Here is a 57349-nt window from a genome sequence, read left to right as displayed (position 1 = left end):
CGCGTGGATCGTGCGCACCTACGTAGACGGGCACGACCACGGCAGGTCGGTCATCGTTCCCGTCGAGGACTTCATGTACCGCAAGGTGACCACGCAGCGCCCGCTGCGCGTTGTCATTGAGCCCTCGGCCGATGGGCTGGATGCCCTCTTTACCCTCAGCAAGCCCATGGAGAAGCTGTCGGACGCGAGCCGCGCCGCCATTCGCTCCTGGGTTGAGAAGAACGAGGGCGCCTCGCTCACATACAGCGAGGTCCTGGCTGCGACCGAGAAGCTTCACAAAGCGATCGAGAAGCCCAAGCCACAGAAGACGAAGCTCGTCGAGGCACTCGTCAAGGTGTTCGGTCGGCAAGACCCCTCCGCGGAGCCGGCGGTCGATGCGAAGGGCAACCCGGTGTTCGACCCCGAGCTCAAGGACACGGAAAACATTCCAATCGGCATGGAAATCGACGACTACATGGCGAGCGAGGTGCTGCCCTACGCTCCCGACGCCGTGGTGGACGGGTCGGTAAGGGACGAGCCCAAGTTCGACAACAAGACGGGTCTCACGGCCAACCCGCTTGGCGACGGTGGGGTGGGCGTGGTCGGCACGTCGATCTCGTTCAACAGGTACTTCTACAAGTACGAGAGCCCCCGTGCCCCCGAGGTCATCGCGAAGGAGATTCTCGAGCTCGAGGACGGCCTCGGCTCGCTCATGAGGGGGTTCCTGGCATGAGGACGAGAAGGGAGATAAACAGTGCTGAGTGGTTCGGTGAGGTGCCGGACGGCTGGAACATGGTGCCGTTGCCGAGGCTTTTTATGAGCAGCAAGGGAATGACCGTCACTAGGGCTGACTTAGTTGACGAAGGAGCTCCCGTCGTCAATTACGCCCAAGTGCATTCGAAGTTAAACAATAGATTCGGTATCCACGAAGAGCTCATAAAGCACGTCCCTACGGGCATGGTTCCAAAAGGGCTGAAATATTCCGAGAAAGGTTCCTTTATCTTCGCCTGCACATCAGAGGACCTTGCCGGGTGCGGAGACTGCATATACAACGATTCTGAGCGGCCGGTTAATCCCGGAGGCGATACCCTGCTCCTCTCTCCGGTTGACGAGGTTGAGAATAAGTACCTTGCATATCTTTTCTCTACCGACATGTGGCGCTGGCAGATTCGGCGCGACTTGATCGATGTGAAAGTTTTTCACGTTAACCAAGGCAACCTGCACGAGACCTACGTCACAGTCCCGCCTTGTGATGTCCAACGCCGTATCGTCTCCTACCTCGACGAGCGCTGCGCGGCCATCGACGATGACGTGAAGAAGCGCCAAAAGGTCATAGAGAGGCTCAAGGAGTACAAGAAGTCCCTCATCGCGCATGCTGTGACAAAGGGCCTCGACCCAACCGCAGAGATGAAAGACAGCGACATTAAGTGGGTAGATCAAATTCCCTCTAATTGGCAGACCTCCAAGCTCAAAGCTCTATTTCAAATTACAAAACGAATTGCCGGGGTTGAAGGATTGACAGTTCTGTCGATTACACAAGATGGAATTAGGCCCAAAGATTTCAGCACAGGAAAAGGGCAATTTGCTGAAACATACTCACATTATCAACTCGTACATCCTGGCGATTTTGCGATGAACCACATGGACCTCTTAACAGGTTGGGTGGATATATCTCGCTATGAAGGAGTGACAAGTCCTGACTACCGAGTGTTTTCAGCCCGTGACCTTGCGGTAAGCAACCCGAGTTACTACCTCTACCTCTTCCAGATGTGCTACCTCAATCGGGTGTTTTTCGGTTCAGCAAATGGAGTTGCTGACAAGGGGCGCATGCGACTACAAACCAACGCATTTAACAACTTCGTCGTTCCTTTACCACCTTTAGAAGAGCAAAAAAGGATAGCGGCCTACCTCGACGAGCGCTGCGTGGCCATCGACGAGGCAATCTCACGCCAGGAGCAGCTCATCGAGAAGCTCGGCGAGTACCGCAAGTCCGTCATCCACCACGCCGTCACCGGCAAGATCGACTGCACGGAGGCATAGCCATGACAAGAGTCGACATAGACAGTGCATATGAGCGCCGCGACGTCGAGTACAGCGGCCGCCGCAAGATTCACCAGGAGGATGCCTTCGAGCGCTACATCTCCCGAAAGGTCGCTGCCCTCGGCGGCGCGGGCTGGGCCCTCTCACCTGACGATACGGGGTTCGACCCGAACGACGCACTCGTGTTCGACGACTTCGTCGCCTGGCTCGAGGCCACCGCGCCGGAGAAGCTCGACAAGATGCGCCGAGAGAAGGGCGCGAGGTGGGAGGACCAGCTGCGCCGCGCGCTCGTGAAGAGCCTGGAGAGAAACGGTACCGTTCTCACGCTACGCAAGGGATTCCAGGTGGCCGGTTACCAGACCATCGAGTGCATGGCTGGCTACCCGGACGACGAGCGCGTGCCCGGGGCGAGGGAGCGCTACGACGCCAACATCCTGCGCTTCATGCACCAGGTTCACTACCAGACCGCCGGGAGCAAGTCTCTCGACTTCGCTCTGTTCGTCAACGGCATCCCCGTCGCCACCGGCGAGGTCAAGACCGAGCTCACCCAGACCGTGCGTGACGCCATCGACGAGTACGTCGACGAGCGCAGGCCCATAGAGCCCGACGGCGGCAGGAAGAACTCGCTGCTCATGTACAAGAGGGGCGCCGTGGTCCACTTCGCAGTCTCCGAGGACGAGGTCTGGATGTGCACGAACCTCGGCCCCTTCCCGAGCAGGTCGGCGAAGCCCCGCTTCCTCCCGTTCAACCTGGGCCGCGACGGCGGGGCCGGCAACCCGGACGCGCCCGAAGGCGAGTACAGGACCCACTACCTCTGGGACACCATCCTCCAGCGAGACAACTGGCTGTCCATCTTCGACCGCTTCGTCTTCGAGGAGGTCGAGGACAGGCAGGACGCGACGGGCCGCTGGCGCAAGACGGCGACCCAGATCTTCCCGCGCTACCACCAGTTTGACGCAGAGAGGAAGGTCCTGGCCGACGCGCGGGAGCATGGGGCGGGACGCCGCTACCTCATCGAGCACTCGGCCGGCTCCGGCAAGACCGAGACCATCTCCTGGGCCGCGCACGACCTCGCGAGGCTCCGCCGCGCGGACGGAGAGAAGATGTTCTCCAGCGTCGTGGTGGTCACCGACAGGCTGTCGCTTGACCAGAACATAAAGAAGACCATCTCCCAGCTCTCCAAGGTGACCGGTCAGGTCGTCATGGTCGGCCGCGACGAGAGGGGCAGCGCCGTCGCCGACGGCTCCAAGAGCTCCCAGCTCGTCGAGGCCCTTCGGCAGAAGAGGGAGATCGTCGTGGTCACCATCCAGACGTTCCTTTACGCGTGGCCGGACATCGCGGCGCTGCCCGAGCTTGACGGCTCCGGATTCGCGGTGATCGTCGACGAGGCGCACAGCTCTCAGGAGGGCAGCTCGGCGGCGTCCCTCAAGACCGCCTTCAACGCGGCGGCGGACAAGCTGAAGTTCGAGAGGATGCTCGACTTCGATGAGGACTCGGACGACGGCGGGTCGGTCATGGATGCCTACTTCGCCCAGATGCAGGCGAGCAACCTCATGCCGCCGAACGTCTCTTTCCTCGCGTTCACAGCGACCCCAAAGGCCGAGACAAAGACCCTGTTCGGCACGCCCACGGGCGAGGAGGACGAGGACGGCAATCCGGTCATGGGCAGCTTCCACCTCTACCCGATGCGGCAGGCGATCGAGGAGGGCTACATCATCGACCCGCTCTCGGGATACGTGCCCCTGCGCACCCTCACGAGGATCGAGGACGAGTCCGAGGACGCCGACGGCAGACTCGTCGACGAGCGCCGCGCCAGGAGGAAGATCGCCAAGTGGCGCTCGCTCCACCCGACGAACGTCATGGAGAAGGCCAAGTGGATCATCGACCACTTCGTCGACAACGTGGCTCCGCTCCTGAACGGCGAGGCCAAGGCCATGATCGTCACCTCCGGGCGTCCCGAGGTCGTGCGCTACAAGTACGCGATAGAGGCGTACCTCCGCGCCCGTCCGGACCTCGACCCCGCCAAGGTCGAGCCGAAGCTGCGCTTCAAGGTGCCCGGCGAGCCGCTCGTCGCCTTCTCCCAGAAGGTCCTGGGCGACAGGTGCGTCCTGCCCGAGGACGAGTACCTCGAGGACAACCCGTTCGCCCTCATCGAGCGCGGATACGAGTACACCGAGGCCAACATGAACCCGACCGGGCAGGGCCCGGTCGAGAGGGCGTTCGACCGCCCTGAGAGCAGGCTGCTCATCGTGGCCAACAAGTTCCAGACCGGGTTCGACCAGAAGAAGCTAGTCGCCCTCTACGTCGACAAGCCGCTCGGCAACGCCATCGAGATCGTGCAGACCTACTCGCGCGTCAACAGGACGTGCTCCGGCAAGGACGGGGTCTTCGTCGTCGACTTCGTGAACGACCCCGAGACGGTTCTCGCCGCCTTCAAGACCTACGACAAGGGCGCGACGATGAGCACGGCCCAGGACCCGAACATCGTCTACGACCTGAAGGACGCCCTCGACGCGGCCGACGTGTACGCGACGCGAGACGTCGAGGGGTTCAAGGAGGCGCTCTACAGGTCCAAGGGCCTCGCAGCCGGTGAGGAGAGCGATGCCTACAGGACCGCCCTCTATTCCGCCGTCTCCGGGCCCGCCGAGATCTTCCGCGAGAGGTTCGCGGCGGCCAGGGACTCCTACGAGACTTGGCTGGAGTGCGCCAACCGGGCGGAGGCGGCCGGCGAGGCCGAGGGGACGGAGAGGGCCAAGAGGAGCGCGGACGAGGCGGCGGGACGCGTCGCGGAGCTGATGACCTTCAGGAAGAAGCTCTCCAAGTACTGCTCCGCCTACACGTTCCTGTCCCAGGCGCTCGACTTCGGCGACCCCGACCTCGAGGTGTTCTACAGCTTCGCAAAGCTGCTCGGCCACAGGATCGCGGGCACCTCGCTCGACGACGTCGACGTGCGCGGCCTCGTGCTTCGGGACTTCCGCATATCGGCCCAGAAGGTCCCCGAGGGGGTCGAAGGCGGCGAGCTCATGCCGATGGGCGCTGGCGGCTCAGGCACCGCGCCCAAGCGCGACACTATGGCGAGGATCGTGGAGAGGCTGAACCGCACGTGGGGCGACGAAGGTGACCCCCTCGTGAAGGCCCGAGCCGTCAACGCGGTCTCCGATGCCGTGGCGGCAGACCCCGTGACCAACACGCAGATCACGAACACGAGCAACACGAAGGAGGCCGTCCTCGCGGACGGGCGCCTGCGCAACATCGTCATCAGGGCCCTCATGTCGATGATGAGCAACGAGCTTGGAGACCTCGCCGAGCAGGCGCTCGACGACCCGCAGGCGATCGAGCCCCTGGCCGACCAGGTGTACGACCTCATCTCGCAGGGGAAGCGCTACGACATCGCCGAGCTCGCCTCCTACCTCTCGAGGGGAAAGTAGATGGGCGTGGCAGGCTACGTCGAGGAGCTGCTTGGTGTCCGGGACTGCGAGCTCATCGGCAGCGCGACCAAGGTCGATTGCGGTAGGAGGCTCCAGCAGTTCGACCTGAGATACCGCGGGCCCGTCCCCGCATCGTGTCCCGAGTGCGGCGGGACGCTGCACAGCCACGGCGCGAGGACCGTCGGCGTTGTGTCGACGCCACACCTGGGCATCCCGACGAGGCTCGAGATAGGGTTCCCGCGGATGCGATGCCCGGAGTGCGGCTACGTGTGGCGCCCGGCGATAGGCGGGATCGACGAGAGTCACCGGATGACGGAGGCGGCATACGCCGACATCGCCCAACGCTCGCTCAGGCTCACCTTCCGCGAGGTCGCCGAGGAGTACCCGCTCTCGCACGTCACCGTGAAGAGCGTCTTCGAGGACTACGTCCGCGAGAACGCCTCGAGGCTTCGCTTCAAAGTGCCGGCGTTCCTGGGCATAGACGAGAAGAACCTCAAGAGGGTCGGCATGGTGACCGTGATCACTGATCTCGAGCACAGGACGGTCTTCGACATGGTGCCCGGCAGGACGCAGTCCGACCTCGACGCCTATTTCTCCTCGTTGGAGGGCCTCGAGCGCGTACGATGGGTTTCGAGCGACATGTACCGGCCGTTCTGGAGGAGCATAGCCAAATACACCCCGAACGCGACATGGGTCATCGGCCACTTCCATGTCGTGAAGGGAGCCAACGAGGCCTTGGACGCGGTCCGCAAGGGCCTCCAGGGAGCTCTCGACAGGAAGGGTCGCCTTGAGCTAAAGAAGGGCCTCGCCTACGTCCTTAGGAAGCGGACGCGCGACCTCAGCCTCTACGAGGCGTCGGCCCTAAGGGCGCTACGGGAAGACTCCTCCTACTCGACGCTGATGACCGCGTACGACCTCAAGGAGGACTTCTTCGGCATTTACGACGACCATCCGTCCTCACGCGAGGAGGCTGAGGCGGCGTTCGACGCCTGGATTCGGGAAATTCCCGATGGCAGGGAGTTCGATCCGTTCAGAGCCCTTGCTCGGACCGTTCAGAATCACCGCGAGTTCATCTTCAACTACTGGGAATGCCCCAGCCGTATCTCGAACGGCTACACCGAGTGCGCGAACCGGCTCATAAACGAGACGGACATGAGAGGGCGCGGATACTCGTTCGAGACGCTCCGGGCAAGGACCCTCTACCGCAGGCAGAACCTCGACCGCATCATCGCGAGCAACGGGCTCACGATCGGCCCTCGCATCGATGCACCCGGTCCGCTCTTCGTGACCGAGCCCGACCGCGAGGACGAGGCCGTCGATGAGTTCATAGACCCGAGGTCGGGAGTGGAGGTCGACGCAACGACGGGAGAGATGCTGTGAATTCGAGGCTCGACGAAATTGCAGCCTGGGAGCCAAGGCCTTCAGGCGGCCTGAAATGCGATGCCAACGAATACGGCTTTCCGACCGTAATCCATCGCACACCAAGCAGGCTCGTGGAGGAATGCGAGAAGGCCTTCGATGCGGGGCTTCTCCTCGCGGCACTGAACCTCGTCGTGACCATACCGGACGTCTGCGCAAAAGCCGTCGGCATGCGATACATCGACTGGTGCGTTAAATACCTGGAGCTTCCCAATACCGGCGAAAAGATGGCGGCAGAGCGAAAAGACGAGAAGAGTCAAAGTGAGATAAGCGAGGAGTTCGACGTTATAGAGGCGCGAGGTATATTCACAGCTTCAGACCTCTATCAACTGCGTTGCGCCGTTATCCATGCGGGATCATCAGTCATCGAAGGCAGAGGGGAGGATTATAGTCCTTATAAGGTTATCGGGGTATGCGTTCACGGCGACGCTCATGGGATCGTCGCGAGCTATGGCCATACCGGGGCGGGTACGGAGAACCTGAAGGGGTGCGCATACGATTGCGTCATCAAGCTCGAAGGCCTCGTCTCCCTCATGGCCAAGGGCGTTGTGTCTTTCCTCGAAGAAGATCCCGAGCGGGATTGCGAAAGGACCATCAAGTCGGGGATAGACCGCAGAGGCGTGACGGATTTTAGATCGCTAATCCAACGGCCCGTTCGTTAAATATGTGGTTGGAGTTGTGCTAATACCATTTGTAAAATAAATGGTTGGAACTTGATAGCCCGGTTCTTACTTTGCCAACCGGTAATTTACTAACTTCCAACCATTTATGTTACATGCCCTTTTGTTTTTAACGCAAGCTTTATGCCGGTGAGCTTGTGTTCGATGCCACTTGTCGAGGCTGAGTGCAGGTCGGCGACTTGCTCGATGTCTGATTTGCCCTTCGATCAGTTCTTGTCGAGCCCCTTTGGGCGGGAGAGGCAGCGATCTAGATATCCGCTCTTGGCATATGAGACAAGAAGCCCGTAAGACTGTGGCAATGTCAAAAGGCATACACAAGTGTCAGTCTTTTGACATCGTATGATTTTGGGGAGTGGCGTGCAGCGATCGCGCGCCACCATGACGGCGTAAGTGTTTGCTTTCGTTGTAGAATCTAACGATATGAGCATCCCGGTTGCTTCAGTGCTTCGATGCTCTCGTCTTTAGCGCCCTCCGCTCAGTGGAGGACTGACTGCAAACGGCGTAAACAAGAAAAGGGGAGCAAGCGCAAATGAAAGCAACCGAGGCAAATCTGCTCGACCTTATGGGCGTGGCGAAGATGCAGTTCGTCATTCCCGTGTACCAGCGAGTTTACTCGTGGAGTGTAAAAGAGTGCGAGGTGCTTTGGGATGACGTCATGCGAGCGGGTCGTGATGGCGTATCGCACTTCGTGGGGTCGATGCTCTATATCCCCGAGTCCGAGAGCTCTGCCACGAGCATTTCGCGCGTGCTTCTGATTGACGGACAGCAGCGCATGACGACGTTTTCGTTGATGATCTCTGCCTTGGCTGACTATTTGGAGAGCAACCCCGACAAGGCCGGTTTCCTTGGCGATCTCAAGATCTCAGCGCTGCGGAAGAACTACCTCTTTAACGATGATGACTACAACGGTCTGGCGCGCTACAAGCTGGTGCTCTCGCAGGACGATAAAGAGACGCTGTTCTCCATTGTGTCTGGGTCTCCTGTGCCAGATGAGAAATCGGATCGCATTGTCGAGAACCATGCGTTCTTCCGTGAAAAGATGCACGGGAAATCATTCGACCCAGCAAGGCTTTGGGCGGGGCTAAACCGCGTGCAGGTCATCGACACTAAGCTCACCGCTGGCGTTGATAATGCCCAGCTCATATTTGAGTCCATGAACTCCAAGGGCAAGCCGCTCACGCCTATTGACCTCATTCGTAACTACGTTCTTATGTCGCTTCCCAACGACGAGCAGACCAAGCTTTACGAGGGTTACTGGCATCCGCTCGAGCGTTTGTTCGGTAAAGGCGGCGAAGAAGAGTTCAATGCATTTATCTGGTACTGGCTGTGGCTCAAGGTTCCCAATAGGATGCCGAAGGAAAACGAGGCCTACCACGAGTTCAAACGCTATTTCGCTGATGACTACGATGGAGATACCGAGGGTCTGCTGAAGGAACTCCGCGAATATGCGCAAAGATATGCCAGGTTATTCCTTGGCAAGGAGAAAGACGGGGGTCTGCGCCGAGTGTTCGGTAGAATTGCCTATCTTTATGTGAAGCCGGTTAGACCTTTGCTGATGCTGCTTTACTCGGTTTATGAAGGAGGCAGGATTGACCGCAATACGTTTTTACGTATCTGCGAGACTATCGAGTCGTTTCTGTTCAGACGGGCGGTTTGCGGCAGGCTTACCACGGGTCTAAATAATTTCTTTGCCGGCATGTATCGCAACCTTGAGCAACAGGACGATATAGAGGAGTACGTTACGGCGATGCTCCTTATCCACAGCAGCGGTATGACCGCGTACTTCCCAACAGACGAGCATTTTGTCGAGGAGTTTAAGACGCGTGACTGCTACAACCGCTTCTCCAAAAAGCGCTATTACCTGGAGCGCATTGAGAACTGGCACCACCCGAAGGAGCCCATCTCGGCTGACGATTACCAGATTGAGCACGTCATGCCCCAGACGATCGATGATGAACACGACTGGAAGGAATCGCTTGGTGAGAACTGGGAAGACATCCACGACAGGTTGTGCAACAACTTGGGAAATCTAACGCTGACGGGCTACAACCAGGAGTACTCAAACCGGTCGTTCTCGGACAAGCTCAATCTTCCGAACGTGGGACTTATGTGCAGCCCACTCTACCTAAACAAGTCGATTGCCTCGCATGAAAAATGGGGCGAGGAAGAGATTAGACGGCGCGCTAACGAGTTGGCGAAAGAGGCGTGTGAGATATGGAAATATCCCGACCTTCCGGCAGATGTCGTCGACAAGTATCGCCCCTCTCGTGGGGAGTCTGACGAGGCGCCTATCTGGACTCTGCAGGAGAATCACCCAACTTTTGCCGAAGGCGGACTCAACCAGAGGCTTTTCGATGAGGTGTGCGAGTCCGTTCTGAGTGGTAACCCTTCGTGGGAGTCCTATATAGCCAAGTACTATGTGGGCTTCAGGTCGGGCAAGCGAAAATTGCACGCCGTGCTAGAAGGCAGGACCAGCAATGGTGGCTGGATTGCCGTTGGCCTGGCAAAGAGCGTTGACGATCTGACGGATCCAGAGGGCCTGTGTCAGGACAAGCGCTCACAGGGCGGATTTGGCCCGGGTCTACCGACCTATGTCGCACTTCGGAATGCCGATGACATTCCCGCGGTGCTCGATCTTATAAAGCAGTGCTAGGCAAGGGCCGGGAATCTAATTCTCGGCCCTTGCTATCTCGGAATTGCCGATGGCTTATCTGCCCACCTAAACTCCCGCAATCCCACGCGCCGCACTCAACAGCTCGTACTCCCTCTGGCCCCACTGGCGCAGTTCAGCGGCGTCGACGGCGTCGCGGCACGGGTCCAGGAACACCTCGGCGCCCTCGCAGAAGCACTCGCGGGCAAAGGCGCCCGATCCGTCTGCAACGCACGCGCCGTCGGCGAAGAGCTTCCAGCTGGACGGCTCACGCGAGTCATTTCCGAGCAACTTGATCTGCAGTACGTGAGGGTCTCCGGCAACGCAGAGCTCTTCCTCGAGCGCCTGCACCGTAAAGCGCATCTGATGGGAGAGACTGCTCTTGACCATGGCCGAGGCATAGCCGCTCGGCTCGTCCAGAAGATGCATTCGTTTTGGCTTGGCTACCAGGTTGTGGAAGTTGCGCTCACTGCGCACGGAGAAATTGTCCATACGGACTCCTTTCATCGATGTTGGCAGGGCCACCGTGCCTCTTGGCCGGTTGGCGTCGGGATCGTGGAGCCAACTCTCTACCCCGACTCTGGATAAAACGTGCCCGCTCCTTGCAGGCACGGTGGAGTCTATCAGCGCGCGCGGACACAAATCAAGCGCGCTTGCGAAATGACGCGCGGGCGGCGCTTGATTTCGCCGGCTGCTGTTAGGCTTAAATTCGAAAAAATGTCGAAATATCCCGTGTAAAAGTACGGAAAAGTGTCGTGATACACACTTTAAAACCTCGAAAAAGTGTCGAAATGAGCACCTAGCAACCACGGAAAAGTGTATCCTAGTGCTAAAACAGCACGTAATAAGGGGTACGCTTATGCTGCAGAGAAAAGCGAAAGCACAGTTTGAATCTTGGCTTGCCTCGTCGCCTAACAAGGCTCTTTTGGTCAAGGGCGCCCGACAGGTGGGAAAGTCATATTTGGTCAACGTCTTTGCAAGCGAATCGTTCGAAAATGTCGTGACGTTCGACCTTATCGCCGACGCGTCCGTGCGCGATTCGTTTTTGGCGGCAAAAAGCGCGGATGACCTGCTTATGCGCATGTCTATTGCTGCAACGCAGCCGATGGTTGCGAACAAGACCGTTGTGGTTATCGACGAGGTGCAGCGATGCCCCAACGTGGTGACGTTTATCAAATATCTGGTCCAGCGCGGCGACTTTCGATACATCCTTACCGGATCGCTCCTTGGCGTTGAGCTCGAGGGCATCGATTCCCTGCCGGTGGGGTATGTCGAGCAGGTCCAGATGTGCCCGCTCGACTTTGAGGAGTTTTGCTGGGCAAATGGCGTTGGTGCCAGCGTGTTTGACATGCTCAGAGACCGTCTAAAGGATGAGGGGGAGCTCCCCGGCTACCTGTATGACCGCTTGTTCGATCTGTTCCATCAGTATGTGGTGGTGGGAGGCATGCCCGACGCGGTCAATTCCTTCTTGGCGACGCGCAATGTCGACGAGGTTCGAAACATTCATCGCGATCTTCACGCCCTGTATCGCGATGACATCGCAAAGTACGCTCCGCCCGAGCTACGCTTGGTTATTCGCGATATCTATGATTTGATTCCCAGCGAGGCCGGCTCCAAAAACAAGCGATTCAAGCTGTCGTCGATTAACGGTGTCAAACGTTTTTCGCAGGTGACAGATCATTTTCTCTGGTTGTCGGAGGCGGGTGTCGCGCTTCCCGTGTATAACGTAACGGCGCCCGTGGCACCCCTTTTATTGGGGGAGCAGCGAAATCTATTTAAGCTGTTTTACTTGGACACCGGAATGCTCATGTCGTCGTATTCTAAAAGGGTCGCCCAAGGCGTTTTTGATGGGGAGGCGGAAGACCCCTTTGGCATGAACATGAGGGCGGCGTTTGAGGGCTTCGTTGCCCAAGAGCTCAAAGCTCATGGATTTAGATTGCGCTACTTTACGTCCAAAAAGGTCGGTGAGCTCGATTTTGTGGAAGAGACGTTCGATGGGGAAGTGTTTGCCATCGAGGTCAAATCGGGCAAGAGCTTTAAGTCCCACGCGGCGCTCGACAACGCGCTCGCGACGAAGGGCTACGGAATCGATCGCGCCCTGGTACTTGCGGAATGTAATCTTCACCGCGATGGTGACGTGCTGTATCTGCCCATCTTTATGGCAGGGCTTTTGGAGCCGTAACATGCCGCCGGCTCTTCCGGCCCTCCCTTAACCCCCGCTACTCGTCCCCGTCGTTGGGGTCGCCCTTGAGGGTGTTGATGTCCAGGTGCTGATTGTCGTTCTCTTTTTGCTGCGTTGCCGATTCGGACGCGGTGGGGCCGCGGAACAGCTGGAATCCCTCAAACGCAATGACACCGAGCAGGGCAATGATAATGGCGATAAAGGCAACCTTGACTGCCTGCGGAAATTCCGAGAAACGCAGTGCCTTTTCCTCGGCGTAATAATCGGCGAAGCGCTCTTCGCCCGTGCTTTTGGTATACGCCGGCGCGGACGCGGCCTCCGGGTCATATTCCGGTGCAGGCGTGGCAGCGTACGGATCGTTGAGATAATCGCTCGATGCGGTGCCATAATCCTCGGTCTCGATGCGACCGTTGCCAGCATAGCCATCGGAATAATCGGAATATGCCGCATCGCCCTCATAGTCCGCGGCGCTCGTGTTGGCGGCAAAAAGCGGGTTAACTGGAACGTCGAGCGCCGGCATGCCGGTAGAGGTCTCATCCAGATCGGCTGCAGCCCAGGAATCGTAGGCAACCTGATGGGCAGCGGGCTCATCGAGCCTTGTGACCGGAGGCTTGCGTGCCGCAGGAACAGGCAACTGCTGGGCGCTGTACATAACGGTGCTGTCGGCCGATTTGCCCTGCGTCGCTGCAGCGAGAAATGCCGCCGTCTCGGACGGGTCGCTTGCGGGGCGGGGTGCGGGCGTGGGCGCGGAAGTGGGTGCGGGCGTAGGCGCGGGCGTCGAAACAGGCGACTGCGCAGGAGTCGGCGCAGATGCGGGCTTAGGCGCAAGTGCGGGATTGGGGCTTGACGGGCGAGCCCCGCCGCCCATGAGTTCGTCGGCGGTCCACGGGCGATCATCCATCACGTCGTCAAGGCTCAGCGAAAACAGGTCGTCTTCACCCTCATCGAACATTCGGTGCACATGCCCACCAATTGCCGGAATCAATCCGCGACCGGTGCATGATGCCTTGCTCAACGCCATTCTGTTCCATCCTTTCGAAATACTAATGACATCGATTATATGGAACTTCCCAAGCGGCTCGGTCTTGGATTCGTGCTTTCCAGAACTCGCGCCCAAAAGGGGAGGGGCAATCCAGGCGAGTGCCTACTTGTCGTCGGCCGCCGCCTTGGCCTCATTGAGGTAGCTATAGAAGCTGTACTTGGAGATGCCAAAGAACTCGCAGGCGCGCTCGCTCGACTTGGAAATGAGGAAGGCGCCGCGACGGTCGAGGTAGCCGATGGCGCGAATGCGCTCATCTTTGGTCATAAGTGCCGCGGGCTTGCCCACAAACTGCTCGCACTCGTGCAGCAGGTCCTCGAGCAGGTCACCGATGTTCTTGGTAATGGGCTCGGGCTCGGTGTAGCCCGAGCCGCCGGTGCCGGTAAAGGCATCGAGCGAGCGCTCAAATGCCTTCATGAGCGTAATGTCAAAGTTAATGCCCAAAATGCCGACGGGCTTGCCCTCGTCGTTGCGGATAAAGATGGTCGAGGACTTGAGCAGCTTGCCATCGGTGGTTTTGGTGAGGTATGGCTCGCGGTCGTGCACGTCGGTGGTGCCCTCGTGCATGGACTCAAACACAATATGGCTGGGGCCGTCACCCAGTTTGCGCCCGCTGACGTGGCCGTTTTCGATCACTACGATGGAGTGGTCCACATCGTCGGTTTCCAGGTCGTGGACGACGATTTCGCAGTTGGGGCCAAATTGGAGCGCCAGGCCGTGTGCAAGGCGCTTGTAAAACTCAATCTGTGCGGGGGTCATGGGTGCCTTCCTAAAAATTAGTTTGGGCACACTTTGCCATAAACCACACTTGTTCGCAAATAACGAAAGCGTCGCTGCGTTATGTGACCGTTCGGCGGCGAAAAGGTACCGATTACGGCAACAAACAATTTGTTAGGTTTGCCAATCAAAAAGTGTGATAGAACAGTGCTAACAAACTTTTTGTTTGGCATCCACATAAAAGTTCAGTCGCATGAATGGGAGTGGGCTGAAACGCGTATGCGGGGGCCGGCAAGAGAGGACTTAAGGAGTTCACCGTATGGCCGATAAGATCCAGTGGGCGGGCAACACGATGCCCAAGAGCGATGATAAGCACTTGGGAATCATGAGCCTCGACCACGTGAAGAAGGCCCGCGCCTTCCACCAGTCGTTCCCCCAGTACACCGTCACTCCGCTTGCCCGCCTGGACGGCCAGGCCGCGCGCCTGGGCCTGTCCAACCTGTGCGTTAAGGACGAGAGCTATCGCTTTGGCCTCAACGCCTTTAAGGTCCTGGGCGGCTCGTTTGCCATGGCCAACTACATTGCCGACGAGACCGGCAAGGACGTTGCCGACTGCACCTTCGATTACCTGACCTCCGATCAGCTTGCCAAGGACTTTGGCCAGGCCACCTTCTTTACCGCCACCGACGGCAACCATGGCCGCGGCGTGGCATGGGCTGCCAACAAGCTGGGCCAGAAGGCCGTCGTGCACATGCCCAAGGGTTCCACCAAGCCCCGCTTTGACAACATCGCCGCCGAGGGCGCCACGGTGACCATCGAAGAGGTCAACTACGACGAGTGCGTGCGCATGGCCGCCGCCGAGGCCGATGCCTGCGAGCGCGGCGTTATCGTTCAGGACACCGCCTGGGAGGGCTACGAGAAGATCCCGTCTTGGATCATGGAGGGCTACGGCACCATGGCTTCCGAGGCTGCCGAGCAGCTGCGCGAGATGGCCATCAACCGCCCGACGCACGTCTTTGTCCAGGCTGGCGTAGGCTCGCTCGCCGGCGCCGTGGTGGGCTACTTCACCAACCTGTATCCCGATAACCCGCCCACCTTCGTCGTGGTCGAGTGCGCGCCTGCCGCCTGCCTGTACAAGGGCGCTGCTGCCGGCGACGGCGACCCGCGCATCGTGGACGGCGACATGCCTTCCATCATGGCCGGCCTGTGCTGCGGCGAGCCCAACATTCTGGGTTGGGATATCCTGCGCAACCACACCACCGCGTTCGTGTCCTGCCCCGACTGGGTCACCGCTCGCGGTATGCGTACCCTGGGTGCTCCCGAGAAGGGCGACCCGCGCGTCATCTCCGGCGAGTCCGGCGCGGTGACCACCGGCCTGGTCGAGACCCTCATGCTCGATCCCGAGTACGCCGAGCTCAAGGAGCTCATCGGCCTGGACAAGACGAGCTCCGTGCTCTGCTTCTCCACCGAGGGCGACACCGATCCGGATCAGTACCGTCGCATCGTCTGGGAGGGCGAGTATCCGACCTGCTAGCAGACTGACCTGTCCGGAGGCAGCCGGAGGACTTTACTCCCTGCTCGGACAGTCCTGCTCGCACGGAGAGCACATTAAGTGCTCTCCGGCTCGTGCGGAACTCGCGACGGAGCAAAGTCCTCCGTCCGCCTCCTAAGGTTACTTGCTTGCCGGGTACTCGACCTCACGCTACTTGGCACAAATGATCTATCTGAAATATCTACCTGTAGGTAAACCCTTGTAGAAAGGTTGACTGTTATGACTAAAGAACTCGATTTTGATGCCATTAAGGCTGCTGCGGAGTCTCATCGTGCTGATATGACTCGCTTCCTGCGCGCTATGATCTCTCACCCCTCTGAGTCCTGCGAGGAGGGCGAGGTTGTCGCTTGCATCAAGGCCGAGATGGAGAGCCTTGGCTATGACGAGGTCAAGGTCGATGGCTTGGGTAACGTCATGGGCTTTATGGGCGAGGGCGACAAGATCATCGCCATCGACTCCCACATCGACACCGTCGGCATCGGCAACATCGAGAACTGGGATGCCGATCCCTATGAGGGCTACGAGACCGACGAGATCATCTACGGCCGCGGCGGCTCCGACCAGGAGGGTGGTATGGCTTCTGCTACCTATGCTGCCAAGATGATGAAGGACATGGGCCTCATCCCCGAGGGCTACAAGATCATGGTCGTCGGCACCGTCCAGGAAGAGGACTGCGACGGCATGTGCTGGCAGTACATCTACAACAAGGACGGCATTAAGCCCGAGTTCGTCATTTCCACCGAGCCCACCGACGGCGGCATCTATCGCGGTCACCGCGGCCGCATGGAGATCCGCGTCGACGTTCACGGCACCTCCTGCCACGGTTCCGCTCCCGACCGCGGCGACAACGCCATCTACAAGATGGCCGACATCATCGCCGACGTCCGCGCCCTCAACAACAACGGCTGCGACGAGTCGACCGACATCAAGGGCCTCGTCAAGATGCTCGACCCTAAGTACAACCCCGAGCACTTCGAGGACGCCCGCTTCCTGGGCCGCGGCACCTGCACCGTCAGCCAGATCTTCTACACCAGCCCCAGCCGCTGCGCTGTCGCTGACTCCTGCGCCATCTCCATCGACCGTCGCATGACCGCCGGCGAGACCTGGGAGTCCTGCCTGGACGAGATCCGCAACCTGCCGGCCGCCAAGAAGTACGGCGACGACGTGAAGGTCTCCATGTACATGTACGACCGTCCGTCCTGGACCGGCGAGGTCTACGAGACCGAGGCTTACTTCCCCACGTGGATCAACAAGGAGACCGCTCCGCACGTCAAGGCCCTCGTCGACGCCCACAAGGCCATGTTCGGTGACGAGCGCATCGGCTGCGAGCCCAGCATGGACAAGCGCACCGGTCGTCCGCTGTGCGACAAGTGGACCTTCTCCACGAACTGCGTTTCCATCCAGGGCCGCTATGGCATCCCCTGCGTCGGCTTTGGCCCGGGTGCCGAGTCTCAGGCTCACGCTCCCAACGAGGTCACCTACAAGGACGACCTGGTCACCGCTGCCGCCATGTATGTGGCTGCCCTGAACCTCTACGATCCGAGCCAGGCCGATGGCGACGCCACCGTGTTCCGCGCCGGTCTGACCAACAACAAGATCGATTAGTCCCATTCCTCGATCTTGTTGAGCCGGGGACAGCTCGTGTCCCCGGCACCCCCTGTTGACTTGGGGCCCGCGGTCGTTATCTCCCATGCTTCCTCAACGGTAGCGGGTCCTCGTCATAGTGCTCTGCATGTTCTAGCCACACGCGCATGCCGGAGCACATCTACTCATTGCAATCGTTTCATCTTTGGAAAGGATATTTACATGGACGCCAAGTTTACCGAGCTCGTCGAGCAGCTGAACGGCCTCGATTTTAAGGGCATGTACGGCAGCGACTTCCTGCACACCTGGGACAAGACCACCGATGAGCTCAAGGCGCTCTACATCGTCGCCGACGCCCTGCGCGAGCTGCGCGAGAACAACGTTTCGTCCAAGATCTTCGATTCGGGTCTGGCCGTCTCCCTGTTCCGTGACAACTCCACCCGTACGCGCTTCTCCTTCTCTAAGGCAGCCAACCTGCTCGGTCTTGAGCTGCAGGACCTGGACGAGAAGAAGTCCCAGATCGCTCACGGCGAGACCGTCCGCGAGACCGCTACCATGATCTCCTTCATGGCCGACGTCATCGGCATCCGCGACGACATGTACATCGGCAAGGGCGACGCCTACATGGCCGAGGTCTCCGAGTCTGTCCAGCAGGCCTACGAGGACGGCGTTCTGGATCACCGTCCCACGCTCATCTCCTTGCAGTCCGACTCCGATCACCCCACGCAGTCCTCTGCCGACATGCTCTACCTCATCAACGAGTTTGGCGGCCTCGAGAACCTCAAGGGCAAGAAGGTTGCCGTCACCTGGGCCTACTCGCCCTCTTACGGCAAGCCGCTGTCCTGTCCGCAGTCGCTGATCAGCCTGCTGCCCCGTTTTGGCATGGACGTCACTTTGGCCCACCCCGAGGGCTACGACCTCATGCCCGAGGTCGTCGAGCGCGCCAAGGGCTACGCCGCCGAGTCCGGCACCACCTTTAAGCAGGTCAACACCATGGCCGAGGCCTTCGAGGGCGCCGACATCGTGATCCCGAAGAGCTGGGCTCCGTTTGCCGCCATGGAGAAGCGCACCAACCTGTACGCCGAGGGCGACGACGCCGGCATCGCTGCACTCGAGAAGGAGCTGCTCGCTCAGAACGCTACGCATCAGGATTGGTGCTCCACGACCGAGCTCATGGAGAAGACCGCCAACGGCCAGGACACCATCTTTATGCATCCGCTGCCCGCCGACATCTCTGGTGTCTCTTGCGAGCACGGCGAGGTCAACGCCGACGTCTTCGACATGCACCGCGTGGGCATGTACAAGGAGGCCAGCTACAAGCCGTACGCCATCGCAGCCATGATGTTCCTGCAGAAGGTTGCCGATCCCGCCGCTACCCTCAAGGCCCTCGACGAGCGCAACACCGCCCGTTGGTTCCAGGCCTAAAGCCGCGCTGAGGTAAGCCATGTAAAGGGGGCGCTCTGCCAACCGGCGGGGTGCCCCTTTTTGCATCGTGGGCGTGCGGGATAAGCGCTTTCGATGTAGATGCCCCGCGACGCGAGTTATGGGTACGATGGTTTCAGGGGAGGTATCGCCATGAAACTCGGTTGCGTCATTATGGCTTCGGGCGAGGGCAAGCGGTTTGGCTCTAACAAGATGCTTGCCGATATCTATGGCAAGCCGCTGATTGCCCGGACTATCGATTCGGTTCCCCGGGGCTTTGACGTCGTGGTTTCGACGCGTTGGCCCGAGGTCGCCCAGATTTGCGAGGACAAGCATTGCCCGTGCGTGCTGCACGATGGCAAGCTCAGGAGCGAAAGCGTCCGTGCGGGCCTTTCGTGGGGGGCGAGCCGCGGCTGGAAGGGTTGCCTCTTTTTGCCGGGCGACCAGCCGCTCGTGAGTTCGGATTCTTTTGAGGCCATGGTTCGCGCGTTTGATGAGCGTGGCCGCAAGTATCCGGTGCGTCTTGCGTGCAACGGTGAGCCTTCGAGCCCGGTGCTCTTTCCGGCGGAACTGTTCGATGCACTTATGTGTCTTGAGGGTAAGGACGGCGGCGGTTCGACCCTCAAGGACCGTACCGACGTGGTGCTGGTCGAGGCGCGTGCCTACGAGCTGTGGGACGTCGATACCGTCAAGGGACAGCGACGCATAACGGAGCATATCGCCGCCTGCTCGTATTTTGATCGCGTGGCCAACTGCATCAATCAATAAGGAGCAATTATGATCATCATCAAAAACGGCGCACTCGTGACGCCCCAAGGGCTTCGCCGCGCCGATCTTGCCATGGATGGCGATAAGATCGTACGGATTGCCGCGGCGATTGAGCCGGCCGAGGGCGATACCGTCGAGGATGCTGCGGGCTGCTGGGTGTTCCCGGGCTTTATCGACGGCCACACGCACATGCAGTGCTGGACCGGCATGGATTGGACGGCCGATAGCTTTGAGACCGGCACGCGCGCGGCTGCCTGCGGCGGCACGACGACCATTGTGGATTACGCCACGGCCGATCGCGGCGTGACCATGCCTGATGCCTTGGCCGAGTGGCATCGCCGCGCCGACGGAACCTGCACGGCCAACTACGCCTTTCATATGGCGCTCGCCGAGTGGAACGAGCGCAACCGCGCCGATCTCTCGGCCATGCGCGAGGCGGGCGTATCGTCGTTCAAGACCTACTTTGCCTACGATCATTTGCGCCTGGACGATGCCGAGACGCTCGAGGTGCTCGAGGAGCTCAAGCGTGTTGGCGGTATCCTGTGCGTGCATTGCGAGAACGGCACGCTGGTGAATGAGCTGCAGAAGCGCGTGTTTGAGCAGGGTATCCACGGGCCCGAGGGCCATGCGCTCAGCCGTCCGGATGTGTGCGAGGCCGAGGCAGTGAGCCGTCTGCTGTATCTGGCGCACCTGGCCGGCGACGCGCCGGTTAACGTGGTGCACCTTTCGACCAAGCTGGGGCTCGAGGCCATTCGCGCTGCCAAGGCGCGCGGGCAGAAGAACATCCATGTCGAGACCTGCCCTCAGTATCTGATGCTCGACGATACCTGCTATCTGGAGCGGGGCGAGGACGGCTTTGCGGGTGCCAAGTATGTGATGAGCCCGCCGCTGCGCCATGCTGGCGACCGCGCCGCGCTGCGCGAGGCGCTTGTGGCCGGCGAGATCGATACCATCGCCACCGACCACTGCAGCTTTAACCTGCACGGGCAAAAGGACCGCGGGCGCGACGACTTCCGCGCGATTCCCAACGGCGGACCCGGTGTGGAGCATCGCCCCGTCGCGATCGCCACGAGCTTTGAGGGACAGCTGGGCCCCGAGGATCTGTGCCGCCTGATGAGCGAGAACCCGGCGCGCGTCTTTGGCATGTATCCGCGCAAGGGCTGTCTTGCCGAGGGTGCCGATGCCGACGTGTGCGTGTGGGATCCCAAGGCGCGCTGGACCATTCGCGCGACGACGCAGCATCAGGCTGTGGACTACACGCCGCTCGAGGGCTTTGAGGCGCACGGCCGCGCCAAGGCCGTGTTTGTGAACGGCGTACTGGCTGCGCGCGACGGCGAGCCCACCGGAGCCCAACCCGGCCGCTACGTCCCCCGCTAGCAGCAAAGATGCCGTGTCCCCTCCGCAGTTGCGGTGAAATAGTTCCTGTTTAGCCGCCAAATAGGCCGTTTCAGGAACTATTCCACCGCAACTTATAGGTCTGGTGGGGCAGCGCCGGCTACTTGAGGTTGGTGGCGACGATGGGGCGGTCGAGAGCTGTCTCGAAGCGGTCGGCCATCGTGGGGTCGCTGAGCGTGTCGACTTGGTTGAGCATGACGCGTGCGGTGCAGAGTCCCAACGCCTGCATCTCGGCATTGAGCACCTGGGCGATGCGCCCTGGGGTGGCAGTGTCGGTGGGCTCGCAGCCGCAACGCTCGCAGAAGAGCTCGGGGCGGTGGACAACCTCGGCGACGGGCTTGCCCAGCCCCGAGGCGCCGACGACCCAGACAACGTTTGCCGTGGCGGCTGGAATTACCGGCTCCCAGGCGGCATGCGCCTTGAGCGGGAGTCGCTTGCTGCCATCTGCCTCGGCCAATACATAGTCAAAGCGCTGCGCCAGCTCGTTGAGCGGCTCAGCGGGGGCGGAGAGCTTGCCTGTCTCCGGGTCCAAAACACCCGCTTGGCAGATGCTTCCGCGCGCAAGGCCCGCGCAGGCCTCGCAGGTGCAACCGGGGACATGCGAGGCACCCGGCTTCCAAGGTGCGGCGTCCAGGCGACGGCTCGACCCGTCCCATGGCACGCCGGCGACGGGAAACATGTGCGTGGTGGTGCAGAGGAGCACGCGGCCGCCAGCGCGCATGAGCTCAAGACCCATCGTCTTGAGCAACGTCGACTTGCCGCCGCTGCCGATAATCGCGGTAATGCCTGGCTCGATCTTGAGCGCGGAGGCAAGGTTTCCACTCGTCGTTTCCATCTGTTCACCGCCGTATAATACTGTGATAATAAATAATCATCAGAGTAGCGGTCGAACCGCTTTTGCTCTGCTCAAACCGTAGCACAGGGAGGTGCCCCGGGAATGCTCGTTTATGTTCGCGGCGCCGGCGATATCGCCACGGGCGTCGCCGCTCGCTTGGTGCGCTCCGGCGTGTCGGTCGTTATGGCCGATATCGCGGTTCCCACGTGCATCCGCCGCACAATCAGTTTTTGCGAGGCCATTCGCCTGGGTGAGGTCGAGGTCGAAGGCATTCGCGCTCGCTTGGCACAGACGCCGGCTGAGGCGCTCGAGATTACCAAAGCGGGAGACGTCGCCGTTGTGGTGGACCCCCAGGCCAAGATGCTCGGCGAGCTGAAACCCGCTGCCGTGGTCGACGCGATTCTGGCCAAGCGCAACTTGGGCACCGCGCGCGACATGGCGCCTGCCGTTATCGCCGTGGGGCCGGGCTTTACCGCGCCGGTTGACTGCGACGCCGTGGTCGAGACCATGCGCGGGCATTTTCTCGGCCGTGTCATTACCCAAGGTTCGCCCCAGCCCAACACGGGCGTGCCGGGCATTATCGCCGGCTATGGCAAGGAGCGTGTTATCCACAGCCCCGCCGCCGGCGTGTTTCGGTCCGACCGCGCAATCGGCGACATCGTGAGCGCCGGAGACGTGATTGGCTACGCGGGCGATACGCCCATGTGCACGCAGATCAATGGCTGTCTGCGCGGGCTTTTGGCGAACGGCGTGCAGGTGACTGAGGGCTTTAAATGCGCCGATGTCGATCCGCGCGGCGATGCCAGCTATATCAACTACATTTCGGACAAGGCGACGTCGGTCGGCGGCGGTGTGCTCGAGGCGCTCGCTATGCTCACCGGTGTCTTTAGAGGATAGAAGGCGGCAATGGAAAAGCTCGATGTTGTGAATGCGGCGCTTGCCGCCTTGCGTGCTGGTGAGACGTGCGAACTGGTGGTAGTGGCCGGCACGGCAGGGTCGTCACCGCGCGGCGTGGGCGCCTGGATGGCCGTCTTTGCCGATGGCAGCCAGGCGGGCACTATCGGCGGTGGCAAGATTGAACTCTTTGCGCTGGATGAGGCGCGCGAGCTCCTGAGCGCGGGACAGTCGCGTCTGGTCCGCTACACTATGGGCGGCGAGAACTCCGATACCGGCATGATCTGCGGCGGAGCCATCTGCTTGTGCTACCTGCATCTGGATGCGACCCAGGTACCGTTGTTCCAGGAAATTGCCGACGTCTTGGCCTATCGGCGCATCGGCGACTTCGTCATCGACTTTGAGCCGTTTGTCGCGAGCGCGCTCGAGGGCGATGTGGCCGAGTACCATGGCGAGGAATCGCGCCGTACCATTGCGGGCTGCCCCGGGCTTTCGCTGGTGGAGGAGGGGAGTAAGGTCAGCTACACCAACGCGGCCTCCGAGATTCCCGTGGCGCACGTCGAGACGCTCTGCCCCGAGGGCCTGACTTATATCTTTGGCTGCGGCCACGTGGGCGCTGCGACGGCGCGGGTGCTCACGGCGGCGGGTTTTGCCGTCGTGGCCTGCGACGACCGCCCCGGCACGCTGACCCCCGAATGGGTGCCCGGTGTCTACGACCGTCGTCTGGTCGACTACAAGAACCTGAGCGAGCAGTGCCCAATCGGCCCGCGCGACCTGGTGGTCGTTGCCACAGCAGGCCACAAGTCCGATATCGACGTGGTGATTCAGGCCATGCGCGCCAAACCCGCCTATCTGGGCTGTCTGGGTTCGCGCCGCAAGACGGCCTTTGTGCGCGCCCGCCTGGAGCAGGAGGGCTTTACGCAGGACCAGATCGACGAGCTGCACCTGCCGATCGGCGTTGCCATCGAGGCCGAGGACCCCGAGGAGATCGCCATCTCCATAGCCGCCGAGATGATCCACCTGCGCCGCACCAAGCTCGTCCCCCGCAAGCGCTAATCGCATCCCACATGAGCTGCCCCAGCCCTCTGCCGCATGCGGGTCAAAATGCTACCTGTGTCATATGCCCTATAATGTCCGACCGTTGAGCGGCATGGGGCCGCTGCTTAAGGTATGGGAGGCGCAAATGGCAGAGTCGGCAGCAGGGGATGCCCTGTTCGAGCGTACGGGAAAAGTTTCGTTTGTGCAGGTATTACCCCATGCGCTGCAGCATGTGCTGGCGGCATTCGCTGGTATCGTCACGCCCGCCATCATTATCGCGTCGGTCTGTGGCTTTACCCCTCAAGAGGAAGCCGCTGTCATCCAGGCGTCGCTCGTCCTCTCGGCGCTCGACATTTTCCTTCAACAGTTCCCCATAAAAGGTGTCGTCGGTTCGGGCCTGCCCATCGTGATGGGCGCGAGCTTCACCTTCGTGCCGGCGCTCAAGGCGGTCGGTCTTGAGCTCGGCTTTGAGGCCGTGCTGGGCGCCCAGGTAATCGGCGGCGCGCTCGTCGTGCTCTTCGGCCTGCTGTTTAGGCGTGTGAGCTTTCTGTTCCCGGCCCCGGTGCTTGGCACCGTCATCTTTGTCATTGGCCTGTCGTTATGCCCAGTGGCAGTTGCCTCCATGGCGGGCGGGGAGGGCGCTGCCGATTTTGGCAGTGTCACCAACTGGGCCGTCGCGCTCGTGACGTTTGTCGTCACCTTTATGGCCGGTAACTACGGCAAGGGCGCGCTTAGGCTGGGCAGCATCCTGGCCGGTATCTGCGCGGGCTTTGTTTTGGCTGCAGCGTTGGGCATGGTCGATTTCTCGGCCATCGCGACCGCCAGCTGGTTTGCTCCGCCTGCCCTGGGCGCCCATCGCCTGGTGTTCGACCCGGCCGCGTGCGCCGTCGTGGGCGTTGTCGCCATTGTCAACGCCGTGCAGGTCATGGGCGAGTTTGCCGCTGTCTCGTCCGCTGCGCTCGATACCCCTGCGACCGATAGCCAGATTTCGGGCGGTTTGATCGCCAACGGCCTGGTCGGTATGCTGTCGGGCTTTTTGGGCGGCGTCCCCACGGCAACCTTTGGCCAGAATGTGGGCATTATCGCCGAGAACAAGATCGTCAACCGTGTGGTCTTTACGCTTGCCGCCGCCATCTTGCTCATCGCGGGCCTGCTGCCCAAGTGCGCGGCAGTGCTCACGTCCATTCCGCAGCCGGTAATCGGCGGCGCCACGATCGGCGTGTTCGCGACCATCGGCATGAACGGCGTGGTCATGTTTTCCCGCCACGGCCTGTCTCAGCGCGATACCACGCTCATGGGCCTCTCCATCGCCTTCGGCACGGGCATCGAGCACACGGCCGGCGCGCTTGCTGGCGCTGGATTCCCCGCATGGGTTGGCACCGTCTTTGGCGGATCCTCCATTGCCGTCGCCGCGCTTGTCGCCGTCGTCCTCAACCTGGTCCTGCCCCACCAAAAATAACGCCCCATATATGAGTTGCGGTGTAATACGGACTGTTTAAGCTTGTTAAGCCATCAAACAGTCTCTATTTCACCGCAACTGCCATTTTCCTCCGTCCTCTAGGGATCAATTTGTGCGGGGGAGTTGTGGAGTTGTGCAGGCAGACGAGGTTTTTCTGGAAATACGCTCCCGATGCGCGTATAGTACCGATTGTTTTGTCGGCTCCTGCTGCGTCGAGTCCAAACCGCAAAATGCCATGAGCGGCGCGGATGCAGCCAGGAGGCACGAGGACAACCCATCGTGGCCACGCCCCGTGCTTAAAACCCCAAGAAGGAGTGAACAATGGCAGAAGAGAAGTATGTGCCGCGTCTGAAGACCAAGTACAACAACGAGGTCAAGCAGCAGCTTCAGGACAAGTTCCAGTACGAGAACGTCATGATGATCCCCAAGTTTGAGAAGATCGTCGTGAACATGGGTGTCGGCGAGGCCGCTACCGATTCCAAGGCCATCGACGGTGCCGTGCGCGACCTGCGCGCCATCACCGGCCAGCAGCCGATGATCACCCGTGCCCGCAAGTCCATCGCTACCTTTCGCCTGCGCGCTGGTATGCCGATCGGCTGCAAGGTTACCCTGCGTGGCGACCGTATGTGGGAGTTCTTCGATCGTCTGACCTCCGTCGCGATCCCCCGTATCCGCGACTTCCGCGGCATCTCCGCCAAGAGCTTCGACGGCCGTGGTAACTTCTCCATGGGCGTTACCGAGCAGCTCATCTTCCCCGAGATCGACTTCGACTCCGTCGATCACCAGCGTGGCATGGACATCACTTTCGTGACCACCGCCAACACCGATGAGGAGGCCAAGGCCCTTCTGGACGCCTTCGGTTTCCCGTTCAAGAAATAGGTTCACCTGCCCTATAAGCGCCGTTCCCACAAGGGGGCGGCGCTTGGGGCGAACAATACTCTATGTGAGGAGGATATAAGTGGCTAAGACATCGATGATCGTCAAGTGCAATCGCAAGCAGAAGTTCTCTACTCGTGAGTACACGCGCTGCCAGCGCTGCGGCCGTCCGCACTCTGTGTACCGCAAGTTCGGCCTGTGCCGTGTCTGCTTCCGCGAGCTTGCACTCAAGGGCGAGCTTCCCGGCGTTAAGAAGGCCAGCTGGTAAGTCACTACCAGCGTTTCAAGCATCAGTTTGGAACAGGGAAAACGCGCTAAAAAGGCTTTGCCGTTAAGGGCGGCGAAGAACCAAGAGCACGTGTTCATCAAGAACGAAGGAGAATCTGTATGAACCTTACAGACCCGATCGCAGATATGCTTACGCGCATCCGTAACGCTAACTCTGTGAACAAGGCCACGGTCTCCATGCCGAGCAGCAAGAAGCTCGTCGAGATCGCTCGTGTTCTGCACGAGGAGGGCTACATCGAGGGCTACGATGTCGAGGACACCGTTCCCCAGAAGACTCTGCACATCACGCTTAAGTATGGTCCCAAGAAGGCTAAGGTCATCAACGGCATCCGCCGCATTTCCAAGCCGGGCCTGCGTAAGTACACCGGCGTTGCCGACATGCCCCGCGTCCGCGGCGGCCTTGGTACCGCCATTATTTCCACCAGCCATGGCGTCATGACCGACCGCGATGCTCGCAAGCACAACGTCGGCGGCGAGATCATCGCTTACGTCTGGTAATTCGCTCGGTAGGTAGAAGGAAAGGAGATCACCGTGTCTCGTATCGGTAATAAGCCTGTCCAGATTCCCGCCGGAGTCGAAGTGGCAGTCAACGGCAACAACGTTGTCGTCAAGGGCCCCAAGGGCCAGCTCGAGCTCGATGTCTTTGAGAAGCTCGCTATCAACGTCGAGGACAACGTCCTCACCGTTTCCCGTCCCGACGACGAGCGTGAGACCCGTGCCCGCCACGGCCTCACCCGCGCCCTCATCCACAACATGGTTGTCGGCGTTTCCGAGGGCTTCGAGAAGAAGCTCGAGCTCGCCGGCGTCGGTTACCGCGTGCAGCAGAAGGGCAAGAACCTCGAGTTCTCCCTGGGCTTCTCGCACCCCGTGATCGTCGAGGCTCCCGAGGGCATCACCTTCGAGGTTCCCGACAACACCCACGTGAACGTCAAGGGTATCAACAAGCAGCAGGTCGGTCAGATCGCCGCTGAGATCCGCGGCCATCGTCCTCCCGAGCCTTACAAGGGCAAGGGTATCCACTACGTTGGCGAGCACATCCGCCGCAAGCTGGGTAAGGCCGCCAAGTAGTCGTAACCGACTCACTCGCATAAGACCAGCACCCCGTCAGGTGCTGGCAAGATCAACCTTTTTAGGAGTTTACGTATGAACAAGCATAAGGCGAAGCTGGAAGGCCTCAAGCGTCGTCAGCGTCGTGTTCGCGGCAAGGTCTCGGGTACCTCCGAGCGTCCGCGTCTTCGCGTGACCCGTACTAACGCCAACATCTATGCCCAGATCATCGACGACAGCAAGGGCTCTAGCCTGACGCTCGTCTCTGCCTCGACCCTCGAGGCCGAGTTCAAGGGCACCCACACCTCGAACAAGGAGGCTGCGGAGAAGGTCGGTCAGCTCGTTGGCAAGCGCGCCATCGAGGCCGGCATCACCAAGGTCGCCTTCGATCGCGGTGGCCGTATCTACCATGGCCGCGTCAAGGCCCTCGCCGACGGTGCTCGTGCCGCCGGTCTCGAGTTCTAGGAGGTATGTAGCACATGGCTCGTAATCAGAAGCAGCAGCGCGAGGCCTCCGAGTTCGAGGAGCGCGTCGTTTACATCAACCGCGTGTCGAAGACCGTCAAGGGTGGTCGTCGCATGAGCCTCGTCGCTCTCGTCGTCGTTGGCGACGGCAAGGGCAACGTCGGCGTTGGCATGGGCAAGTCCGCTGAGGTGCCCCTGGCCATCTCCAAGGCGTCTCTCGATGCCAAGAAGAACATGTTCCACGTGCCGGTGACCGAGCAGGGCACCATCCCGCACGAGGTTCTCGGCCACTTTGGTGCCGGCCGCATCATCATCAAGCCCGCTGTCGAGGGTACCGGCGTTATCGCCGGCGGCGCTGTGCGTCCCCTCTTCGAGCTTGCTGGCATCAAGAACGTCCTGTCCAAGTCCCTCGGTACCGACAACGGCCTCAACATCATCAAGGCTGCCGTCGAGGGCCTCAAGGAGCTCTCCAGCCCTGAGGACGTCGCGGCTCGCCGTGGCCTGACGGTCTCCGAGATGTTCGTCGGTAAGGAGAACTAAGCATGGCTGACACCATCAAGATCAAGCAGGTCCGCAGCACCAACGGTTGCAAGCAGGACCAGGTCCGTACTGTCCGTGCCCTCGGTCTCCACAGGATCCGCGAGGTTCGCGAGATTGCTGACAACGAGTCCGTCCGCGGCATGATCTTCAAGGTCAAGCACCTTGTCGAGATTGTAGAGGAGTAGCAAATGCAGCTTCACGATCTTACTCCCGCGCCCGGTTCCACCAAGAACCGCAAGCGCGTCGGCCGTGGCAATTCTTCGGGTCACGGCACCACTTCTGGCCGCGGCCAGAAGGGCCAGGGTTCCCGCTCTGGCGGCACCAAGGGTGCCGGCTTCGAGGGTGGCCAGACTCCGCTGGCTATGCGCCTGCCCAAGCTTCCGGGCTTCCGCAACCCCCGTCGTATCGAGTACACCGCTGTTAACGTTGAGCGTCTCGAGCGTAAGTTCGAGGATGGCGCTGTGATCGACGGTGCCGCTCTTAAGGCCGCTCGCATCACCAAGAGCGAGTTCGAGCCCGTCAAGGTGCTCGGCAATGGTGAGCTCACCAAGAAGTTCACGGTCAAGGTCGACAAGGTCAGCGCTTCTGCGCAGGCCAAGATCGAGGCCGCCGGCGGAAAGGTCGAGCTGCCGTGCTAAATGGTCTTAAGAATGCTTTCCGCATCAAAGAATTGCGCGAAAAGATTCTTTTTACCATAGCTATGCTCGTCGTGTACCGCATTGGTGCGCACGTTCCTGTGCCCGGCATTCCCTTCCAGGGGATGCTGGGCCTTTTCTCGACCGATAACAATTCGGTCGCCGCAGGTGCTATGGCCCTCCTGAATCTTTTCTCTGGCGGCGCGTTGAGCTATGTGTCGGTGTTTTCGCTGGGCATCATGCCTTACATCACCAGCTCAATCATCCTCCAGATGCTCCAGGCCGTTGTGCCTTCCCTGCATGAGCTTGCCCGCGAGGGCGAGGTCGGTCAGACCAAGATTACGCAGTATTCGCGTTACCTCACCCTGGCTCTGGCAATCCTCAACTCCGTGGGTTACCTCTTCCTCTTTAAGAGCTTCGGCATCAGCTTTAATGGCGCCGGCGCTCCCGAGATCATCTTCGACCTCATGATCGTCGGCACGCTCACTGCGGGCGCTATGCTGATCATGTGGATTGGTGAGCTCATCACCCAGCGCGGTATCGGCAATGGCATGTCCCTGATCATCTTTGCGAACATCATGGCCGGCCTGCCGCAGGCGATCTTCTCCAGCACCGAGGGTAATGCCGGTGGCATCATCACCATGGTGATCATCTGCGCCATCATCCTGCTGGTTATCCCGCTGATTGTTTTTCTTGAGCGCGGCCAGCGCCGCATCCCGGTCTCCTACGCTAAGCGCGTCGTGGGCCGTCGCATGATGGGTGGCCAGACCACCTACCTGCCCATCAAGGTCAATACCGCGGGTGTCGTGCCGATCATCTTCGCTTCGGCGCTGCTGTACTTCCCGGCTCAGATTGCCGTGTTCTTCCCCGGCATCGGCTGGATTCAGGCAGTTGCCTCTGCGCTTTCGACCGGTTGGCTCAACTGGGTGCTTAATGTTGTCCTCATCGTGTTCTTCGCGTACTTCTACACCTCCATGGTGTTCAACCCCGATGACACGGCCGACAACCTTAAGAAGCAGGGCGGCTTTATTCCGGGCGTCCGTCCGGGTAGGGCTACCGCGGCCTACATCAAGAACGCGCTCAACAAGATCACGCTTCCCAGCGCTGTCTTTTTGGCGCTCATCGCCATCGTGCCTTCGATCATCTTCTCCTTCACGGGTAACCATCTGATCCAGGCATTTGGCGGCACGTCCATCCTCATCATGGTCGGCGTCGTGCTCGACACGGTCGATAAGCTCGAAGGCCAGATCAAGATGTATGATTACGATGGATTCTTTAAATAGGCTAGAGGAGGATTGCTCATGAACCTCGTATTGCTCGGAGCTCCGGGTGCCGGTAAGGGCACCGTCGCACAGGAGCTCGTCGCCGAGTATGGCGTCGCTCACATTTCCACGGGCGACCTGCTGCGTGCTGCCGTCAAGGGTGGCACCGAGCTTGGTATTCAGGCTAAGAAGTACATGGACGCTGGCGAGCTCGTTCCCGACCAGCTCGTGATCGACCTTGTCAAGGAGCGCCTTGCTGCCGATGACGCCCAGCAGGGCTTCATCCTCGACGGCTTCCCGCGCAACACCGCCCAGGCTGTGACGCTCGATTCCGAGCTCTCCGCCATGGGTCGCGAGATCGACTGCGCCCTTCTGGTCGACGTGGCCCCCGAGGTCATCATCGATCGTCTGTCTTCGCGTCGCACCTGCCGCGCCTGCGGTTACACCGGCACCGCTGCCGATGCTACCTGCCCCAAGTGCGCCGGCGAGATGTATCAGCGCGACGACGACAAGCCCGAGACCATCAAGAACCGTCTCGACGTCTACGAGAAGTCCACGAGCCCGCTCGTCGACTACTATCGTGGCCAGGGTCTGCTCAAGTCGGTCAACGGTGACCAGGCTCGCGAGACCGTGTACGGGGATGTCAAAGAGGCTCTTGGTCTATGATCAAGATTAAGTCTGCAACGCAAATCGAGCAGATGAAGAAGGCAGGAGCGCTATCTAAGATGGCGCTCCGCCACGTTGGAGCCATGGTGCGCCCTGGTGTTTCGACCTTTGAGCTCGATCAGCTCGCGGAGCAGATTATCCGTATGCATGGCGGCACCCCGGCCTTTAAGGGTTACGGCGGGTTCCCCGGTACCATTTGCGCATCGATTAACGATGCCGTGGTCCACGGTATTCCCAACCCCGACATGATCCTGCGCGATGGCGATATCATCTCCATCGATACGGGAGCCGTTGTCGACGGTTGGGTTGGCGATAACGCTTGGACGTTTTTCGTCGGCACCCCTACGCCCGAGGCCAAGGCCCTGTGCGAGGTCACGCGCGATTGCCTTAAGGCTGCCATCGAGCAGGCTATTCCCGGTAACCATATCGGGGACGTCGGTTATGCCGTTCAGTCTCTCGCCGAGTCTCACGGTTACGGCGTGCTTCGCGACTATGTGGGCCATGGCATTGGCCGTGTGATGCACGAGGACCCCAACGTTCCTAACTATGGAAAGAAGGGGAGAGGCGTTCGCCTCCAGGCTGGCATGGTCATTGCCATCGAGCCGATGGTTACGATGGGTTCCAACCATGTGAGCACGGGCTCCGACGGTTGGATCGTCACGACCAACGACCACCTGCCCGCCGCGCACTACGAGAACACCGTCGCCATTACCAATGACGGACCGGTGATTCTCACCACGGATGCCCAAGGTGCTTGGTGTTCCTTGCAGGGCGGTGAAATGTAGGGGTCCCGTTCAAATACGTCGGCATCTACATTTCTGTAAAGTAACAAGTTCCGCTTAGTTGTGGAGCCATTACGAAGATATTACGATACGTGCATGCGTATTGTAGAATACTCAATCGCTGTCGTTTTCTAGAGAAAGATGATTGCTTGTGAAGAAGGAAGACGCAATTGAGCTCGAGGGTACGGTAAAGGAACCGCTGCCCAACGCCATGTTTAAGGTCGAGCTCGAGAACGGTCATTCGGTTCTGTGCAACATTTCTGGCAAGATCCGAATGAATTACATCCGTATTCTCCCCGGTGACAGGGTTGTCGTGGAGCTTTCCCCGTACGACCTGACCCGCGGCCGCATCACCTATCGCTACAAATAGCGGCACGCATACACGCACTCCATTTCCGGCTGCAGGCTTAGCTCAACCTACGGTCGGATTGTGTGTGAAGACCAGCCATAGTTTTAAACGCCTGCGGCTGGGCGAGTAGATAGTAGGGAAGTAGTTTGAGCGCTACCGAAAGGAAGAACGATGAAGGTACGTCCTTCGGTCAAGAAGATGTGCGATAAGTGCAAAATCATTAGGCGCCATGGCAAGGTCCTCGTCATTTGCGAGAACCCCCGTCATAAGCAGCGTCAGGGTTAAGAGAGGAGACTACGTTGGCCCGTATTAATGGTGTCGACCTCCCGCGTGAGAAGCGCGTTGAGATCGGTCTGACCTACATTTACGGCATCGGCCGCACCACTGCGACGAAGATCTGCGTCGAGTGCAACGTTAACGTGGATACGCGTGTTAAGGACCTCACCGAGGATGAGGTTAACGCCATCCGTGATTATATCGATAAGAACCAGATCATGGTTGAGGGCGACCTCCGCCGTGAGCGCAACCAGAACGTCAAGCGCCTTATGGACATCGGCTGCAACCGCGGCCTTCGTCACCGCAAGGGCCTCCCGGTCCGCGGCCAGCGCACCCACACTAACGCTCGTACCCGCAAGGGCCCGAAGCGTCAGATCGGTGCTAAGAAGAAGAAATAAGGAGCGCTAGATAGATGGCTACTGCTAAGAAGAACGTTCGCGCTGCCCGTCTGAAGCGCGCGGACCGTAAGAACATTTCCGTGGGCCAGGCTCACATTCGTTCTACGTTCAACAACACGATCGTTTCGATCACCGATCCCCAGGGCAACGTCATTTCCTGGAAGTCGGCTGGCCAGGTGGGCTTCAAGGGCTCCCGTAAGTCCACGCCGTTCGCTGCCCAGATGGCTGCCGAGGCTGCTGCCAAGCAGGCCATGGAGCACGGTATGAAGAAGGTTTCCGTCTTCGTCAAGGGCCCCGGCTCCGGTCGTGAGACCGCCATCCGCTCCCTCCAGGCTGCTGGCCTCGAGGTCTCGAGCATCCAGGACAAGACCCCCATTCCGCACAACGGCTGCCGCCCCAAGAAGCGTCGCCGCGTGTAACTGAAAGGATCGTATCAATATGGCAATCGACAGGACTCCTGTTCTTAAGCGCTGCCGTCAGCTCGGGATTGATCCCGCTGAGCTCGGTTACAGCAGCAAGAAGGAATCTATCCGTCAGCCCAAGCGCCGTCGCAAGGAATCTGAGTACGGCATGCAGCTGCGCGAGAAGCAGAAGGTCAAGTTCATCTATGGCGTTCTGGAGAAGCAGTTCCACGGCTACTTCAACAAGGCCCGTAAGATGAACGGCGTCACCGGTGAGAACCTCATGATCATCCTTGAGTCTCGCCTTGACAACGTCGTCTTCCGTCTTGGCTTCGCCCGCACCCGCAAAGAGGCTCGTCAGTCCGTCCGTCACGGTCACTTCACCGTGAACGGCAAGCGCGTGGATATTCCGTCCTACCGCGTCAAGGCCGGCGACGTCGTCGCTGTCGGCGAGAAGTTCCGTGACCTCCTCCCCATCAAGGAGGCTCTGATTTCCTCCGAGCGCTTTGAGGTCCCTGGCTGGCTCGAGGTCGATATCGAGAAGCTGTCTGGTAACGTGCTCGCTCTGCCGACGCGTGAGCAGATCAGCGGTGATATCAACGAGCAGCTCATCGTCGAGCTCTACTCTAAGTAGTCCATCCGGGCTGCTGAGGCTGGAGGTAATACATGTCAGAATTCATTAGGCCTCAGGTTCAGGTCGAAGAGATCAACGAGACGTCTGCTCGTGTCTCCGTCGAGCCGCTCGAGCGTGGTTACGGCGATACGCTGGGTAACTCCCTTCGTCGCGTTCTTCTGTCCTCGCTCGAGGGTGCCGCCGTCGAGGCTATTCAGATCGATGGTGCGCAGCACGAGTTCATGACCATCCCTAACATGGTCGAGGATGTCACCGACATCGTCCTGAATGTCAAGGGTCTTGTCTTCAGGGCTCTCGGCACGACCGACGAGGCGACCGCCACCATTTCTGTTGACGGCCCCTGCGAGGTCACCGGTGCGGACTTCTTTATTCCGTCCGAGTTTGAGCTGGTCAACCCCGAGCAGCACATCGCTACGCTTACCGAGGGTGGCCATCTCACCATGAGCATGCGCATCGGCTATGGCCGCGGCTATGTCTCTGGCGAGGCTAACAAGCGCGACAACGATCCCATCGGTGTGATCCACGTCGACTCGCTGTACTCGCCGGTTTCCCGTTGCGCCAAGCTCGTTGAGGCTTGTCGTGTCGGTCAGCACACCGACTACGACCGCCTTGTCCTCGAGATCGAGACCAACGGCTCCATCGCCCCGCGCGATGCCGTGGTCCAGGCTGCCAATATCATCAACCAGCATATGGCCGCCTTTATGAACCTTGCCGAGACCCCCGAGGTCGAGGAGGAGGCTTCGATCTTCGCTCCCGAGGTCACCAACGACAACGCCGAGCTGGACAAGCAGATCGAGGATCTGGACCTTTCCGTCCGTTCCTACAACTGCCTTAAGCGCGCCAGCATTCACTCGGTCCGTCAACTCGTTGAGTTCTCGGAGAACGATCTGCTCAACATCCGTAACTTCGGTGTTAAGTCGATCGAGGAAGTGAAGGACAAGCTTGAGTCCATGGGCCTGAGCCTGAAGGCTTAATGCTTCGCATATTTGAGGAGAAACTAGACCATGCGTCACAACGTTAAGAAGGGCCTGAAGCTCGGCACCGATGCGAGCCACACCAAGGCCATGAAGAAGAGCCTTGCTAAGGCCCTCTTCGAGAACGACCGCATCAAGACCACCGAGACCCGCGCTAAGGCGCTGCGTTCGGTCGTCGATCCGATCATCACCTGGGCCAAGAAGGGCGACCTGCACTCTCGTCGTCTGGCTATCGCCAAGCTCGGCGATAAGCAGCTCGTTGCCGAGATCTTCGACAAGGCTGCTCAGGGCATGTGGCAGGACCGCAACGGCGGTTACACCCGCATCATGAAGCTCGGTAACCGTAAGGGCGACAACGCTCCCATCGTTATCATGGAGCTCGTCACCGAGCCTTGCACGCCTAAGGCCAAGAAGGCTGCTCCGGCCCCCAAGAAGGCCGCTGCTCCCAAGAAGGTCGAGGCCGTCGAGGAGGCTCCTGCTGAGGAGACCGCTGAGTAGACATTCCGTCTGCATAGGCTATATTCGAGGGGTACGTTCGCGTACCCCTCTTTTTTTGTCGCGATACCGTTGCTTGTTTGTTGGGAGCGCCCATGACCGCGCCGTTTGATTTCAATTCGATTTCCGAGCTTGACGCTACACTCGTATTTCGCGTGGCCTATGATGGCTCGTCGTATAGCGGATTTGCCGAGCAGCCGGGACAGACGACGGTTGCGGGTGAGCTACGTCGAGCCATCGAGACGCTGCTTCGCCGTCCGGTCGATCTGACGTGCGCTGGGCGTACCGATGCCGGCGTGCATGCCGTGGCCCAGTACATCAGCGTGCCCGTAACGGACGCTGAGCTCGCTTGTACGCGCCGTAGGTGGCTGCGGGCTATGGATGCCCTGCTGCCCAAAGATATCGCCATTAACGAGGTCTACAAGGCCCGTAAAGGCTTTTCTGCGCGTTTTGACGCGCGTTCCCGTACGTATACATACCGTATTGCCGATCGAGATGCGCGCCCCGTGCTGTCCCGCGGTGCCGTGTGGTGGCATCGCTATCCCTTGGATGTTGAGGCTATGTCTGCTGCCTGCCCCGCACTGCTGGGCGAGCAGGACTTTAAAAGCTTTTGCAAGGTCGCTTCGGCCGTTGGCAAGCCCACGCATCGCTGCGTGATGCGTGCCGAATTTGGCCATGAGGTTGCGTTTGGCGAGGACATCCTGACGTTCACCATCGAGGGCAATGCGTTTCTGCATTCGATGGTCCGTACGATCGTGGGCACGCTTGTCGAGATTGGCATGCATCGCCGTGAACCCGAGTGGATGCGCGAGGTTATCGATGCTTGCGACCGCACCGCTGCGGGCCCCACGGCTCCTGCCTGCGGCCTTACGTTTATGGGCGTGGATTACGATCCCGCCGAGCTTGTCGTGCTCGACTAGGGTAGGGCTCGACGTGTCGTGCGTCGACACCTGTCATCTGTGGGCTGCGCGTGTGCAACATCTGTTCTTGGCGTGCAATGCAACCGGTGTCTCATTGCTTTTATTGCCGGGGTGTACCATGAACCACGGTTTGATTCATTGCTGTCGAGAGGACGGATAATTTGGTTCGACGTGGCTCGCATCCGCGACTTTCGGTGATCCTTGTGGTAGAAGGTTCGCCCAGCTATGCGATGCGTGCGCTCGAGAGTATCCAGAACCAAGACCTCTACGATTTGCAGATTGTCGTTGTCTGTCGCGATACTGCGCCCGGTGTGCGCCACTCGCTTCAAGTTGCTGCCGACAGGGACATCCATATTGATTTGATTGACGTCGAGGACGCGACGCGCGGCGCGTGTCTTCGTGCCGGTTTTGCTGCCTCGCGCGGCTCTCAAATCATCGCCATGAACGCCGATGAGTGGTTTGCTCCGCAATCCCTTTCCAAGATGGTCGATATCGCGTGCGATACTGCGGCAGACATAGTGTTCCCCACGGTGTCGCTCGACCGCTATGATGCACATCGAGAGCGCCATTCGCGCGTCTTGGATGCTACTCATATTTCCATTGATAGCAAATCTTCGATGGTGGCCGGGCTGCCTCAGTTGATTTTAGGCGGCCTAGTCGTTCAGACCTCTGGCGTGATGTATAGTCGTCCGCTGTTTGAGGCATGCCTGTCGCACGGCAAGGCGTACCGTACGGTTGAGTTTATGGTGTGCGCGCTCTCGCAGGCGCAGCGCGTCTCCGGATGCGGCGACGCTTGTTTCCACACGGTAGCGCCTAAGCTTACAGACGCCTTTGATCCCACCATGTATGCCAAGGTATCCGATGACACCCGAGCGCTCGACGAGCTTGCGGACTCACTCTCGGAAGCAGATAGCGGTGGTCGGCTCAAGCTGGCAAGCCAAAAGTTCTACTTTGCCGGACTGGTCGCCTGCATCGAGAATTTGTGTCTGAGCCCGCATGGGGTGTCGTCAATCGAGCGTTCCGCCCGCATGCGTGATATGCTCGAGGCGCCTCGAACCCGTCAGATGGTCGCCGCGCTCAAGGACAACCATCGGGGACTCGGTCTGTTGTTTGGGCCGATCGCCAGCGCTAAGCCCGCGCGCTGCGTGATGTGTACGCATCTGGCAGCTTTTCTTAACCGGACGGGCGCAAAAACCGTCTAAACGGCTCATTACGAAACAAACTTGCATAGAATTGTTTCGAAATGCGTTCTTATACACAAAAGCCTTCAAATAGCGCTAAACTATTCAAACACTGATTGATTGTCTCCGCCATCTTTTGGAGTGAGGGTTTGTATGGCTAAAAAACGCAATGGGCGCCAGGATGCCATTAGAGATATTGTGCGCAATAAGGATGTCCGCACGCAGCGCGTGCTGGTCGATGAGCTCCGTGCTATGGGCTTTGATTGCACGCAGGCGACTGTCTCTCGCGATATTGCCGATATGGGGCTGCGTAAGCTCCCTGAGGGCATCTATGTTCTGGCAGAGGACCTGCACCTGCAACGTATGGTTTCCGAGCTCGTAACGGGCGTTCTGCGTACTGATAATCTGGTTATGATCAAGGCTCAGCCTGGCACGGCTTCCGGCATCGCCGCCGCTGTTGATGCGGCAGAGTTGCCCGATGTGCTTGGCTCGCTTGCCGGCAACGATACGATTTTGGTTATTGCCCAGACGGCCGAGGACGGCGAGCGTCTCGAGGCGCTGATCAATAAGTTGAGCAATTCTCGCAAGTAGGCGTGCGGGTCGTGCGTTCGGCATTGTGTGCGCTGACATAGTGGCTTGTAAGGGGTATCGACGTTGGTCGGTACCCCCTTTTTGTTTGCCGGTATAAAGACCGCCCTCCAGGTCGTTTCAAACTAAAAGGCCCCGAGCAGTTCAATAAGCTGCTCGGGGCCTTGTTGGCTTTAGTCGCGTACTTCTTAGCCGACCGTATCGTCAGGCGTGGGCGAGGGGTCTGGAGTGGGCGTAGGCGTAGGCGTGCCGCCATCGCCGCCGGTCGAACCACCAGTGGAGCCGCCCGTCGAGCCACCGGTCGTACCGGTGCCGCCGGTGGTGTCGCCGCCCGTGGTCTCGGTGGTCGTGGTCGTCGTGGTAGTCGTTGTGGTGGTTTCCTCTTCCTCTTCGTCCTCGTCCTTGTCCTTGTCGTCGTTCTCCGACTTCTTGGTGTTGTTGGTGCCGTAGAACTTCCAGACGCTGTTGTTCTTGTAGGTGGGCGCCGTTCCGGTCGCAAACTCCTCGCGCTCGGTACCGGTCAGAACGGTGTTCATAAACCGCTTAAAGACAGGCAGGTTGGTGCTGTCGCCCAGCAGGTCCGTGCCGTACTTTTGGATGGGGATCTCGCCCGCGGAATAGCCGGTCCACAGGGCGCATGCCAGCTGCGGGGTATAGCCGCAGAACCACAGGTTGGTGGTGTTGTCGGTGGTGCCCGTCTTGCCGGCATAGGGCTGGTTGACACTCAGGGCGCCGGCAGCACCCGTACCGCTGCCCTTCATGACGCCGGACAGAACATCGGTGACCGCGGCGGCCTCGCCCTCGGTAAGCACCTGTGAGGGATTGTCGGTGTGCTGGTACAGCACCGAACCGGTACGAGAGTCAATCTCGGTGATGGCGATCGGCTGGCGATAGTAGCCGCCGTTGGCAAACGTCGCGTAGGCGGCGGCCATCTCGAGCGGCGAGATCGAGCCGGTGCCGAGGGTCATGACGGGAACGTCCTCGATGTTGTCCTTAGAAGGATCGATGCCGAGCTTTTTGACGAGCGAGATGATCTTGCTGTTGCCGACGGCTTCCGCCACCTGGATGTAGCCGGTGTTGGAGGAGTATGCCGTCGCCTGCTTAAGCGTGATGTTGCCATAGCTCTGGTTGGCGTAGTTTTGTACCTCGGTTGTGGTGCCCTTGGCCTTGAGCGGCGAGTTGCAGTTGAGGGTGACGTTGGGGTTCATGCCGTTTTGGATGGCAGTTGCCAGCGTAAAGGCCTTAAAGGTGGAGCCGACGGGACGCTTGGCCGTGGCATGGTTTACGTGGTTCTCGTCGGCGTTGTAGTCGTAGCCGCCCACCATGCACTTGATGTAGCCGGTCTTGGGGTCGACGACGACCATGCCCATGTCCAGGCCGTCAAGCGAGAGCGTGTCGAGCTGCTCGCGGACGGCATTCTCTGCCACCTGCTGCATCGTGGGGTCGATGGTGGTCTTGACGGTCAGGCCGCCCTTAAAGAGCACGTCGGTCGAGAACTCCTGCTCCAGTAGCTGCTTGACGTAGGAGACAAAGTAGGGCTGCGAGTATACGTCGACGCCGCTGCCCGAGATTTCGGTCACGTTGAGGGTGATGGGCTCGGCCTGTACGGCATCGTGCTCCTCCTGGGTGATGTGGCCCAGGCGCAGCATGTTGTCGAGAACCTTGTTGCGGCGAGACAGTGCCAGATCGGGGTTGACCGTGGGGTCGTACTGCGAAGGCGAGTTGGGAAGGCCGATGAGCAGCGCGGCCTCGCTGAGGGTGAGGTCGGCGGCGCTCTTGGACAGATAGGTCTCGGCTGCGGCCTCGATGCCGTAGGCGCCGTGGCCGTAATAGATGGTGTTGAGGTACATCATGAGGATCTCGTCTTTGGAGTACATGTCCTCCATCTTGATGGCGATGTAGGCCTCGCGCACCTTACGCTCAATGGTCGAGTCGAACTGCTCCTCCTGCAGGATGGTGTTGCGCACAAGCTGCTGGGTGATCGTCGAGGCGCCTTCGTGTCCGCCGCCGAGGGTTGCCACCGCAGCACGCGCGATACCCCACAGGTCGATACCGCCGTGCTCGTAGAAGCGCTCGTCCTCGACGTCAACGGTGCCCTGCAGCACGTAGGGGGAGACCTCGTCCTTGGTGATGGACTTGCGGTTTTGCGTGTAGAAGCTCGCGATCTTGTTGCCGTTGCAGTCGACGATCTCGGTGGGCTCGCTCACCAGATACGCGTTGGCGTCGGTGTAGTCGGGCAGATCGGACAGCCAGCGGTTGACGTTGCCGACCATGCCGATGCCAAATGCCACGCCCGCAATCAGCAGAAAGCCCAAAAACGAGAGCAGGATTATGGGCAGAGCATGCGTCTTTGAACGGCTGCGTCCCTGTCGTTGGCGAGGACCCATATATTGACCTCCAGGTATGTCGTGCCGGACGGCGGATGTGCCGTCGGGGCAGGATGGACATAAGTTATTACACGATAAACCAAACGGGGCGCGCGAGGCCTCGTGTATGCTGGAAGACGGCATTTTTCAGAGTGAATGCATACCTTGGTAAGGAGTTTGTCGATGGCGATTCGGACGATGGGGCCGAGCGGACAATACGAGACTGGATTGGATGCTGCCGGTGCGGCGCTGCCCGAGCTGCTGGCGCCGGCGGGCGGACTCGACCAGATGCTTGCGGCCATCGCCGCGGGTGCCGATGCCATCTATGCGGGGTTGGGCGGCTTTAACGCCCGTGTGAGCGCCCATGGCTTTACGGATAACGAGTTTGCGCGCGGCTGCGCCGTGGCGCATGCCCATGGCGTGCGTGTGTACGTAACGCTCAACGTGTTCGTGTTTGACGATGAGTTGTCCGACGCGGTGGCGTTGGGAGCTCATGCACTGGAGCTGGGCGCCGATGCTCTGATTGTCGCCGATGCCGGGTTGGCCTGCGCGCTGCGCGCGGCGATTCCCGGGGTCGAGATTCACCTGTCCACGCAAGCGGGCGCTCATAGCGAGGGTGCCGTGCGGCTTGCCGCCGATGAGCTGGGGGTCGAGCGCGTGACGACGGCACGCGAGCTGACGGTCGACGAGATTGCGGCGCTCTGTGCCACGGGCGTGCCCATCGAGGTATTCTGCCACGGTGCGATTTGCATCGGCTATTCGGGGGCGTGCGAGTTCTCGGCCTTGCGGCGTGGGCGCTCGGCGATGCGCGGCGACTGCACGCAGCCGTGCCGTCTGGCGTACGACCTAGTGGACGAGGCGGGGCAGAGTGTTGTTGCCGTTGAGGGCGACCGACTGCTGTGCCCGCGTGATTACTTGGGTATCGAGCATCTGCCCGAACTCGTTGCCGCCGGGGTGGCGTCGCTCAAGATCGAGGGGCGCATGAAAAACCCCGACTATGTGTTCAACGTGGTGCGGGCGTGGCGCCGAGCACTCGACATGCTGCGCGACGGCGCGTGGGATGCTGCTGACGTGGCTGCACTCGAGCGCGAGCTGGGCCGGTCGTTTAACCGCGGGTTTACCGACGCGTATCTGCGGGGGCGTTCGGGCACCGAGCTTATGAGCTTTGAGCGTGCGATCAACCAAGGCGTGCGCGTGGGACGCCTGGTGGCCGTGGGCCACGAGGAAGTGACCGTCGAGCTCGATGCCGCCGTGGCGGCGGGCGATACGCTCGAGATCAGGTTTTATCCGGGTGCCGACGCGCGTCCCGATGTGCCCAAGCGCTGGCCGCAGGTGCCCTGCCCGGTGAGTGCCGCGGCGGGGGAGCGCGTCGCCGTGCACTGCAAGCGCAAGGTCGATGTGGACTGCGAGGTGTACTTGATTCGCAGTGCTGGCGTGCTGGAACAGACGGCGGCGGCTCTGGAGCGCATGCATGCCGAGGCGGATGCGGTCGCGCCCGCCGTGCGTGCCGTTGAGGTGTTGCCGTTTGAGGGCGTTCTGACGGATAGCATTGCGCCGGTGGCGGAGCCGGCGGAACTTGCGGAGTCGGCGGAGCAGGGGGCTTTGGCTCGCATGCTCTTTGCCTGGGAGCTGATGGATGCCGACCCGTGTGACGAGCTCGACCTGTCCGATGCGACCGTGGTGCTCGATGAGGTCTGTCGCGGGGGCGACGTCGAGCGGGCCCGCTCGCTGATGCAGCGTGCCGGGCGTGTGGTCTGTCGCAATTTGGGACAGGTTGCGATGGCGCGTGAGTTGGGCGTGGCGTTTGATGTGGCGGCGCCGGTGTTTTGCACCAACCGTGCCACGCTTGCCTGGATGCGCGGGCTTGGCGCGGGGCGGGTGTACGTGCCGGCCGAGTTGCTCGGCAATGACAAGGAGCGTATTGCCGAGCTGGCTGCCGAGCCTGGCGTCCTTGGGCCCATCGACGCCGACCACCCCGAGCTTATGGTGTCTGAGCATTGCCTGCTGACCGCCGAGGGCGTCTGCGCGACGGATGCGACGGGGCAGGTCCATTGCCGCGACTGCTCACGTCGTCGACAAACGCGCTATTTAGTTGAACGTGACGGTATGCGCCTGCCGGTCGCTGTTGACGCGTGCGGCAGGACGAGGATTTTCCTGTCGTAGGTGCCGCGTCGCGTCAGTTTGTTATCATATGAGAGTTTATGGACTTCCAGCACCGCCGTTTTCGGCGAGGGTGCTATAGCAAAAGGAGGATACCCAATGCTGTCTGTTGACGAGCAAATGCGTATCATCACCTCGGGCGCAGCGCAGATCGTCCCCGAGGCCGATCTTCGCAAGAAGCTTGAGAAGGGCGAGCCCCTCAACATCAAGCTCGGCGTCGATCCCACCAGCCCCGACCTGCACCTGGGCCACGCCGTGCCCCTGCGCAAGATGCGTCAGTTCCAGGACCTGGGCCACAACGTCACCCTCATCATCGGCAACGGTACCGCGCTGATCGGCGACCCCTCGGGCAAGAACTCCACTCGCCCGCAGCTTTCGCAGGAGCAAATCGAGGCCAACGCCGAGACCTACGTGAGCCAGGCCATGAAGATCCTGGATCCCGAGAAGACTACCATCGTGCACAACGGCGATTGGATCCTTTCGATGGACCTAGCCGGCCTGCTGCAGGTGTGCTCCAAGTTCACCGTCGCCCGCATCCTCGAGCGCGACGACTTTACCAAGCGCTACCAGTCCCAGACGCCGATCGCCCTGCACGAGTTCCTGTACCCCGTGATGCAGGCATTCGACTCCGTGCAGATTAAGGCCGACGTCGAGATGGGCGGCACCGACCAGCTCTTTAACCTGCTCGCTGGCCGCGAGCTTATGGAGAAGATGGGCATGGAGCCGCAGATCGCGCTCACCATGCCGCTGCTCGAGGGTACCGACGGCGTGCGCAAGATGTCCAAGTCCTATGGCAACTACATCGGCCTGACCGACGCTCCCAGGGATATGTTCGGCAAGACCATGTCTATCCCCGACGAGATGATTGGCAAGTACTATCGTCTGGCCAGTTCGCTCACCCCGGCCGAGGTCGACAAGATCGACGCCGCCCTGGCCGACGGTTCCGCCGACCCCTACGAGCTCAAGCGCGCTCTGGGCCGCGACCTGTGCGATACCTACCACGGCGCCGGCGCCGGCGACGAGGCCCAGGCCGAGTTCGACCGTGTGTTCAAGGAGGGCCAGCTTGCCGACTTCCCCGAGAAGCACGTTGAGCTGACTGTTAACGACGAGGGCCAGATCTACCTCGCCGGCCTGCTCAAGGATCTGGGTCTTTCGGCGAGCGCCGGCCAGGCCCGTCGCGACATCGACGGCGGCGGCGTCAAGATCAACGGCAAGGCTGTGGCTCCCAAGAGCTACAACATCGACCCCAGCGCCCTCAAACTGGGCGACACCCTCTCCGTAGGCAAGCGCAAGGGCTTCAAGTTGGTCTAACAACTAAGTTAACCCAGCATGTGCAAAAGGGCCGCGACCGGATCAATTCCGGCCGCGGCTTTTTTAATGAAGGGTCTGACGGTGTCTCGAAGTGGCTGGGTGATGCTATTCTGATTGGGAAGCTTTGACAACCATGTCCCAAGAAATGATGTCCTTGGCCGCCGCGGTTGCCGAATTGGCAGATTTTTTCTCCGTATAGATTTTTTCGGCAGCGTCAGATGCCGCTCCAACGGTTTCGTCATCGACCCCAGCGGCCTCAGCAATCCACAGGACTAAGGCCACGCACTGCAAGCGATTATAGATATCTTTGGCTGGCCTATTGTCTTCCTGTGCCTCGAGCCAAGCTATGCAGTGCTCCTTTTCCGTGCTGCCGGACTGATTCGGGCTTCTCCAAATATTTTTGTCGTAATACGCCGACCGTGGATAATTGTTTTTTTTAGTTTCTGCCCATGTCTTCATTTCGACGGCATTCATATCCATTTCGAGATTCATTAGCACTTCTTTCATAGAACTTATAGATGACTCTTTAGTATTTATCTCATAAATATTGGTGCAATGGGGTCAGGTTACTTTGCATCAAGCTGGTGCCGACGCTTTGGATCCCTTGGGCAGGATCGTCGTCTAGCAATGATAGGGCCACTCGATATCCCAATCTGTCAGCCCTTTGTGGAGCACATCGCCCTCGCGAACGTCGTACGTCCAAAAACGCCCTTTGCTGGGGTTTCCACCAGGCTGAGGTTTGGCGTCCTCGACGACGCCAAACCTTTCGGGAAAGTTGACATAACGCCCGTGTATCGAGGTACTCCGAACATCCCAAAAGCGCACGCGGTCGCCTTTTTCAAATTTCGGCTTTTCCGGAATCAATCCGAGCGTCTTCATGAAGTCGTAAACCTCGGGATTGTGAACTGGAATCCAATATGCCGGTCTGCCAGCCGCATGCAGTGCATCCGCGATTTCGTTTACGTAGGTCACTGCGCGAAGCGCATCGTGACCGACCACCACTAGTTCACCATAAAAGCTAAGCTCATAGGCAAGCTTGTAGTGGGCCAATGTGCTTGCAGCGCGGTCGAGGCGGGGGCTTCCGTTGATTGCGCGACAAGTCTGAGCTTCATCAAGAGATCCCGAGACAGTATTAGGCCCTCCAATGTAATCGCCCGTTTCTCCCATGGCGTTGGAGGCAAGGTCGAGATAGCCCTTCGCTATGCTGGCGGCGTTCAGACAGATTTCCGTCGCGTTAGAGCGGTAACTATCTGCCAGATACCCTGCTGTCTCCCGCGCGAGCTCTTCAGAAATCTCGAGGGACCTCTTCATTTCGCTCTCGTCGTGCTCGCTACGCTCGTAGACGAGCTTCGTGTTACGACCTGGCGTGCTCGCACGGTCGTTGCGGTCCGTATAACATTCGACATCACGTCCCAGCCGCGGAACGATCTCGTCGGCAAACCGCCTGCAGCGCTCCTCGTCAGCCACTTTCCACGGCATGACGAATTCAGACACAAGAGGAGTGCCAAGCCGCCAGTCGATATTAAGCTGCAGTTCAATCGGTCCTTTGCCGCTGAGCTTCTCGGGTTCAACGAGTTCGGCAGATTTCACACAGAGGCTATTGCTGAGAGGCCATTGCAAGGCATCTGCAATTTCATCTATGGCTCTCTTCGGCGACACCGTTGAAGAGGAATAATCCTTGTAATAAAACATAACGCCCCTATCTCATGCTACCTAGAGTGGTCCGTCCTTCTCGTGTTACCGGCATTGCCGTGGCATCTCGAGTGTCCTCATGAGCTCAATAACCTCGGGATTGCGAACTGGAATCCAAAATGCCGGTCTACCGGCCATGTCCAACTCATCAGCAAACTCATTCGCGTAGACTACCGCGCACAGCGCGTCAAGACCGCTGAGCGGCGCGCCGTTATGAACGCATCGCATGCAATAATCGAGCTCGTGCGCGGCGTGCCTTAGCCATAAGTCGGCACAACGTATCGCTCGTGCCTCCGACGCATTTTCCAAGTAATTGGAGATGTCGGGCGCGAATACATCCAGACCGCCCACGGCGTGGTAGGCGATTTCGAGACTCGACAGCACCGCCTCACCGGCATAGTGGCAGATGTTGGGGGCCATGGCGCGAAAGTCGTCCTCCAGGCACCTCGCGGCTTCTCGCGCGTCATTTTCGGCCGATTTGAACAGCGGTTCGATTGTGTCAGACAGAAAGTAGTCGGGCTCTCGCTCGTAGACAAGCTTAGTATCGCGCCCGATCTCGCGTGCGCGGGCGCTGTCGCCAGCAAAGCAGTCAACATCGCGACCAAGTTCGGTAAGCAGGTATTGACTAAACGGCTTAAAGCGTACATCTCTCGAGGGTTGCCAGGGCTCGTCGAAGATCGGAGCGAAGGGCTTGCCAAACCGCGGATCGATATTGACCTGAAGCTGAATAGGGCAGTCGCTCTCGATATCTTCAGGTCCTACAAGTTCGACGGATTGTACGAAGGGAATAAGTCTAAAGGCGATGCGTACGCCGCGCATGATACCTTCGATAGTCCTCTGCGGTGCCCTCGGCTGTCCGCTGCAATCCTTGAGATAGAACAAGGTGTTTCCTTTCTCTTTGGCTTGTCCAAATGCCTTTGACATCAGAGTATATCTCGCCGTGCGGACATAAATTTTGCCCGGTGTGAGCGTGGATAATGTTCCGTTTTGAGCCTGTGCGTCGGGTAAAAATGGGAGATGTTTCTCCGTCCCCAAGGGATCATTAAGCGGAGGGAGGCGTATTTACGACCCTTCTTTTGGGCATACAATGGCTATTGGCTCGCTGCGGTGAAGGTCTGTCCGCTCCGCAGCTATTTCAAACGTTAAAGGAGTATGTATGTCCGTTGAGGTCATGAGGTCTGTGATCGAGGCCGCCGAGGGTCGCGTGCCCGTCGACACGCTGTTTACCAATGCGCAGATTGTCGACGTGTACGGTCAGCGCGTGGCGCCCGGTAGCGTTGCCGTCAAGGACGGCGTAATCGTTGGCGTGCTCTACGACGGTCGCGACGATGCCGCCGGCACCTACGAGGCGACCGAGGTCATTGACTGCCAGGGCCGCTATCTCGCCCCCGGCTTTATCGACGGACATCTGCACATTGAGTCCTCGAACATCCGCCCCGCCGAGTATGCGCGCATGGCGGCGACGCGCGGTACCACCACCGCCATTGCCGACAGCCACGAGATCGCCAACGTGGCGGGTTTCGACGGCCTGCGCTTTATGATCGAGGACGGTCGCCGCGCGCCCATTTCCATCAAGTACATGATGCCCTCGTGCGTGCCCGCGCTGCCCGATGAGCAAGCGGGCGCTGTGATTACCGCCGCTGATATGCAGGCGTTTTTTGCCGAGCATCCGGGCGACGTTTTTGGCCTGGGCGAGATGATGAACCTGCCGGGTGTCTTTATGGCCGACCCCGAGACCTGTGCTCGCATCGATGCTGCCAACCAGACGCCGTCCAAGCAGGTCGACGGCCATGCGCCGCTCGTTGCCGACAAGGACCTCAACGCCTATGCCGCGGCGGGCATTATCGCCGACCACGAGTCGACGATTCCCGAGGAGGCGCTCGACAAGCTGTCTCGCGGCATGTACGTGATGCTGCGCGAGGGTACGTGCAGCCATGACCTGGCCAATCTGTCGCCGATGCTGCTGGAGAACCCCGCGCGCGCCCGCCGCTGCTGCTTTGCGACTGACGACCGCGCCCCTTCCGATGCGCTTGCGACCGGCATGATCGACAATGCCTGCCGCGTGGCGATTGAGGCCGGTATCGACCCCGTGGTCGCTATCTCTATGGCGTCCCTCTCCACGGCCGAGGCGTTTGGCCTGGATCACGGCTGCCGCGACCCGCACGAGCTGCGTGGTGCGATTGCCCCGGGCAAGCGTGCCGACCTGCTGGTGCTCAATGACCTGACGTTTGCCACGGCGCCGCATCGCGTATATGCCGCCGGTGCTCTGGTGGCGCAGGACGGCACCTTTGTGGGCGAGATCGCACCCGAGATGGCCGAGGTTGCGGCGCTTGCCGATGAGCTGCGCGCCTCCGTTAAGCTGCCGAAGCTTTCGCTCGACGTATTCGACTACGCCTTTAAGCCGGGCGAGGCCGTGATTGACGTGGTGCCGGGTAAGGCCATCACGGGTATGGCTCGCCCCGAGAGCGCCGAGGGCCTGCGCCGCATTATGCTGATCGAGCGCCACGGCCGCGGCGTGTCGCTGCAGGCCGAGGGCGCCGACGGTGATGGTCCTGCGGGCCTGGGTCTTGTTGGCAAGCACATCGGTCGCGGCTGGGTACGCGGCTTTACCATCACGGGCGGTGCCATCGCTTCGACGATCGGCCACGATTCGCACAACGTGTGCGTCGTGGGCGATAACGCTGCCGATATGATGGCGGCTGTTGAAGCCGTGGGGCAGGGCGGTCACGTGCTGGTGCGCGATGGTGAGGTCGTAGCGCGCATTCCGCTGGCGCTCGGTGGCCTGATGAGCGAGGGCACGGCCGAGGATGTCGCCGCGCAGCACGACGACTTTATGGTCAAGGCGCGCGCCATGGGCATCGAGCCGCCGCTCGACCCCATCATGGGCATCATCTTCCTGCCCCTGCCGGTGATCCCGACGCTCCGCATCCGTCCCGAGGGCATGTTCGACGTCACCACCTTCACCTACGCCGACTAGTCATCGGGGACGTTCTTAAACGACTAGTCGTCGGGGACACTCTTTGGCGTGTCGCCTGACGCCGCGACCGTGGGCTCTCTGGCGCGCGTGAGCTATTTGCCAGGTCTATGTAACGTTTATGACTGCGGGGTCTTATTTGAGCTCCCTTTGGGTACGTTGGAATCGGATACACGTTCGATTCCAACAAGCCCGAAGGGAGCTTTTCTATGTTTAAACTGATTGCATCCGATATGGACGGCACGTTGCTTGACGAAAACGGCCAGGTGCCTCCCGAGACCTACGAACTGATTTTGGCGCTACGCGAGCATGGCGTGCATTTTGCCGCATCGTCAGGCCGCCGCTACGATCGCCTGTGCGAGTTCTTTGCGCCCGTTCGCGACAAGATGGACTTTGTCGCCGCTAACGGCGCCCAGGTCTACGCCGACGGTAAGATGGTAGACCGTGAGGTGTATTCCCACCTGGCGATTCGAAGGCTCGCCCAAGCCGTCAGGACGTTTCCCAATCTGCATCTTGCACTCTTTGACCGAACCAAGTCCTTTTTGCTCGATGACGAGAGCAAGTTCGTGCGCGAGGTCGATAAGGACCTTCCCAATGCCGAACGTATTTGGGAGCTGCCCGATCCCAGCGTAAATATCATCAAGGCGAGTATCTTTTGCGATGACTGCGCCGTTATGGACAGCGCCTACGTACTACAGCGCGAACTTGGCCAGCTCTTTACCTTTGCGCCTTCGGGCAACGCTTGGATCGATGCCATGCAGCCCGGCGTGTCGAAGGCCTCGGGCATCGCACAGCTTGCGGAGCATTACGGCATTGGGCGCGACGAGGTCATGGCGTTTGGCGACTCGATGAACGACTACGAGATCATTCGCTTTGTCGGTACGGGCTGTGCGATGGAAAACGCGCGCCCCGCGCTCAAAGCGGTTGCCGATCGCGTCGTAGGCTGCAACCGTGACCACGCCGTTCAGCATGAGCTCCGTCGCGTGCTGGAGAGCCTCTGCTAGACCGGTAGTTGGGGACATTCCTTATGCGCCGGCAGTTGGGGACAGACTTAAGTGAGTGAAACCACTCATTGGGGACAGACTTAAGTGAGTGCCGCCAGCGACTAGCCATTTAAGAACGTCCCCAATGACTGGCCGATGACTAGGCGAGGGCGGCCATGATGGTGCGGGCGACGCCGTCGTGGTCGTTGTCGTATTCGGTGATGGCGTCAGCGGCGTCGCGGTCCTCGGGCTCGCCGTTGATCATGGCCGTGCCGTGGCCTGCTGCCTGCAGCATGGGAATGTCGTTGATGTTGTCGCCGAACGCCCAGGCGTCGGCGAGAGGCTCGCCCAGATGCTCACATAGCCAAGCCAATGCCGTTCCCTTGGTGGCTCCCTCGCCCATGACCTCGATATTCATGGCGTACGAACGCGTGACCTCAATGCCTTCGAGCGTGTCGAGCTCCGCCGCGATGGCGTCGCGATCGGCCGGGTCGTGCCAGTACATGGCGATGCGTTCGAGTGTCTCGACCTCGTCGATCTTGTTGTCGATATCCATGTCGATCGGTGTTCGTGTGCGCTTGAGCGAAGCCGCGATGTGGGGGTCGCCGCCGCAGAATTCGTCCAGACGCGTGTAGAGCGAGCGGGGGAGGAAGCACTGCCCGTCCGCGAAGATATCGAAGGTGACGTCATGGCCGGCGGCAATGCTATGGACGCGGTGGGCGATGGCGCGGTCGAGCGGTCGGCTCAAAATGCGCGTAGCACGTGAGGTATCGGTGGGCGTACCGTCGTCGAGCTGCCAGACACTGGCACCATTGGCGCAGACCGCGTAGCGCACGGCAGGATGGGCGAGGATGGGCTCAAAGATGCCCGACAGCGGGCGCCCCGTGCAGGGTACAAACTCAATGTCGCGGCGTGCGAGCTCGTCGAGCATCGCCCAGGTGGCGTCGCCCATCTGCTTATCGCTCGTCAGCAGCGTTCCATCCATGTCGGAAAACACAATCATTCGATGCAGCCCTTTCTACTGGCATAAAAAGCGTGGCCGAGGGCGGTGATGCCCTGGCCACGCTCGGGTTCTATAACGGTCCGCGTCCTAGCGGTCGGCGAGCGGCTTGTACTCCAGCGGCTCGATCACCGGACGGTATGCCGGGCGGATGATGCGATGCGCGCAGAAGAGCTCTTCCATGCGGTGCGCCGACCAGCCGGCCATGCGGGCGACGGCGAATAGCGGCGTAAAGAGCGTCTCGGGCACGCCGAGCATCTTGTAGATAAAGCCTGTGTACAGGTCGATGTTGGCGCAGATAGGCTTGGTCATGCCGTGGTCGCGCATCACCTGCGGTGCTAGGCGCTCGATGCGCTCGATGAGCGCGAACTCATCGCCCAGGTCCTTCTTGGCGGCAAGCGTGCGCGCGTAACGGCGGCACACCTCGGCGCGCGGGTCGCTCAGCGTGTAGACGGCGTGGCCCATACCGTAGATGAGACCCGTGCCGTCGAAGGCCTGCTTGTCGAGAATCTTACCCAGGTAGGCTGCGACCTCGTCCTCGTCCTCCCAGTTGGAGACATGTGCGCGGATGTCCTCGTGCATGGACACGACCTTGGCGTTGGCGCCGCCGTGGCGCGGGCCCTTGAGTGAGCCGATGGCCGCGGCGTAGGCGGAATACGGGTCGGTGGCCGAGGAGGACAGCACGCGGCAGGCAAACGTGGAGTTATTGCCGCCGCCGTGCTCGGCATGCAGCATGAGCATCACGTCGAGCAGCATGGCTTCGTCGCGGGTGAATGCCATGCCGCCGCGCAACACCTGCAGGATGGTCTCGGCGGTGGAGAGGCCGGGTGTGGGGTGCGGTACATGAACCTCGGAGCCGCGGCGCTTGGCGACCGAGGCCATATGCGCGAAGGCGGCGATGCGGGGGAGACGGGCGAGCATGGAGATGGCGACGTCGATTTCGTGCTCGGGCGTAATGGCGTCGGGCTCGGCGTCGAAGGCGTAGAGCAGCAGCACGGCGCGCTGAAGCACATTCATGATGCTCGACGACACCGTGGTCATGGGGAACTCTTTGACGTACTCGTCGCTCAGGTGCCTAAAAGCGCCCAGACGTCCGCAAAAACCGTCGAGCTCCTCTTTGTTGGGCAGCGAGCCCGTGATGAGCAGGTAGGCGACCTCTTCGTAGCCATAGCGATTCTCGGCCTGGGCGTTGTTGACGAGGTCCTCGATGCTGTAGCCGCGCAGCGTAAGCTTGCCCTGGTCGGGCACGACTTTGCCGTCGACCTTGTTGTAGCCGTGCACGTCCGAGATGCGGGTAAGGCCCGCGACCACGCCCGAGCCATCGGCATTGCGCAGGCCGCGCTTGACGTTGTGCTCTACGAACAGGCCCTCGTCGTACGGGGCGGTCGGCAGGCCGTGGTAGAGGTTTTCGCTTTCGGGCGAAATCTGACGGCTCGCCTCGTAATCCAGAACCAGGCGGCTCAGGTGATCGTCGAAGCGGTAGTAGATTTTCTTGGCGTCGTAGGCCATGCGCGCTCCTCTCCGGTCCGCTTTGGGGCCGCGCGCTTGGACGATATAACGTCAAGCTGCCCCGAGCGGCTTGTTCGCTACAGGCGGTACATAAAGTTAAAGACGTCCTCGCGCTGGATGGACACGTTGACGCCCGAAAGCTCGCCGGCCTCGGCCAGCGCCTTCTGCAGCTCGGCGAAGTCGAGCTTGGACTCGGCGGTGTCGGCCAGCATGGTCATGGTGAAGATGTCCTCGATAATGGACTGCGTAATGTCGCGGATGTCGACGTTGGCCTCGCCCAGAACGCGGGTGACGCCGGCGACGATGCCGGGGCGGTTCTTGCCAAGGACGGTGATGACGATACGGGAGGACGAGATCTCGGCCATGGGAAACCCTTTCGCGTGGTTGCGGCGCGCGCGGGGCGCTCCGCTACGGTACAGTGTTCATCATTGTACCTGTCTGGCGCAAAAAAGGCGCGCTCGCTGCGGCGTTACATGCCTGCAACATGAGCGTAAGGGGGAAGGCCGTACGGGGAAGAGCCGTCTGGCGCGTGTCCGGCTCGTGTTGGGTTGATTTCCGATCTCAGCCGAACACATTGAGCGGACAGGCCGTTCCCGCAGTCAGCCGAACGCCTCCGACGGCTGATTCCGAACTGGAAGCGGAGGGCATCCCCGCCCTTCGGTAGGGGATACCGCTCCGTGGCGCATGCCGCGGGCGGCGCCCCTATCGGACCACCGTGACCTCAGTTGGGATGGGCCCAGCACTGCCGCGTACTCGGTGAGCTAGAGCCAACTGTTCGTCTTCACGTCGCGTATGGCGATATTTCGGTCGTCCGGCTCGGTGATGCCGTAGCCGAACGCCTGGAGCGTCTCGATGGACTCCTGGATCCTCTGTTGGAACATGGGACCCGGATCGACCCTCGGCCCGAGGTGCCCGCGCCAAAGGCACGGCGTGGCGCGCAGCATGTTATGGATTTTGGAGATGGGCTCGATGTCGGCGTAGACGTTGAGCGTCGCCATGGCGTCCTTGTGGCCGAGGATCGATTGGAGCGCCTTGATATCGCCGCCTTGGCGGATCCACTGCGTTGCGAACGTGTGGCGAAGGCCGTGGAACGTGATCAGCTCGTCGTTGGTGCCCATGAGGCCGTTGGTCTCCGAGAACGTCTTGAACGCCCTGCGGATATAGCTTGTCGTCGCGAAGGTCGCGCCCGGCTCCGACAGGATGTAGCAGTCCCCGATCTCGACCGCCCCGGTAAGGCCGCGCAAGCGCAGCTTTCCGCAGTCGATCTCGTGGGTCTCCTTCAGGAAGGGGAGTAGGCCGACCGGGTCGATGGGGATACCCCTGGCGTCATGGGTCTTGGTGTCCTTGATGAACGAACCCATTCCCTTCGCGTACGCCACCGAGTGTCTGATCGAGATCAGGCCCGTCTCGAAATCCATATCGCACCACCGAAGGCCGCAGACCTCGCCGATTCGCATCCCCGTGTGCAGGGCGAGTACGACCGCCCTCTAATCCTCGGCGGACCAATCGAGTCCGAACTCCTTTCGGGCATCCTCTTCGCTCATGACTTCGAGAAGGTCTCCGGGTTGGCAACGAAGGGCGAGGCATAGCTGCTCGAGTGTGTTGAAGCGAATGCCGCGAATATGCCCTTTTTTAATACGGGACAGGTTCACGGGCGTGGTTCCAATCCTTTCGGCAAGTTCGTTCGAGGAAATCTTTCGCTCGGCCATGATCTTGTCGAGGCGAACAATTACGGGCATGGCGTTTCCTTACGCAATCTCGTCGGAGTCGAGGTACAGCTCTCGGGCGTACAAGAAGAGCTGGGAAAGCATGAACAGGACGATGCCGAGAACCAGAGAGGTCCAATCGAATGATGAAGCGATCTCTTGGGCGCCGACGGCCTCCTCGCCGCCAAACATCGAAACGGAGGTTTTGAGTGAGCCGGCGTAGAGGCTGGTGGCAGCTTGAACAACGAAGAGAATGCCGAGCACCTTCAAGCATGTCGCAGACCCTTTCTTGAAGGGGTCTCCGCTCTTGATCGTCCACACGAGAACGGCGCTGAGGATGGTCGTAGCGATACCGATGACGGCAGGGACCAATGTCGAGATCGCAAGGGCTGGATACGCGGGGGAGTCTGCAATTACAGGGTTGTCGAGCACTTCGATTGCTGGCTTTAAGGAGAACGCCACTTGTGCGATGGCGGTGGCGCAAAGGGTCGCAGAGGCTATCGCACATGCGATGCGGAAGGAATGAAGCCGGGGAGTGCGATTGTCGGAACTCATAATAACCTCCGAAGAATTTAAAAAACTCAGGTTACTTTTTAACAGTTTATGTTAAATTGACTTTGCCGGCAAGTAATAAGGGCCGAGCATTTTGTTCGGCCCCTCTGTTCCGACTGGATGAGGTTAAGGTTGGCGATGAATATGCTCAAAATCTCGAAGGCGATCTTTAGGTCGCTTCTCTCCTCCAGGTCGCTCTGTGTTGTCGTTGTTGCGTTGATGGTTCTTTGTGCTCTGCCCGTCTTCAGGAGCGCGGCTGGCATCGACGGACGGGTTGAATACCTCGAGTCGGGAATAACCCGTGTTGAGCAGGAATTGTCAGCATCCTATGCGGATGCGCTTGTGAATGCGGGGGAGGACGGTGTCTATACCTCTTCATCAAGCATGCCCGCGCTTCTGTACCCTCTTGCCGCGGGACGTCTTATCTTGGCACCGCTCTCTCCCCTACTTCCGTTTCTGCAGGTATCGGATGGAGCGTACTCCTTTTATGACGGATCGAAGGAGTACTTGCTATGGGCCGCAACGGCCGTTGCCGTCTCGTTCCTTGCCGCGCGTCTTAACAAACGTGAAAAACTCATCATCCAGGCACCGATGGGTGAGCTGGGCAGGCTTGTTGCATCGAGCGTATGGGCGAGTGTTTTTGCGATGCTTGCCGTCTTCGCTGTCAATCTTCCAGGGATAATCGCCGCACTTGTGAAGAATGGCCCGGGCTCGCTGTTCTATCCGATAGGCTACGTTCAATATGCGACTCCGGTTATCAAACCGGCTTGGCTGGTGTTCGCACAGACGGCCATCTTGCAATTCTTGGTGGCGGCGTTCATCTCGCTCGTCGTTCACCTTGCCGTGAAGATTGCCAATAACCCTACGCTTGGAATCGTGTTCGTATGTGCCCTGATGGGGGCGACGATGGTTCCCGGGTATTACGGAAGATCCATCGCTTTACGTGAGTTCGCCCTGTTGAATCCCCTTACGTATGCGAACACTGAGTTGACCGTCGGCGCCTATAGCCCGTACCCGACAACGCAGATAGTGAATCTGCCTGGACTTTGCTTCGAGCGTGGCGCGATTACCCTCGTATGCGCAATCGGGATCGAGGTGCTGGCAATTAGCCTGCTTTGCGTTGCTGGAAAGAGCGGCTGCGCGCGCCCGATGTCCCCGATTTGTCTTGAGAGAGGTTCCTTCACCGCATCGAGAACGACAGCCCGTTCGAGCGCTTGTGCCTCCGCCGTTGCATACGTAAGAACGATGGGGAAGCTGCTCCTGCATTCTCCTGCCCTCGCCGTATGCGCGATTGCAATGTCGACGGCGATGCTGGCCCCGGCTCTGGTCGAGGTGTTTCCTGACGCTGGTGACGTTTCCGCTGTTCGGTATAGGGATGGGGAGCTCCGTTCAATAGATCGGTATCTAGAGCAGGACGCTGCGAATATGGACGTCGAGGGCAAAGCGGCCCTGGAAGGCATGCGAGATGCTCTTTCGGGTTTCGTGTACGCGCCCACGCCTGCGGAGGGGTTTCGAAGCCTTGCGACGTACGAGCGCGCTCGAGGCGAGCTGGGCGCGGCAGATGCGACCCTCCTGCAATCGATCGGAATCGAGCCGGAGACTCCTTCTCGTGCGGAGGCGCGCGCCCTTCTGCTCGAGTCGATCGCGAGCTTGCCGGACCCCAAGGTTTACGAGTTAAGTACGAAGATGCCCCCATTAATCCTCCTTTCGTATCTCCAGGCAGCGTTTCCCTCCTTATTTTTGCTGTTGCCCGTGGTTGTCACATCGCTCGCGTGCACCCACCTGCAGTGTCGTTCCCTTCTGGTTCTCCAGATCCCCGCAACAGCGCATGTGCGTTTTCTGACGGCTGTTGCGCTGTCTCTCCTGCTTGGCTTGGCGCTGCTTTTGGTGTCGATGGTTCCCGCTGCGGTTGTGTCCTTGATTAAGAACGGTGCGGGTGGATCGGAGTATCCCGTCGCTCTCATTCGGGCGGGAGCTTCGACAACGTCCATGGTGGGGGAGGCGGTGTTGTGCAGTATTCCGTTGCTGGTCATGGCATACGGCGTGATTTCCGTCGTCGCTGCGTTGACAGCAGCGATTAGCCGCAACCCCGTTGTCACCGGAGTGGTTTGCGCGGTTCTCCTGGTGTTGGGTTCGTTGAGCGCTCATGTTGAAAGCGCGGGCATGGGCGTCGCGCTGCTGGCTCCATTCGCCTCGTTTGATCCCGCTTCCCAGGTGGGGACGATTGGGTTCCTTGGGCGAGGGACGAACGCGATGCCTTTTGGAGGGGTCGTCGGCGCATCGGGCGCTCTGCTGGTGGTTTTGGGCGCCGTATCTCCGTTGATGGTGCGCCTGAGTGTTCCAAAGATCGAAAGGGGATGATCTCGATGATTGGCCTTCAAACGCTGACGATCTCTTATGGAAAGAAGGTGCTCGTAGATTCGGTGGACGCTGAGTTTGCCCCGGGTACGGTCTACGGTCTCGTCGCTCCGAACGGGCATGGAAAGACGACGTTGCTGCGTGCGATGGCAGGTTTGCCGGGTCCTCGCGTGGACGGGAGCATCGTTCTGGATGAGGTGCAGGGTACGGGTGCGAGAGAGGTCCGTTCTATGATCTTCTATGCACCTGGTGAGGGGACGCTGCTGTATCCCGGATTGCGTGCGGAAGATCACCTCAAGATGGTTTGCGATATGTGGCCGCATGCTCGCGATATCGAAGAGATAGTGGAACAAACGCAGATAGGCGAGTTCGCGAAGATGAGGATCCGCACTCTGAGCCAGGGCATGAAGCAGCAGCTTACCCTGGCGATTGCGTATGCGACGGGCGCGCGGTACCTTCTATTAGATGAGCCCATGAACGCGCTCGACCCCAGCAGGGTGGACTTGCATTCCGAGATTCTCAGGAAGCTGGCCGATTCTGGTACGTGCATCATCATGTCATCCCACATCTTGGATTCGGTCGATAGGCTGTGCGATGAGATTCTGTTTTTGAAGGATGGGAGGCTCATTAGAAGCATTCCGCAAGATGATGCTGCGCCGAAGTCTCCTGGATCCCATTTCGCAAAGCCTGCCGGACGCGCCGAGGGTGCGCTAAGCACGTATCGGCGACTCTACGAAAAGGGCGGGTAGAAATGCAAGTTAAAAATCTATGTGGTCAATATAATACCGTTAAACCCGCATATCGATACCGCTCAGCCATTCGCCTCGCCGGTGACGCATAATTTCTTTCGCAAATTGACAACCGCATAGCGGAACACGGCC

General features: G+C 60.0%; 56 protein-coding genes and 1 riboswitch (1 of these 57 cut by a window edge). Of the genes, 42 read left to right on the top strand and 14 right to left on the bottom strand.

The window, feature by feature from the left end; translation table 11 throughout:
- The 6 genes from DW645_RS01100 to DW645_RS01075 form a co-directional block, all read left to right on the top strand.
- On the top strand, positions 1–712 hold the final stretch of the coding sequence (locus DW645_RS01100; RefSeq protein WP_117655015.1) for a class I SAM-dependent DNA methyltransferase. Its footprint begins 1364 nt before the window's first position; only the last 712 of its 2076 coding nucleotides appear in the window; its start codon lies beyond the left edge, outside the window; its stop codon occupies positions 710–712.
- Positions 709–2019, top strand: coding sequence for a restriction endonuclease subunit S (locus DW645_RS01095; protein WP_117655014.1), 1311 nt, complete (start codon positions 709–711; stop codon positions 2017–2019). Before DW645_RS01100 ends, DW645_RS01095 begins: the two co-directional genes overlap by 4 nt.
- 2 nt (positions 2020–2021) lie before the next feature.
- A complete protein-coding gene (locus tag DW645_RS01090) occupies positions 2022–5447 on the top strand; it encodes a DEAD/DEAH box helicase family protein (protein WP_118225868.1) in 3426 nt (1141 codons plus the stop codon).
- Positions 5448–6827, top strand: a complete 1380-nt coding sequence (locus DW645_RS01085; RefSeq protein ID WP_118225867.1) for an ISL3 family transposase — start codon at positions 5448–5450, stop codon at positions 6825–6827.
- The gene (locus DW645_RS01080; RefSeq protein WP_117655011.1) at positions 6824–7528 is read left to right on the top strand and encodes a hypothetical protein; all 705 of its coding nucleotides are present in this window, start codon (positions 6824–6826) and stop codon (positions 7526–7528) included. Before DW645_RS01085 ends, DW645_RS01080 begins: the two co-directional genes overlap by 4 nt.
- A 547-nt stretch (positions 7529–8075) precedes the next feature.
- Positions 8076–10199, top strand: coding sequence for a DUF262 domain-containing protein (locus DW645_RS01075; protein ID WP_117757083.1), 2124 nt, complete (start codon positions 8076–8078; stop codon positions 10197–10199).
- 66 nt (positions 10200–10265) lie between these two features.
- Here the strand turns inward: DW645_RS01075 and DW645_RS01070 are convergent, their stop codons facing one another.
- A complete protein-coding gene (locus tag DW645_RS01070) occupies positions 10266–10688 on the bottom strand; it encodes a hypothetical protein (RefSeq protein WP_118225866.1) in 423 nt (140 codons plus the stop codon).
- 8 nt (positions 10689–10696) lie between these two features.
- A riboswitch (SAM riboswitch) is annotated at positions 10697–10787 on the bottom strand.
- A 268-nt stretch (positions 10788–11055) separates the two neighbouring features.
- Between DW645_RS01070 and DW645_RS01065 the strand changes: the two genes are divergently transcribed.
- Entirely contained in the window at positions 11056–12378 is a 1323-nt protein-coding gene (locus DW645_RS01065) for an ATP-binding protein (RefSeq protein WP_118225865.1), read from the top strand.
- A gap of 37 nt (positions 12379–12415) precedes the next feature.
- On the opposite strand, the gene DW645_RS01060 is transcribed toward DW645_RS01065, so the two are convergent.
- Together DW645_RS01060 and DW645_RS01055 are read right to left on the bottom strand one after the other, a co-directional pair.
- Complete coding sequence (locus DW645_RS01060; RefSeq protein ID WP_118225864.1) at positions 12416–13399, bottom strand: hypothetical protein; 984 nt, start codon at positions 13397–13399, stop codon at positions 12416–12418.
- A 123-nt stretch (positions 13400–13522) separates the two neighbouring features.
- A complete protein-coding gene (locus tag DW645_RS01055; protein WP_118225863.1) occupies positions 13523–14176 on the bottom strand; it encodes a transcriptional regulator in 654 nt (217 codons plus the stop codon).
- Between the two features lie 277 nt (positions 14177–14453).
- Between DW645_RS01055 and dpaL the strand changes: the two genes are divergently transcribed.
- The 5 genes from dpaL (at position 14454) to hydA (ending at position 20837) form a co-directional block, all read left to right on the top strand.
- On the top strand, positions 14454–15668 hold the full coding sequence (gene dpaL, locus DW645_RS01050) for a diaminopropionate ammonia-lyase (protein ID WP_089573553.1): 1215 nt from the start codon (positions 14454–14456) through the stop codon (positions 15666–15668).
- 237 nt (positions 15669–15905) lie between these two features.
- Positions 15906–17291, top strand: a complete 1386-nt coding sequence (locus tag DW645_RS01045) for a YgeY family selenium metabolism-linked hydrolase (protein WP_099432046.1) — start codon at positions 15906–15908, stop codon at positions 17289–17291.
- A 201-nt stretch (positions 17292–17492) separates the two neighbouring features.
- Positions 17493–18695, top strand: a complete 1203-nt coding sequence (ygeW, locus tag DW645_RS01040; RefSeq protein WP_055252229.1) for a knotted carbamoyltransferase YgeW — start codon at positions 17493–17495, stop codon at positions 18693–18695.
- Positions 18696–18845: 150 nt separating this feature from the next.
- Positions 18846–19460: a nucleotidyltransferase family protein gene (locus DW645_RS01035; protein ID WP_158568648.1), complete on the top strand. Its 615-nt coding sequence runs from the start codon at positions 18846–18848 to the stop codon at positions 19458–19460.
- Positions 19461–19469: 9 nt separating this feature from the next.
- Positions 19470–20837 carry a dihydropyrimidinase gene (gene hydA, locus DW645_RS01030; protein ID WP_118225861.1) on the top strand — a complete coding sequence of 456 codons (1368 nt, stop codon included), beginning with the start codon at positions 19470–19472 and terminating at the stop codon, positions 20835–20837.
- A gap of 118 nt (positions 20838–20955) precedes the next feature.
- Here the strand turns inward: hydA and yqeC are convergent, their stop codons facing one another.
- The gene (yqeC, locus tag DW645_RS01025) at positions 20956–21690 is read right to left on the bottom strand and encodes a selenium cofactor biosynthesis protein YqeC (protein WP_118225860.1); all 735 of its coding nucleotides are present in this window, start codon (positions 21688–21690) and stop codon (positions 20956–20958) included.
- A gap of 102 nt (positions 21691–21792) precedes the next feature.
- Between yqeC and yqeB the strand changes: the two genes are divergently transcribed.
- The 24 genes from yqeB to DW645_RS00905 all read left to right on the top strand — a co-directional run bounded on the left by yqeB (position 21793) and on the right by DW645_RS00905 (position 37860).
- On the top strand, positions 21793–22587 hold the full coding sequence (yqeB, locus tag DW645_RS01020; RefSeq protein ID WP_118225859.1) for a selenium-dependent molybdenum cofactor biosynthesis protein YqeB: 795 nt from the start codon (positions 21793–21795) through the stop codon (positions 22585–22587).
- A gap of 9 nt (positions 22588–22596) precedes the next feature.
- A complete protein-coding gene (locus tag DW645_RS01015; RefSeq protein ID WP_118225858.1) occupies positions 22597–23640 on the top strand; it encodes an XdhC family protein in 1044 nt (347 codons plus the stop codon).
- Between the two features lie 127 nt (positions 23641–23767).
- Positions 23768–25081, top strand: a complete 1314-nt coding sequence (locus tag DW645_RS01010; RefSeq protein WP_158568646.1) for a uracil-xanthine permease family protein — start codon at positions 23768–23770, stop codon at positions 25079–25081.
- A 321-nt stretch (positions 25082–25402) separates the two neighbouring features.
- Complete coding sequence (gene rplE / locus DW645_RS01005; RefSeq protein ID WP_006235260.1) at positions 25403–25960, top strand: 50S ribosomal protein L5; 558 nt, start codon at positions 25403–25405, stop codon at positions 25958–25960.
- Positions 25961–26039: 79 nt separating this feature from the next.
- Positions 26040–26225, top strand: coding sequence for a type Z 30S ribosomal protein S14 (locus DW645_RS01000; protein WP_022094280.1), 186 nt, complete (start codon positions 26040–26042; stop codon positions 26223–26225).
- Positions 26226–26344: 119 nt separating this feature from the next.
- Positions 26345–26743 (top strand): 30S ribosomal protein S8, encoded by a 399-nt coding sequence (gene rpsH / locus DW645_RS00995; RefSeq protein WP_006235262.1) that lies wholly within the window; start codon positions 26345–26347, stop codon positions 26741–26743.
- A gap of 33 nt (positions 26744–26776) precedes the next feature.
- Positions 26777–27313: a 50S ribosomal protein L6 gene (rplF, locus tag DW645_RS00990; protein WP_006235263.1), complete on the top strand. Its 537-nt coding sequence runs from the start codon at positions 26777–26779 to the stop codon at positions 27311–27313.
- 75 nt (positions 27314–27388) lie between these two features.
- Positions 27389–27757 carry a 50S ribosomal protein L18 gene (gene rplR / locus DW645_RS00985; RefSeq protein ID WP_006235264.1) on the top strand — a complete coding sequence of 123 codons (369 nt, stop codon included), beginning with the start codon at positions 27389–27391 and terminating at the stop codon, positions 27755–27757.
- A 14-nt stretch (positions 27758–27771) separates the two neighbouring features.
- Positions 27772–28296 carry a 30S ribosomal protein S5 gene (rpsE, locus tag DW645_RS00980; RefSeq protein WP_055252236.1) on the top strand — a complete coding sequence of 175 codons (525 nt, stop codon included), beginning with the start codon at positions 27772–27774 and terminating at the stop codon, positions 28294–28296.
- 2 nt (positions 28297–28298) lie between these two features.
- The gene (gene rpmD / locus DW645_RS00975) at positions 28299–28481 is read left to right on the top strand and encodes a 50S ribosomal protein L30 (RefSeq protein WP_006235266.1); all 183 of its coding nucleotides are present in this window, start codon (positions 28299–28301) and stop codon (positions 28479–28481) included.
- A 3-nt stretch (positions 28482–28484) separates the two neighbouring features.
- Positions 28485–28934: a 50S ribosomal protein L15 gene (gene rplO / locus DW645_RS00970; RefSeq protein WP_006235267.1), complete on the top strand. Its 450-nt coding sequence runs from the start codon at positions 28485–28487 to the stop codon at positions 28932–28934.
- Entirely contained in the window at positions 28928–30214 is a 1287-nt protein-coding gene (gene secY, locus DW645_RS00965; protein ID WP_035137447.1) for a preprotein translocase subunit SecY, read from the top strand. Before rplO ends, secY begins: the two co-directional genes overlap by 7 nt.
- A gap of 18 nt (positions 30215–30232) precedes the next feature.
- The gene (locus DW645_RS00960) at positions 30233–30859 is read left to right on the top strand and encodes an adenylate kinase (RefSeq protein ID WP_118225856.1); all 627 of its coding nucleotides are present in this window, start codon (positions 30233–30235) and stop codon (positions 30857–30859) included.
- Positions 30856–31644 (top strand): type I methionyl aminopeptidase, encoded by a 789-nt coding sequence (gene map / locus DW645_RS00955; RefSeq protein WP_117639640.1) that lies wholly within the window; start codon positions 30856–30858, stop codon positions 31642–31644. The genes DW645_RS00960 and map overlap by 4 nt, the downstream gene beginning before the upstream one ends.
- 148 nt (positions 31645–31792) lie before the next feature.
- Complete coding sequence (gene infA / locus DW645_RS00950; RefSeq protein ID WP_035137443.1) at positions 31793–32011, top strand: translation initiation factor IF-1; 219 nt, start codon at positions 31793–31795, stop codon at positions 32009–32011.
- A 150-nt stretch (positions 32012–32161) separates the two neighbouring features.
- Complete coding sequence (rpmJ, locus tag DW645_RS00945) at positions 32162–32275, top strand: 50S ribosomal protein L36 (RefSeq protein ID WP_006363204.1); 114 nt, start codon at positions 32162–32164, stop codon at positions 32273–32275.
- 14 nt (positions 32276–32289) lie between these two features.
- The gene (gene rpsM / locus DW645_RS00940) at positions 32290–32664 is read left to right on the top strand and encodes a 30S ribosomal protein S13 (protein ID WP_022094275.1); all 375 of its coding nucleotides are present in this window, start codon (positions 32290–32292) and stop codon (positions 32662–32664) included.
- A gap of 14 nt (positions 32665–32678) precedes the next feature.
- Entirely contained in the window at positions 32679–33083 is a 405-nt protein-coding gene (rpsK, locus tag DW645_RS00935; protein ID WP_006235274.1) for a 30S ribosomal protein S11, read from the top strand.
- Between the two features lie 19 nt (positions 33084–33102).
- Positions 33103–33699 carry a 30S ribosomal protein S4 gene (gene rpsD / locus DW645_RS00930; protein WP_006235275.1) on the top strand — a complete coding sequence of 199 codons (597 nt, stop codon included), beginning with the start codon at positions 33103–33105 and terminating at the stop codon, positions 33697–33699.
- A 32-nt stretch (positions 33700–33731) separates the two neighbouring features.
- Positions 33732–34673 carry a DNA-directed RNA polymerase subunit alpha gene (locus DW645_RS00925; protein ID WP_006235276.1) on the top strand — a complete coding sequence of 314 codons (942 nt, stop codon included), beginning with the start codon at positions 33732–33734 and terminating at the stop codon, positions 34671–34673.
- A 30-nt stretch (positions 34674–34703) separates the two neighbouring features.
- Positions 34704–35171 carry a 50S ribosomal protein L17 gene (gene rplQ / locus DW645_RS00920; RefSeq protein WP_006235277.1) on the top strand — a complete coding sequence of 156 codons (468 nt, stop codon included), beginning with the start codon at positions 34704–34706 and terminating at the stop codon, positions 35169–35171.
- 92 nt (positions 35172–35263) lie between these two features.
- Positions 35264–36088, top strand: coding sequence for a tRNA pseudouridine(38-40) synthase TruA (gene truA, locus DW645_RS00915; protein ID WP_055252241.1), 825 nt, complete (start codon positions 35264–35266; stop codon positions 36086–36088).
- 203 nt (positions 36089–36291) lie between these two features.
- Positions 36292–37290 (top strand): glycosyltransferase, encoded by a 999-nt coding sequence (locus DW645_RS00910; RefSeq protein ID WP_147356616.1) that lies wholly within the window; start codon positions 36292–36294, stop codon positions 37288–37290.
- Positions 37291–37422: 132 nt separating this feature from the next.
- Entirely contained in the window at positions 37423–37860 is a 438-nt protein-coding gene (locus tag DW645_RS00905) for an arginine repressor (protein WP_006235280.1), read from the top strand.
- A gap of 185 nt (positions 37861–38045) precedes the next feature.
- Here DW645_RS00905 and DW645_RS00900 read toward each other — a convergent pair whose 3' ends face one another.
- Positions 38046–40244 (bottom strand): transglycosylase domain-containing protein, encoded by a 2199-nt coding sequence (locus DW645_RS00900; protein WP_118225854.1) that lies wholly within the window; start codon positions 40242–40244, stop codon positions 38046–38048.
- Positions 40245–40406: 162 nt separating this feature from the next.
- On the opposite strand from DW645_RS00900, the gene DW645_RS00895 reads away from it, so the two are divergent.
- Both DW645_RS00895 and tyrS read left to right on the top strand, forming a co-directional pair.
- Entirely contained in the window at positions 40407–42386 is a 1980-nt protein-coding gene (locus DW645_RS00895) for a U32 family peptidase (protein WP_158568644.1), read from the top strand.
- A gap of 96 nt (positions 42387–42482) precedes the next feature.
- Positions 42483–43694: a tyrosine--tRNA ligase gene (gene tyrS, locus DW645_RS00890; protein WP_118225852.1), complete on the top strand. Its 1212-nt coding sequence runs from the start codon at positions 42483–42485 to the stop codon at positions 43692–43694.
- Positions 43695–43799: 105 nt separating this feature from the next.
- Here the strand turns inward: tyrS and DW645_RS00885 are convergent, their stop codons facing one another.
- From DW645_RS00885 to DW645_RS00875, 3 genes are all read right to left on the bottom strand, one after another.
- Positions 43800–44186: a hypothetical protein gene (locus DW645_RS00885; RefSeq protein WP_118225851.1), complete on the bottom strand. Its 387-nt coding sequence runs from the start codon at positions 44184–44186 to the stop codon at positions 43800–43802.
- Between the two features lie 129 nt (positions 44187–44315).
- Positions 44316–45386, bottom strand: a complete 1071-nt coding sequence (locus DW645_RS00880) for a hypothetical protein (protein ID WP_118225850.1) — start codon at positions 45384–45386, stop codon at positions 44316–44318.
- 45 nt (positions 45387–45431) lie between these two features.
- Positions 45432–46268, bottom strand: coding sequence for a hypothetical protein (locus DW645_RS00875; RefSeq protein WP_118225849.1), 837 nt, complete (start codon positions 46266–46268; stop codon positions 45432–45434).
- 274 nt (positions 46269–46542) lie between these two features.
- Here DW645_RS00875 and DW645_RS00870 point away from each other — a divergent pair, with 274 nt between their 5' ends.
- Complete coding sequence (locus tag DW645_RS00870) at positions 46543–48363, top strand: adenine deaminase (protein ID WP_118225848.1); 1821 nt, start codon at positions 46543–46545, stop codon at positions 48361–48363.
- Between the two features lie 206 nt (positions 48364–48569).
- Complete coding sequence (locus DW645_RS00865; RefSeq protein ID WP_118225847.1) at positions 48570–49364, top strand: Cof-type HAD-IIB family hydrolase; 795 nt, start codon at positions 48570–48572, stop codon at positions 49362–49364.
- A gap of 139 nt (positions 49365–49503) precedes the next feature.
- Here DW645_RS00865 and DW645_RS00860 read toward each other — a convergent pair whose 3' ends face one another.
- From DW645_RS00860 to DW645_RS09865, 6 genes are all read right to left on the bottom strand, one after another.
- Entirely contained in the window at positions 49504–50346 is an 843-nt protein-coding gene (locus tag DW645_RS00860) for a Cof-type HAD-IIB family hydrolase (RefSeq protein ID WP_118225846.1), read from the bottom strand.
- An 87-nt stretch (positions 50347–50433) separates the two neighbouring features.
- Positions 50434–51852 carry a citrate synthase gene (locus DW645_RS00855; protein ID WP_118225845.1) on the bottom strand — a complete coding sequence of 473 codons (1419 nt, stop codon included), beginning with the start codon at positions 51850–51852 and terminating at the stop codon, positions 50434–50436.
- Between the two features lie 77 nt (positions 51853–51929).
- The gene (locus DW645_RS00850) at positions 51930–52217 is read right to left on the bottom strand and encodes an ACT domain-containing protein (protein ID WP_006235289.1); all 288 of its coding nucleotides are present in this window, start codon (positions 52215–52217) and stop codon (positions 51930–51932) included.
- A gap of 396 nt (positions 52218–52613) precedes the next feature.
- A complete protein-coding gene (locus DW645_RS00845) occupies positions 52614–53321 on the bottom strand; it encodes a site-specific integrase (protein WP_255413338.1) in 708 nt (235 codons plus the stop codon).
- 18 nt (positions 53322–53339) lie between these two features.
- Positions 53340–53591, bottom strand: a complete 252-nt coding sequence (locus DW645_RS00840; RefSeq protein WP_006235292.1) for a helix-turn-helix transcriptional regulator — start codon at positions 53589–53591, stop codon at positions 53340–53342.
- 9 nt (positions 53592–53600) lie between these two features.
- Complete coding sequence (locus DW645_RS09865) at positions 53601–54113, bottom strand: hypothetical protein (RefSeq protein ID WP_147356615.1); 513 nt, start codon at positions 54111–54113, stop codon at positions 53601–53603.
- A 135-nt stretch (positions 54114–54248) separates the two neighbouring features.
- Here DW645_RS09865 and DW645_RS00825 point away from each other — a divergent pair, with 135 nt between their 5' ends.
- Positions 54249–56471 (top strand): hypothetical protein, encoded by a 2223-nt coding sequence (locus tag DW645_RS00825; RefSeq protein WP_118225842.1) that lies wholly within the window; start codon positions 54249–54251, stop codon positions 56469–56471.
- Positions 56472–56476: 5 nt separating this feature from the next.
- Entirely contained in the window at positions 56477–57217 is a 741-nt protein-coding gene (locus DW645_RS00820) for an ATP-binding cassette domain-containing protein (RefSeq protein WP_158554606.1), read from the top strand.
- The last annotated feature ends 132 nt before the right edge of the window (positions 57218–57349 follow it).

The organism is Collinsella sp. AM23-17 (assembly GCF_003470945.1).
GTDB classification, from domain to species: Bacteria; Actinomycetota; Coriobacteriia; order Coriobacteriales; family Coriobacteriaceae; genus Collinsella; species Collinsella aerofaciens_O.
This window is presented reverse-complemented; position numbering and strand designations above follow the sequence as displayed.

Coding starts and splice junctions, on each gene's coding strand:
- DW645_RS01095 (WP_117655014.1), top strand. CDS start 709: ATGAGGACGAGAAGGGAGATAAACAGTGCTGAGTGGTTCGGTGAGGTG.
- DW645_RS01090 (WP_118225868.1), top strand. CDS start 2,022: ATGACAAGAGTCGACATAGACAGTGCATATGAGCGCCGCGACGTCGAG.
- DW645_RS01085 (WP_118225867.1), top strand. CDS start 5,448: ATGGGCGTGGCAGGCTACGTCGAGGAGCTGCTTGGTGTCCGGGACTGC.
- DW645_RS01075 (WP_117757083.1), top strand. CDS start 8,076: ATGAAAGCAACCGAGGCAAATCTGCTCGACCTTATGGGCGTGGCGAAG.
- DW645_RS01070 (WP_118225866.1), bottom strand. CDS start 10,688: ATGGACAATTTCTCCGTGCGCAGTGAGCGCAACTTCCACAACCTGGTA.
- DW645_RS01065 (WP_118225865.1), top strand. CDS start 11,056: ATGCTGCAGAGAAAAGCGAAAGCACAGTTTGAATCTTGGCTTGCCTCG.
- DW645_RS01060 (WP_118225864.1), bottom strand. CDS start 13,399: ATGGCGTTGAGCAAGGCATCATGCACCGGTCGCGGATTGATTCCGGCA.
- DW645_RS01055 (WP_118225863.1), bottom strand. CDS start 14,176: ATGACCCCCGCACAGATTGAGTTTTACAAGCGCCTTGCACACGGCCTG.
- dpaL (WP_089573553.1), top strand. CDS start 14,454: ATGGCCGATAAGATCCAGTGGGCGGGCAACACGATGCCCAAGAGCGAT.
- DW645_RS01045 (WP_099432046.1), top strand. CDS start 15,906: ATGACTAAAGAACTCGATTTTGATGCCATTAAGGCTGCTGCGGAGTCT.
- ygeW (WP_055252229.1), top strand. CDS start 17,493: ATGGACGCCAAGTTTACCGAGCTCGTCGAGCAGCTGAACGGCCTCGAT.
- DW645_RS01035 (WP_158568648.1), top strand. CDS start 18,846: ATGAAACTCGGTTGCGTCATTATGGCTTCGGGCGAGGGCAAGCGGTTT.
- hydA (WP_118225861.1), top strand. CDS start 19,470: ATGATCATCATCAAAAACGGCGCACTCGTGACGCCCCAAGGGCTTCGC.
- yqeC (WP_118225860.1), bottom strand. CDS start 21,690: ATGGAAACGACGAGTGGAAACCTTGCCTCCGCGCTCAAGATCGAGCCA.
- yqeB (WP_118225859.1), top strand. CDS start 21,793: ATGCTCGTTTATGTTCGCGGCGCCGGCGATATCGCCACGGGCGTCGCC.
- DW645_RS01015 (WP_118225858.1), top strand. CDS start 22,597: ATGGAAAAGCTCGATGTTGTGAATGCGGCGCTTGCCGCCTTGCGTGCT.
- DW645_RS01010 (WP_158568646.1), top strand. CDS start 23,768: ATGGCAGAGTCGGCAGCAGGGGATGCCCTGTTCGAGCGTACGGGAAAA.
- rplE (WP_006235260.1), top strand. CDS start 25,403: ATGGCAGAAGAGAAGTATGTGCCGCGTCTGAAGACCAAGTACAACAAC.
- rpsH (WP_006235262.1), top strand. CDS start 26,345: ATGAACCTTACAGACCCGATCGCAGATATGCTTACGCGCATCCGTAAC.
- rplR (WP_006235264.1), top strand. CDS start 27,389: ATGAACAAGCATAAGGCGAAGCTGGAAGGCCTCAAGCGTCGTCAGCGT.
- rpsE (WP_055252236.1), top strand. CDS start 27,772: ATGGCTCGTAATCAGAAGCAGCAGCGCGAGGCCTCCGAGTTCGAGGAG.
- rpmD (WP_006235266.1), top strand. CDS start 28,299: ATGGCTGACACCATCAAGATCAAGCAGGTCCGCAGCACCAACGGTTGC.
- rplO (WP_006235267.1), top strand. CDS start 28,485: ATGCAGCTTCACGATCTTACTCCCGCGCCCGGTTCCACCAAGAACCGC.
- DW645_RS00960 (WP_118225856.1), top strand. CDS start 30,233: ATGAACCTCGTATTGCTCGGAGCTCCGGGTGCCGGTAAGGGCACCGTC.
- map (WP_117639640.1), top strand. CDS start 30,856: ATGATCAAGATTAAGTCTGCAACGCAAATCGAGCAGATGAAGAAGGCA.
- rpmJ (WP_006363204.1), top strand. CDS start 32,162: ATGAAGGTACGTCCTTCGGTCAAGAAGATGTGCGATAAGTGCAAAATC.
- rpsK (WP_006235274.1), top strand. CDS start 32,679: ATGGCTACTGCTAAGAAGAACGTTCGCGCTGCCCGTCTGAAGCGCGCG.
- rpsD (WP_006235275.1), top strand. CDS start 33,103: ATGGCAATCGACAGGACTCCTGTTCTTAAGCGCTGCCGTCAGCTCGGG.
- DW645_RS00925 (WP_006235276.1), top strand. CDS start 33,732: ATGTCAGAATTCATTAGGCCTCAGGTTCAGGTCGAAGAGATCAACGAG.
- rplQ (WP_006235277.1), top strand. CDS start 34,704: ATGCGTCACAACGTTAAGAAGGGCCTGAAGCTCGGCACCGATGCGAGC.
- truA (WP_055252241.1), top strand. CDS start 35,264: ATGACCGCGCCGTTTGATTTCAATTCGATTTCCGAGCTTGACGCTACA.
- DW645_RS00905 (WP_006235280.1), top strand. CDS start 37,423: ATGGCTAAAAAACGCAATGGGCGCCAGGATGCCATTAGAGATATTGTG.
- DW645_RS00900 (WP_118225854.1), bottom strand. CDS start 40,244: ATGGGTCCTCGCCAACGACAGGGACGCAGCCGTTCAAAGACGCATGCT.
- DW645_RS00895 (WP_158568644.1), top strand. CDS start 40,407: ATGGCGATTCGGACGATGGGGCCGAGCGGACAATACGAGACTGGATTG.
- tyrS (WP_118225852.1), top strand. CDS start 42,483: ATGCTGTCTGTTGACGAGCAAATGCGTATCATCACCTCGGGCGCAGCG.
- DW645_RS00885 (WP_118225851.1), bottom strand. CDS start 44,186: ATGAATCTCGAAATGGATATGAATGCCGTCGAAATGAAGACATGGGCA.
- DW645_RS00880 (WP_118225850.1), bottom strand. CDS start 45,386: ATGTTTTATTACAAGGATTATTCCTCTTCAACGGTGTCGCCGAAGAGA.
- DW645_RS00870 (WP_118225848.1), top strand. CDS start 46,543: ATGTCCGTTGAGGTCATGAGGTCTGTGATCGAGGCCGCCGAGGGTCGC.
- DW645_RS00865 (WP_118225847.1), top strand. CDS start 48,570: ATGTTTAAACTGATTGCATCCGATATGGACGGCACGTTGCTTGACGAA.
- DW645_RS00860 (WP_118225846.1), bottom strand. CDS start 50,346: ATGATTGTGTTTTCCGACATGGATGGAACGCTGCTGACGAGCGATAAG.
- DW645_RS00855 (WP_118225845.1), bottom strand. CDS start 51,852: ATGGCCTACGACGCCAAGAAAATCTACTACCGCTTCGACGATCACCTG.
- DW645_RS00850 (WP_006235289.1), bottom strand. CDS start 52,217: ATGGCCGAGATCTCGTCCTCCCGTATCGTCATCACCGTCCTTGGCAAG.
- DW645_RS00840 (WP_006235292.1), bottom strand. CDS start 53,591: ATGCCCGTAATTGTTCGCCTCGACAAGATCATGGCCGAGCGAAAGATT.
- DW645_RS09865 (WP_147356615.1), bottom strand. CDS start 54,113: ATGAGTTCCGACAATCGCACTCCCCGGCTTCATTCCTTCCGCATCGCA.
- DW645_RS00825 (WP_118225842.1), top strand. CDS start 54,249: ATGAATATGCTCAAAATCTCGAAGGCGATCTTTAGGTCGCTTCTCTCC.
- DW645_RS00820 (WP_158554606.1), top strand. CDS start 56,477: ATGATTGGCCTTCAAACGCTGACGATCTCTTATGGAAAGAAGGTGCTC.